The sequence below is a fragment of the Flavobacterium sp. AK-345 genome (assembly GCF_058310175.1).
The window spans coordinates 1-57,671 of the sequence record NZ_JBZEER010000014.1; the positions used below are offsets into that span (position 1 = coordinate 1).

Genomic DNA, 57,671 nt, shown 5'->3' on the forward strand with positions numbered 1-57,671 from the left:
CGAACCTGTGACCTTCGGGTTATGAGCCCGACGAGCTGCCTACTGCTCTATCCCGCGATGTTTCGGGTGCAAAGATACGCCGTTTTTTGATAAATCCAACGAAAACTTTAAAAAATGTTTTATTTTCTGTATTGAGTTGATATGACTACCTTTGCAAAATAAATAATTCACAAATGTCACATAAAGCAGGTTTTGTAAACATCATCGGGAATCCAAACGTTGGAAAATCAACGTTGATGAACGCCTTTGTTGGAGAAAGATTATCAATCATTACATCAAAAGCACAAACAACTCGTCACCGTATTCTTGGAATCGTAAATGGCGAAGATTTTCAACTTATATTATCGGATACTCCCGGAATCATCAAACCGGCTTACGAAATGCAGGAGTCGATGATGAATTTTGTGAAATCGGCTTTTGAAGATGCTGATATTTTGATTTACATGGTCGAAATAGGGGAGCAGGACTTAAAAGACGAAGCTTTCTTTAATAAAATCATTCACGCTAAAATTCCGGTTTTGTTGCTGTTGAATAAAATCGACAACTCAAATCAGGAACAATTAGAGGAACAAGTGGCTTTTTGGACAGCAAAAGTGCCAAATGCAGAAATTTTCCCAATCTCGGCTTTACAGAATTTTAATGTACCGGAAGTTTTTGGAAGAATCATCGAATTGTTGCCGGAATCTCCTGCCTATTATCCAAAAGATCAGTTAACAGACAAACCAGAGCGTTTTTTCGTAAACGAAACCATTCGTGAAAAAATCTTGTTGAATTACAGCAAAGAAATTCCGTATGCGGTCGAAATTGTTACAGAAGAATTTTTCGAGGATGAAAATATAATTAGAATCCGTTCAATCATTATGGTAGAACGTGAAACTCAAAAAGGAATCATTATTGGACATAAAGGTGCTGCTTTGAAAAAAGTTGGAACTGAAGCTCGTGCTGATCTGGAGAAATTCTTTGGGAAACAAATTCATATTGAACTTGTCGTAAAAGTAAATAAAAACTGGAGAAGCAACGCGAATATGTTGAAGCGTTTCGGGTATAACCAGTAATTTTTGTTGAATCGGTTAATCGTTGATTTGTTTAATCGAAAAACGTAAAAGTTCTTGATACCTTGAAGCCCTAGCCCTGATAGCAGTGGAAATCCTTTTGTGAAGCTTTAGCGGAACAAAAGATTGAAACGGATAGCAGGAAATAGCTCCTGAAAATACTCCTTATATAACAGGAAAAATAATAAAAAACTTAGGTACTTAGAAACTTAGCCTCTCAGCAACTTTTTTTAACTACCTTTGCAAAAAATTAAAATACAGCATTTTGGATTTACAATTTAATATGATTTTGTCAAAAGCAGAATCTAAAATCTGAAAATCTGAAATCTAAAATTAAAAAAAATGAATAACATTGTTGCGATAGTAGGAAGACCTAATGTAGGGAAATCGACCCTTTTTAATAGGCTGATACAAAGAAGAGAAGCTATTGTAGATTCTGTATCTGGGGTTACCCGTGATAGAAACTATGGTAAAAGCGAGTGGAACGGAAAAGAGTTTTCTGTAATTGATACCGGCGGATATGTTCGCGGATCTGATGACGTATTTGAAGGTGAAATTCGCAAACAAGTAGAGCTTGCTATCGACGAAGCTGATGTTATTATTTTTGTGGTTGATGTAGAAGAAGGAATTACGCCAATGGATGATGTTGTTGCGCGCTTATTGCGTAAGGTAACAAAACCGGTTTTATTGGCTGTAAATAAGGTAGATAACGCAATGCGTGAGAAAGATGCTCTTGAGTTTTATAATCTTGGTTTAGGAGATTATTTTACTTTTGCAAGTATTTCAGGAAGTGGAACCGGAGATTTATTAGATGCTTTAATCGAGTCTTTCCCGGTAAAACCAGAACCAGTTCAGGAAGAAGTGGTTTTGCCTCGTTTTGCTGTTGTAGGACGTCCTAATGCAGGTAAATCTAGTTTTATCAATGCTTTAATTGGTAAAGAACGTTTCATGGTAACCGATATTGCAGGTACGACTCGTGATGCAATTGATACAAAATTTGACCGTTTTGGTTTTGAATTTAATTTAGTAGATACTGCGGGAATCCGTCGTAAGGCTAAGGTTAAGGAAGATTTAGAATTTTATTCTGTAATGCGTTCAGTTCGTGCGATTGAGCATGCAGATATTTGTATATTGGTTATCGATGCAACCCGCGGATTTGAAGGTCAGGATCAAAGTATTTTTTGGCTGGCAGAGAAAAACCGTAAAGGTGTTGTGATCTTAGTAAACAAATGGGATTTGGTTGAAAAAGATACCATGTCGACTCGTGATTACGAAGAGAAAATTAAAAAAGAACTAATGCCTTTTACAGATGTGCCAATTTTGTTTGTTTCGGCTTTAACGAAACAACGTTTATTGAAAGCATTGGAAGCTACAGTTCAGGTTTTTGAAAACAGAAAACAAAGAATTCCTACTTCAAAATTCAACGAATTTATGTTGAAAGTTATCGAAGCTTATCCGCCGCCAGCGACAAAAGGTAAATATGTAAAAATTAAATATTGCATGCAATTGCCAACTTTAACACCTCAGTTTGTGTTTTTTGCTAATATGCCACAATATGTAAAAGAACCTTATAAACGTTATCTGGAAAATAAAATTAGAGAAAATTGGGATTTTTCGGGAGTGCCAATCGATATTTATATCAGAGAGAAATAAAATAAAAAGTCCCCAAATTTGGGGACTTTTTTATGAGTAATTATTTTTAATGGCACACTATTTGAATAAATGTGAAAACTACAATTAAACCTTTTTGTTTTTTTGTAGTCTAACTAAAACTAACCAATTTTTTATGACCAAAATTTATTCTTTTTTAGCACTTTTTTTCCTTTTTGTTTTTACTGCAAATGCTCAAAACGACATTACCGTTAGAGGGACTGTTCTTGATGTTAATACGCAATTGCCACTGGAAATGTCAACTGTTTACTTTACTACTGTAAAAGATTCTACTGTTATTGAATATGCTACAACAGACAAGAACGGAAATTTTGCGATGAACATTAAAAAATATGATAAGCCTGTGTTTTTAAAGGTGAATTATATGGGATACCAAACTTATTATGAAGAGTACAAAGGGCTCACAGAAAGTAAGGATTTTGGTAAAGTATATTTAATCGAAAATGTAAATGCCCTAAATGAGGTTATTATAAAATCAGAAGCGGCACCAATAACCATCAAAAAAGATACACTGGAATTTAATGCTTCTTCTTATAAAGTCCGCCCGGATTCTAATGTAGAGACATTATTGAAACAATTGCCCGGATTTGATGTTGACAACGACGGAAAAATTACGGTAAATGGGCGAGAGGTCAATCAGGTTTTAGTAAATGGGAAAACGTTTTTTGATAAAGACGGAGCCATAGCAATCAAAAATTTGCCTGCAGATATTATCAAGAAAATTCAGGTTTCTGATTTTAAAACAAAAAAAGAAGAGCTTTCTAAACAGGAATCAACTTCGGATTTTTCGAGTATTAATATTACGATTGACGAAAAGAAAAACAAAGGTTACTTTGGAAAAGTAATGGGAGGTTACGGATCTGATGACCGATATGAGGCAAACGTCAATTTGAATTTCTTTAATAATAAACAGAAAATTAGTTTGTTAGCTTCATCCAATAACATCAATTCTACAGGATTTTCTATGGATGATGTTTTTGATAATATGGCTGGTGGACGAAATAGTAATAGCAAAAGCGGAGGTTCCGGCTCTGGCGGAAAAGGAATTACGCAATCTAATTTAGTAGGCTTAAATTATTCTGATGACTGGACAAAGGATTTGCTCGCTATGGGAAGTTATAATTTCTCTAATACAGTTAATAAAAACGATAGTAAATCAAATCAGCTTAGTTTTTTGCCAACCGGAAATATTATTACAACCGCCGATTCTAAATCGAAAAATGAAAGTACAGGAAACAACGTTAATTTTGAGCTAGAATATAAAATTGATCCAACAATGCGAATTGTAATTGCGCCAAGACTCAATCAATCCCGCACCAATAGCAACTCAAGTTCTTCGAGTTTTTCTGAAGATGAAAACGGAAATGCTTTAAATGAAAGTAATGCAAATTCATATTCAGAAAGTACTAATTTTAATTTTGGGAATACCATCAATTTTAATAAAGCTTTTGAAAAAAAGTCAAGAAATTTAAGTTTCGTTTTGTCTAATAATAATACAAGTACTGATGGAAATGTAAGAAATCTTTCGGAGACGATTTTTTATCAGGACAATCAACCAAATGACGAAAGAAATCAAAATACAAAAAAAAGAAGCAGCAGCGATTCTTATTCAGCAGATTTAGAATATACAGAGCCTATAACTGATTCATTAAGAGTTAGATTTGGATCTGATTTTGATTGGAAAAGTTCTGCAAATGACGAAAGAACATTTAATTTTGATCCTGCTACACAAGAATATACAGATTTGAATCTGGCTTTGAGTAACTATACGAGTTCAATACAAAATTCGGTTACGCCAAAAGTTGGAGTTACGCTGCAAAAGAACAAATTTACCCTGAATCTTGACAGCCGAACTTCGATTATAAATTTTGACAATCATTCCGTATATCTAAATAATGCCACAGATTTAAATAAAAAGTATGCATTGCCTTTTGCGACTGCATTGCTGAGGTACAAGTTTAGTCGTTCTAAAAATTTATCTTTCAAATACGATTATTCAAATGCACTGCCATCTGCAACTCAGTTAATGCCGGTTATAAATCTTAATAATCCTTTGAATACAATTGTTGGAAATCCGGATTTGAAACCAATTGAAAAAAACAGTGTAAGCTTTAATTTTAAAAATTATGATTTCCGCTCGCGTTCCGGTTACAGTTTATATGTAAAGGGAGATTATTATGATAATGATATTGTATCGACTTCACTATATGACGATAGCGGAAAAAGAACGACAACTTATGTAAATATTTCGGGAGTTTACAACGCGTCGATTGGCGCAAACTGGAATCAATCTGTAAAAAGTGGTGCACATACTTTAAGATACGGATTAGGATTAAACGCTGGTTATACTTTTGATAAAGGATTTACAAATGCCGTTTTATACAACGCAAAATCGACATCAATTACACCAAAAGTATATTTGTCATACGATTACGGAGAAATATTAACCATTGCACCATCTTATAATTTATCATACAATCAGTCAAAATATGAGAATTATTCAAGAGATGCGACTTCAAATGTGGTTCACAGAATCAATTTGCAAACAACGACTTATTGGCCGGAGAATTTAATTTTTGGAAATGATTTTGGATATACCTATAATTCAAATATTTCTGATGATTTCAAGAAAGATTTTTATCTGTGGAATACGAGTTTGTCTTATGGATTTTTGGATAAAAAACTATACGCAAAAGTAAAAGTATACGACGTTTTAAATCAGAATCTAAGTGCCACAAGAACCATTTCTGCAACATCCATTCGTGATGAAGAAAACACCGTTTTAAAACGTTATGTGATGTTTTCTCTGGCTTATAAAATTGGAAATTTTAAAGGAGCAGAGAAGGGTGGAAAAAGAAGAGAAAGGGATTAGTTTTTTTAAGATTCTAAGTTGCTGAGGTTCTAAGATTCTAAGATTCTAAGATTTTAAGGTTTAGGTTCATAGGTGCAAAGTGGCAAAGGAACAAAGATTAAAAAAAGTCCGAAATCAATTTTGATTTCGGACTTTTTTTTAATCTAAAATCTAAAATCTAAAATCTAAAATCTAAAATCTAAAATCTAAAATCTAAAATCTAAAATCTAAAATCTAAAATCAATTCTGTGATAAACCGTAAAACGAATAATATCCCGATCATAAAAATCGACACCACTGGCACGTCGTTGTAGGCTTTTTAGATACCCTAATTCTAAACCAATATTGGGATTGAAATGATAACGTAAAGCCGCGTAAATTCTGTTTTGATCGAAAGTGTTTCTTTTATTGTCTTTTCCGAAATTGAATAAAACTTCATCAGAAAGAGTGCCTTTTAAACTTCGTTTTTCTTTTTTCCAAAGATCAAAAGTCGATTGTAACCGGTATCTGAACCTAAAAGCAAAAGAAAAATCATCAAGTAATTCTGTTTTAGTTGCTTTCTGTATAAAACGTTCTTCTAGTTGAAAACGATTGTGAAAAGTAATTTTTGCAATATCATTAATTAAAGTAATATCCTGCTGAACTCGATATTCGGGAACGGAATAATTAGGATCAACGTGCGGATCTTGAGTATTGACATTAAAATAAGCAAATCCACCACCTAAATCTACAAGTTTTGTGGCGCGATATCTTCCCTGAATTCTTATAACAAAAAGATTTTCATGAACAGGATTTATAAAACTACGATTATCAAATTCAGAATGTAACGCCCACTTTTCGGTTAAAGGCAAAATATTATAATACCGAATCCAGGTCAGTGTTTGCTGATCAAAATTTCTTTTGGTTTGAGCAAAGCCAATTTGAGTCAAAAAAGTAAAAACGAATAATATCCTCAGAATTTTCATTTATATAAATCCAAGCTGCGAATATATACAAATGAGAATTGATTTATGAGATAATATATTGACTTTTAAATTGGTTTTCTTTTCAATTTTGTGATTTTGTAAAAATTGAAGCATAAAAAAAGCGAGATAAATTTTAAAATCTATCTCGCTTCAACTATCTAAATTAACTCAATTTTATAGTGAATATTTTAAAGTAATACCATAAGTTCTCTGATCTCCCAGTACAGCTGCGTATTGTCCTGTATTTCCACCTGCTGGTAATAATTGTTCGTAATAATCTTTGTTTAAAAGGTTACGACCCCAGAAGTGAACAGATAATCCCTGCGATGCACGGAAACCTAAACGAGCATTAAAAATAGCATATCCCGGAACAACTAAATATTTTGAAGCAGAAGGGCTTGATGAGAATTCAGAACGAGCATAAGAATCTACCCCTAAGAATACTTTTCCTGCATTTCCAAAGAATTTTGCATTGTTAGAAAGTTCACCTCCTAAAGATCCTGCCCATCTTGAAGCACCCGGTAAAGCTGATCCGGATACATCTTTAAAGGAAATCGGAGCTCCGGTTTCTTCTAATGGAAGTGGCGCGTTTGTAAATTTAACGTATTTAGCATCTGTATAAGTTGCTGCTCCGTTTATCGTTAAATGCGGACTTACAACAAAGCTTGCATCTAATTCTGCGCCTTTAACTTCAACTTTATCTGCGTTAGCAAGATAACCGCGATTTACACCTAATTCAGCTGCCTGAACGTTGGTTTGAAAATCTTTAATTTCTGTTTGAAAAAACGTTAAATTGAAGATTGAATTTTTGAATGGTGAAGTTTTTACTCCAACTTCATAATGATTTACTTTTTCCGGTTTAATAACAGCAAGTTCCAGTAATGGCGCACCAGCAGAATTTGTTGGAAGTCCGGCTACATTTACTCCAACAGGTTTGTAACTTTTTGCATAAGTTGCATAAGCATTAATTTTATCCGATGCTTTAAAAGATACAGTTATGTTTCCTGAAAAATCTGTATTGTCTGTGCTTGAATCAAATGCCTGATCAGAATACACTTGTTTTTTTAATGCAAGTAAAGCAGGATCTGTCGTCTGTAAACCTCCGTAAGTTGTACGGGCATAATGAGCATCTTTTTTGTCAAAATTATATCTCACACCTGGTAAAATATGCAAACGGTCTGTAATAGCCCAGTCAATCTGACCAAATACTGCAGCACTTGATGCTCTGATATTGGCATCAGTTTTTATTCCGTATCCTTCAAAAAGTCCTGGAGTTTTCCATAAGGCACTTGTTGAACTTTGTGCAAATCGCCATTGTGCATCTCCAGATTCTTCAGTACCATCTGTTTGAGAGGTCTGATCGATAAAAAATACACCTGCAACACCACTTATTCTTGATGTTAACTGACCTGCATAACGAACTTCTTGTGTAATTTGAGTTTGTCTTGTAGGGTTTTGAGATTTTGCCAATACCTGTAATCCTGTAAAATCCCTGTCGTTTGACGGATCCCAATTCCAGAATCTCCATGCAGTCGTTGAAGTAAGAGTTCCGCCTCCAATTTTAGTATCAATATTAAGAGATATTCCTCCCATGTCCTGATTAGAACGCCATGGAGTATCTTGGTCAATTTTGCGGTCAAATGCATTTCTGCTTGGCAATTGGTAATTTAAATCGGCAATAATAGCATCAAACTGACGATAAGCGGCTCTTTGTGTTGGCGCAACGCCAGCAACCACCTGAGCATATCCGTCAGGACGCTGTGTTGTAATATCAGCAGCCAATATAATGTTTGTATTTACAGTTGGAGTCCAAAGCAATTGTCCTCTAATTCCCTGATTGTTTAATGTATTAGTAGCTCTTCCTGTAGCAACATTATCAATTAAACCGTCACGTTGTGTTCCTGAAAAAGATAAACGTCCTGCTACTTTTTTACCTAAAGCTCCTGTGACAGATGCTTTAGCCTGAAGAAAAGAATAGTTTCCATAACTCACTTCAAAATCAGCACCAGAAGTAAAACTTGGTTTACGGGTTGTAATATTAAATGCTCCCGAAGTAGTATTTTTTCCAAACAAAGATCCTTGTGGTCCGCGCAAAACTTCAATTTGCTCAACATCGATAAAATCAAGTGTTGTTGCCGCCGGGCGTGCGTAATAAACACCGTCTACATAAAAACCAACACCAGGATCGATTCCGTCATTTGTAAGCCCGAAAGGAGATCCAAGACTACGAATGTTGATACCCGTATTTCTTGGGTTTGAAGAATATAATTGAACAGAAGGAACCAATTCTTTAATACGATTTACGTTAAAAGCTCCGGTTTGTTCTGCTTGTTTTCCCGTTATAACAGAAACCGCAATTGGTACATCCTGAACTTTTTCGATACGGCGTCTGGAAGAAACAACAACTTCAATAAGCTCATTTTCTTCGCGAATAACTAATTGTAAAGGCGCTGTTGGTAATGCTGTAATTTCTATTTCTGTAGTTTTATAGCCTACGTACTGAACTAAAAGTGTAATAGGAAGTTTTCCTTTAGAATCTATACTAAACTTTCCGTTTTGATCTGTAGTAGTGCTTGAGGTTGTTCCTTTTATAACAACATTTGCAGCTTCTAATGGAATGTTTTCGTTTGTGTTAACGATGCCTTCAATATTTTGTGCATAAGATGTTGTGAAGGCTAAAAGTAAAAAAATGCTTGTAAGTGATATTTTATATATAGTTTTCATTTTTATATTAAGTATATGTGATTAGTAGAGTTTAAAATAAATTTTTTTTAACAACACATACACATCATACACGAAATACTTTCCACAATTGTGAATGAACTATTTTGGTTTCTTTGCAAAAGATTTTCAGTTACAGCTGATCGATTGTAATTTACTTTCATTGGTTAAAATTTTGTAATTGGTTACTATTTTTTTTGCAAATATATGTAAATTCTATAGATTTACTAGGAATTAGAAAATATTTTTTTATTTCTTTACTAATGAAGCTATTGTGATCCCTTCCATGGCTTTCAAAGTTTTGTCTCTAATGAGCACTAAACCATGGTGTAAGCTGCATTCTGACTCAGTTTTGCAGTCAGAACAAGGTTCGTAAAAGTTTAAAGAAGCGCAAGGCAAAAGTGCAATTGCACCGTCAAATAAACGGTGAATTTCTGCCAGAGTAATTTCATTTTTTGATTTTATCAGATAATATCCACCGAATTTTCCCTGCTTACTGCTCACAAAACGTCCGCGTTTTAGATCCAATAAAATTTGCTCTAAAAACTTTTTAGGAATGTTAGCTCCCTCAGCAATTTCCACAGTTCTGGAAATGTGATTTTCGTCTTGTTCTGCTAAATAAAGTAAGGCCTTAAGGGCGTATTTTGCTTTATGTGATAACATCTTTTTTAATTATGAATTGTAAAATTAATTATGAATTTTTAAACCTGAAACTTGAAACAAAAAAACTTGAAACAAAAAACAGTTTACCAGCTTCCGCTAGAACCTCCACCAGAGAATCCGCCACCGCCAAAACCTCCGCCGAAGCCACCGCCTCCGCCGCCAAAACCACCTCCGGATGATCCTCCGCCGAAACCGCCAAATCCGCCGCTGCTTCTGCCAAGACTGCTTAAAAGAATTACATCCATTAAACTTGGTCCTCCGCCGTTATTATTGCCTGAATTTCCTCCTCCGCCTTTATTTCGGAACATCAAAATTAATACAATTACGACAATAACAATAAAAGGAAGTATCGGGAAATTGTTTCCTTTAGAAGCTTGTTTTCTTTCGCCTTTAAATTTTCCTTTAAAAACATCAATTATAGCATCAGTTCCCTTGTCAAGACCGTTGTAAAAACTTCCTGCTTTAAATTCGGGAATAATAATATTTCTGATGATTGTTCCTCCAATTCCGGCTGTCAAACGATCTTCAACACCATATCCCGGATTAATAGCAATTTTTTTCTCGTTTTTGGCCAATAAAATAATGACACCATTATCATCTTGCTTTGTTCCGCCAATTCCCCAGGTTTGTCCCCATTTTGTAGCGAGCTGGCTTACATCTTCACCTTTTAAACTTTCGATTGTAATAACGACAATTTGAGTTGTGGTAGAATCTGAATAACGAACCAGTTTTTCTTCAAGCTGTGTTTTTTCTGATGCACTTAAAATATTTGCATAATCGTAAACTGAAGTCTGAAAACTTGGTTTTTCGGGAATAGTAAATTGAGCAAAAATACTATTGCAGACAAAAAATGCGATAAATAAAAAAGTAAACTGAAAAATTCCGTTGGAATTTAAAATTGTATTGTTGGAATTTTTCATCATTTAACCTTTTGAAATTTCGTTTGATAATTCGTTTGTGTCACCTTCAGACCACGGGAAGTTCTTTTTTAATTGTTCGCCGGCGTTCAAAATACCGTCGACAATTCCTTGTTTAAAATTTCCTGCTTTAAATTGTTCCACCATTTTATCTTTGGTACAATCCCAAAAGTCTGCTGCAACAACATCGTTAATGCCTTTGTCTCCACAAATAGCAAAGCTTTTATCTTCGATGGCAAAATAAAATAAAACACCGTTTTGAAGTTGGGTTTCATTCATTTTTAATTCATGAAAAACTTCTAAAGCCCTGTCAAAAGGAACTTTAGAAGTTGTTTTTTCTATATGTACTCTAATTTCGCCAGAAGTATTTTTTTCGGCCACGCGAATAGCTTCAACAATTTCTTGTTCTTCTTCTTTGGATAAAAAATCTTCTACTTTTGACATTGAAATTATTTTAGAGTTTAGATTTCAGATATTAGATTTCAGGCTAAACCTGAATCATTAACCAAAAATATTTTTTTTAGAATTTTACTTCAACTGGTTTTTCAGCACCTGCAACAGCTTCAAAGTATGGTTTTTCTTTGTAACTTAAAAACCAACTGTTTGGAATTGCAAGAACATAACCATTGTAATCTTGTACAGCTTCGTTAAAACGAGTTCTGGCTGTTAAAATTTGATTTTCTGTACTTGCCAATTCGTCTTGTAATTTCAGGAAGTTTTCGTTTGCTTTTAAAGTCGGATATTGTTCAACAGAAACTAACAATCTTGACAAAGATGAAGATACGCCACTTTGAGCCTGATTGTATTGAGCCAATTGTTCAGGAGTGACATTACTTGGGTCGATTGTCACGGAAGTAGCTTTTGCACGAGCCTCAATTACAGCTGTCAATGTTGATTTTTCGAAATCTGCAGCACCTTTAACTGTGTTAACTAAGTTTCCGATAAGGTCATTTCTTCTTTGGTAAGTAGTACTCACATTTCCCCATTCCTTATTAACTGCTTGATTTTTTTGCAAACCAGTATTTTTAATTCCGATTGACCAAAAAGCAATTATAGCAATTAAGGCTATTATAATTCCTACGGGGATTAACCATTTTTTCATGTTTGTTCTGATTTAAGTTTATTTCTAGTTTTTGATATTATTATAATTCGTTTTTAATTTCTGTTAATTGTGTTTTTATGGTCTCTAATTTACGTATTATTTCGAATTTATCTAATGTTTTCTTTTGTCCTTCCTTCAAATGCGTTTTGGCACCTTCAAGCGTAAAACCACGTTCTTTAACTAAATGATAAATCAATTGCAGGTTGGTAACATCTTCCGGCGTAAACATTCTGTTGCCTTTGGCATTTTTTTTAGGTTTCAAAATGTCAAATTCGCTGTCCCAAAAACGTATCAAAGACGCGTTGACATTAAAAGCCTTGGCAACTTCGCCAATGCTGTAATATCTTTTATCTTTAGAAAGTTCAATGTGCATGATTCTTATTTTTCTTATTTATTCCAAAATTACTACTTTTTATAGTATTAATCTAATGACTGGTTTTCCTGATTTGCCATATGTGAAATAGCAACGTATTCAACCGCCGAGATATTTCCGTAATAAAAATTAAGCGGATTCACGACTTTTCCATCTTTATGTACTTCATAATGACAATGTGGTCCTTCAGATCTTCCTGTGCTTCCAACAAATCCAACAATATCGCCTCTTTTAACATGTTGTCCGGCTCTGCAATTGTATTTGCTTAAATGTGCGTACAAACTCTCATATCCAAAACCATGCCTGATCACAACATGATTTCCAAATCCCGAAGCTGCGTCATCGGCTCTTGCGACAACACCATCACCGGTTGCATAGACAGGAGTGCCTGTAGGGGCTGTGAAGTCCATTCCGTTGTGCATTTTTCTCACTTTCGTGAAAGGGTCAATTCTATATCCAAAACCTGACGCGACACGTCTTAAGTTTTCATTTCGAACTGGCTGAATGGCAGGAATTGCCAGCAACAGATTTCCTTTTACGCTCGCCAGTTTCAAAATTTCGTCTAATGATTTTGACTGAATTGCCAATTGTTTTGAAAGTTTATCAATTCGTTTTGTTGTATTTAATACCAATTGCGAATTGTTGTAGCCTTCCAAATCCTTATATCTGTTGATATCTCTAAAACCCGCTTTTCTAATAGAATCCGGAATTTCTGCTTTATTAAAATAAACTCTGTAAATATTGTTATCTCTGTCTTCAAGTGCCTCGGTGACAGCATCAATTTCATCCATTTTTTTATTCAAAATAGCATATTGCAATTTTAAATTTTCAATTTCACGTGCCTGTAAACGGTCTTTTGGCGTTTCGAAGTAAGGAGTGTTAATTAAAAGTACAAAAATGAAAAATCCAAAGAGCGCCGCAGCCAGCAAAAACAGTAATGCATAACCGATTTTGATTCTTTTTCTGGTTTTTATTTTCGTATAAGCCAGATTTTCTGAGTCGTAATAATATTTTACTTTCGCCATATTTTAAAATACCCTATTTTTGCAGCTTGTAAAATAGTTTGTCGAACAAATTTAATAAATGTTTCAGTTGTTGACAGCTTTTTTCAAGAATAAAATCAATTAGATAATTGACACAATTAGATAATTAGATAATGTATGAATTAGCTTATTTATTGTTTAAGGCAGTAAGTTTTTTAGTTAAAATTATCAGATTATCAAATTGAAATATTCAGTAATTTTCTAATTGACACATTATCAAATTGTCACATTAATAAAATATGAAATCACAAGACGTACGTAAACAATTTCTAGACTTTTTTAAGAGCAATGGACATTTAATTGTTCCTTCTGCTCCAATCGTTCTTAAGGACGATCCAACTCTTATGTTCAATAACTCGGGAATGGCCCAGTTTAAAGAATATTTTTTAGGAAACGGAACACCAAAAAGTAAAAGAATAGCCGATACGCAAAAATGTCTTCGTGTTTCAGGAAAACATAATGACCTTGAAGATGTTGGTTTTGATACTTATCACCACACAATGTTTGAGATGTTGGGAAACTGGTCTTTTGGAGATTATTTCAAAAAAGAAGCAATCAACTGGGCATGGCAATTATTGACAGAAGTTTATAAAATCCCAAAAGAAAATCTTTATGTTTCTGTTTTTGAAGGAAGTAAGGAAGATAATGTTCCGTTTGATCAGGAAGCTTGGGATATCTGGAAAACATTAATCGACGAAGACCGAATTATTCTTGGAAACAAAAAAGATAATTTCTGGGAAATGGGAGATCAGGGACCATGCGGACCTTGTTCTGAAATTCACGTTGATTTACGTCCGGAAGCTGAAAAAGCATTGGTTACAGGAAAAAGTCTGGTAAATAACGATCACCCTCAAGTAGTTGAAATCTGGAATAATGTATTCATGGAATTCAACCGTAAAGCGGATGGATCTCTTGAAAAACTTCCTGCACAACACGTAGATACCGGAATGGGATTTGAGCGTTTGTGTATGGCTCTGCAAGGAAAAACATCAAATTATGATACAGATGTTTTTACTCCGCTTATCGAGAAAGTAGAACAAATTACAGGTTTAAAATATACATCTGATGAAGTAAAAAACATCAGTGAAGAACAAAACAAAACCAATATTGCAATTCGTGTTGTGGTAGATCACGTTCGTGCGGTTGCCTTTGCAATTGCTGACGGACAGTTGCCATCAAACACAGGAGCAGGTTATGTAATTCGTAGAATTCTGCGTCGTGCTATTCGTTACGGATTTACATTTTTGGGTACAAAAGAACCTTTTATCAATAAATTGGTTGAAGTTCTGGCAAACCAAATGGGAGAATTTTTCCCGGAAATCAAATCGCAGCAACAATTGGTTACCAATGTAATTCGTGAAGAAGAAGCTTCTTTCTTGAGAACTTTAGATCAAGGATTACAATTGTTGGATAATGTAATTGCTCAAACTAAAGGTTCTGAAGTTTCTGGCGCTAAGGTTTTTGAATTGTACGATACCTTTGGTTTTCCAAAAGATCTGACAGCTCTAATTCTAAAAGAAAAAGGTTTTTCATATAATGAAGAAGAATTTGAAGTTGAATTACAAAAACAAAAAACACGTTCACGCGCAGCATCTGAAGTTTCAACGGAAGACTGGACGGTTTTGATTCCAGGAAATGTTGAAACTTTCGTAGGTTATGATCAAGTAGAAAATGACGTAAAAATCACCAGAATTCGTAAAGTTGATTCTAAGAAAGACGGAATTCTATACCAAATCGTTTTAGACAATACACCTTTTTACCCGGAAGGTGGAGGACAGGTTGGTGATAAAGGAACTTTGATTTCTGCAAACGAAACGATTGAAATCATCGATACTAAAAAAGAAAACAATTTGATTTTGCATTTTGCAAAACAATTGCCTGAAAATATTGAAGCTGGTTTTGTGGCAAAAGTAAATAATGATTTAAGAGGTTCAACTTCTAAAAATCACTCTGCTACGCATTTAATGCATTTGGCTTTAAGAAACCTTCTTGGAACTCACGTAGAGCAAAAAGGTTCATTGGTAAATCCGAACTATTTGCGTTTTGACTTTTCGCATTTTTCTAAAGTTTCAGAGGATGAATTACGTCAGGTTGAAGAAAGTGTAAATGCACAAATTGAAGCACAATTGCAATTGGTAGAACACAGAAATATTCCGATTAAAGAAGCATTAGATAAAGGTGCAATGGCTTTATTTGGAGAAAAATACGGAGATAATGTTCGTATGATCGAGTTTGGTGAAAGTAAAGAGCTTTGTGGTGGAATTCACGTAAAAAACACGGCAGAAATCTGGCATTTCAAAATCATTTCTGAAGGTGCAGTAGCGGCTGGAATTCGTCGTATTGAAGCAATTACGGGTGATGCAGTAAAAGACTTCTACCAAAATCAGGAGAATACTTTATCTGAGATTAAAGAAACTTTAAAAAATCCACAGGATATTTTAAAGTCAGTAGCTTCTTTACAGGATGATAATGCAAAACTGAAAAAGCAAATCGAGCAATTGCTAAAAGAAAAAGTAGGTGCTTTAAAAACTGAATTAGAAAAAGATTTTCAACAAATAAACGGCGTAAATTTCCTTGCAAAACAAGTAGATTTAAGCATGGCATCGACTAAAGATTTGGCTTCTGCTTTAGGAAGTTCAAAAGCTGATTCTTTTGTGTTTTTAGCTTCAATTGAAGATGGTTTGCCAAATATTCATTCTTATATCTCTAAAGAATTAGTAGCAGCCAAAAGCTTAAACGCAAATGCTGTTATTAAAGAATTAGGAAAATACATTGAAGGAAACGGAGGAGGACAGCCTTTCTTCGCATCCGGAAAAGGTAAAAATGCAAATGGAGTTGCTGAGGCTTTGGCTAAAGCAATCGAGTTTGTGAAGTAATTTTTTAATCTCGCAAAGAGGTAGAGTCGCAAAGTTTTTTTAAGCTTTGCGGCTTTTTTTTTGCAGAGTGATTAAAGTGGTGTTTTTTATCGCGCAAAGACGCAGAGTCGCAAAGTTTTTATAAGCTTGTGGCTTTTTTTTAGTAGTTTTTTTGAATCTTGTAAAAGCGCAAAGAAAAATTAAAACTAAACCCTTGTTTATGTAATATTTTTCTTTCATTAAATGGATTTTTTCCTTAAATTTGATTAAAATTTGAAAATGACAGAAAATGAAATTTCAGCTATCGTAGTCGATATTTGTTACAAAATGCATGTGAAGCTCGGACCAGGTTTGTTAGAATCAGTTTATGAAGCAATTCTATTCTACGAATTGACTAACAAAGGATTATTCGTCGAAAGACAAAAAGCACTTCCCGTTTTTTGGGATGAAATTAAACTTGATATTGGTTTTCGAACCGATTTGATAATTGAAAATAAATTAATTTTAGAAATTAAATCAATTGAAAAAATAACAGAAGTTCATGCAAAACAAATTATGACATACTTGAAAATTACAAAAATGAAATTAGGTTTGTTGATAAATTTTAATGTGCCTTTGATTAAGTTTGGTATTACAAGAATCGTTAATAATCTTTAAATTAATAAGTAAAAATATTTAACGAATTCCAATCAAAAACTTTGCGACTCTGCGCCTTTGCGCGATTTTTATTTAAACTTAAAATATAGAAAAAGAAAAGCCGCAAAGCTTTAAAAAAAAACTTTGCGACTCTGCATCTTTGCGAGATTATTTTTTGCAGCTAATAAAACTTATTTGCGTTCCCCAATTTGCTGACGCCACATAGCATAATACAAACCTTTTTCAACAATCAAATCCTCATGCTTACCTGATTCGATAATTTTACCTTGCTCTAAAACAAATATTCTATCAGCATGCATTACAGTTGATAAACGGTGGGCGATTAAAACAGTGATTCTGTTTTTATCAGATATATTTCTAATTGTTGCGTTGATTTCTTCTTCGGTTATAGAATCTAATGCAGAAGTTGCTTCATCAAAAATCAACAAATTCGGATTTCTTAAAATAGCTCTTGCGATTGATAAACGTTGTTTTTCTCCACCCGAAACTTTGATTCCACCTTCACCAATTGTGGTGTTTAAGCCATCTTCGGCACGGTTTAGTAATTTTTCGCAACTTGCTCTTTTCAGAGCGTCGTAAACTTCTTCATCAGTTGCATTGGGTTTTACAAACAATAAATTTTCACGAATTGTTCCGGAAAATAATTGTGCATCCTGAGTTACAAATCCTAATTGTTTTCTTAGGTCTAATAAATCAATATCAGTCGAATCAATTTCATTATAAAGCACTTGTCCTTCTGCAGGTGTGTATAAACCGACTAATAATTTTACCAAAGTTGTTTTCCCGGAACCAGACGGACCAACAAAAGCCACGGTTTGTCCTTGTTTAATTTCAAAATTGATATTTTCAACAGCTTTGAATTTTGCTGTTTTATGCTGAAAACTTACATTAGAAAAAAGTAACGATTGAATTGCTCCAACATGCTTTGGATTTTTTGGGCGGAATTCTTTTGGAGCACTTAGTAAAATTTTGAAATTTTCCATTGAAACTTTTGTTTCATTCAATGCAATGATAAAATTTCCTAATTCCTGTAAAGGTCCAAAAATGAAAAAAGTAAAAAACACCATTGTCAACAAATCGCCTACAATAATTTTTCCCCCAAATAAGAAATAATATAAAGTAAAAACAACACAAGTTCTTAAAAAGTGAACTGTTGTTCCCTGAATAAAACTTAAACTTCTGATAAAACGGATTTTTTGTAATTCAAGCTGAAGGATTTTAAACGTATTTAAATTCAAACGTTTTTCTTCCTGATACGTTAAGCCAAGACTTTTTACAAGTTCGATATTTCGTAAACTTTCGGTTGTAGAACCCGCTAAAGCGTTCGTTTGATTAACGATTTTTTTAGATACAATTTTAATTTTTTTACCTAAATACGAACTTACTAAAGCAATAATTGGAGCCGTTACCAAAAAAATAAGCGAAATACGATAATCAATTCGGGCAACATAAAGAATTACAAATATAAATCCGATAACGGTTTGAAAGATTAAAGAAATAGAAAGCGTAATTAATTTTTCAGAATCAATACGTACTTTGGTTAATTTGCTTAAAGTTTCACCACTTCGCTGATCTTCGAATTCTGCATAAGGTAAATCGAGTGATTTTTTAATTCCGTCAGTATACATTTGCGCGCCTGTTCGCTGAATAACAACATTGGTAAAATAATCCTGAAAGTTTTTGGTAATTCTGGAAATCATTGCAGCACCAAGCGAAAGTCCTAACCAAAAGGACAGAGATTTAATGAATCCAATTTCGTTTCCTTTGTATTTATGCAGTCCAACACCGCAATCCTGCATTAATTTACCGGTAATAATAGAATCTGATAAGCTGAAACAGATGTTAATAGCAGCCATAATCAAAGCAAAAAATAGTAGCATTTTATGTTTGATTATATAAGAATATAATAATTTCATAGATGAATTTAGATTTATGGAAGATGCAAAAGTAGTGAATAGTTTTGCTTAATAGATCGGAATTTTTGTTATTAAAAATGTAATTATTTATTATGGTTCAAATTCCATTTATCTCCACTAAATAAAAAAAGTCCAACAGAATTTTAAACCTGTTGGACTTTTTTATTAGAAGAATTAAGTTTATAATTTTCCAGTTTTAGAGGACCACCTTACAATACCATTATGAATTAATTGAAGATTGCCATCATCTTGTAAATGCAATGTTGCTCCGGGAAACCCAGTTGTATTACTTGTCCAGGTTATTGTTGTAGGAAGGGCACTAAGTTGTGCGCCTTTAATTATAATATTTCCAGTTGTTGATTCGAAATAGCAACTCGGTTTACGACGATAAGAAGAATTTCCAACTTCCCAAATTACTTTGTTTTCATCTAAATCAATAACTTTTAGAAGGCCTGGATCAAATTCTAGCGAATATCTTCCATTAGGAGATTTTATACGTTTATCCCAAGGAAGATCGTTTATACTTTGTCCAGATTCTAAAATAGATACTATCGGAAACGGGTACCACTTATTTATTGACTTTATATCAATTTTTGATAATTCGGTTTGCTCAGGTATACCAACTCCATCAGTTGTTAGAGAAGGATCTATATAGTAATGCATTATAGATAAAGGGTCATATGTAGTATAATTTGTTTGTTCAGGACTTTTTATTACAAATCGATCTACTTCTTCTTTAGACCATTCACTATAATATTGATATACCTTTGATAAATTCCAATTAATCTGAGCTATTGGACTTGCGTTTTCATGGATAAGTCCCAATGCATGCCCAAATTCATGTAATATCGTTCTTCTTGAGGAGGCCTCATCACCTGTTAAAGTACCTAAACGCATTGTTTGTCTGTTTAAATCGCCATAAGCAGATTTCATTCCTAATTCTGACCAAGCGCCGGGAGTACCTATTTGGAAACCAATTCTAATATCTGCATATTCGTCTTTAGTTACATATTCAAATTTAAGATTTGCATACAAAGTCCATTGTGCTGCGATTCTTTTTACTTTTTCCTGAGAAGCGCTATCGCCGTCTAGAAATTTAATTTTAATAGTTTGGCCCGGTTTCCATAACGGCCATTGTAAAATTGCGGCATCAGGCTTTGAAATGAAATCATCTTTTGAATTTATTAGATCGAAAGTGCACATATCTACTTCATTTTGTTGAGCGCAGGATGAAAGTCCGAATGCTAAAAAGACGATTATAATTTTTAATCTTTCCATGGTTTGCGGTTAATCAAAGTTAACACGCAATTTAATCATCAAAAGATTATTTCAGATACGTAATTTTCAGATATGTCTTAAAGTGTTATAATTATGTCGTATTGTGTTGATTGCTATTTGATAAAAACATGTAATTTTCATGATATTAATCTTCAAACCAAACTATTATGAAAACCAAATTACTTTATTGTTTAATAGCTTCTGTAGCATTAATCTTTGCTTCCTGTACAAATGATGATGATATTGATAATAATAGTTTGATTCTACCAAAAACAATGACATATAGACATCAAGACAACACAATTTATCAAACTGCAACTTTTACTTATGATAGTAATAAAATTGTAAGTATTTCTAGTGAAAAAAGTTTGATTGAATTTATTTATGATGGTAATCAAATCGTAAAAGAAATTCAATACAGCAGATATGAAGGAAAGGAAACCAAATATTATGAAATACTATATACTTACTTAAATGATAAATTAGAAACAGGTGTGTTAACATTTGGTAGTCAATATCAATATGATGGTAAAAAATATATGTATTCTTATAACGAAGATGGCACAGTTAAAAAAGAAACATATGATACTGATATAAAAACAGGAAAACAGTCAGAAAATTATAGTACAGGTATACTAACGTTTGAAAATGGAAATTTAATAAAATCTGTTTCCAATTGGGGGGATAGACCCTATATTACTACTTGTCGTTATGAATATGATGTAAAAAATAATGCTTTTAAGAATGTTTTAGGTCTTAATTTATTGCTAGATCAGGCAGATTTTAGTTCTGAATTAAACTTTTTTTCAATAAATAATATTAATACATTTAATGTTGTTACAAATCTGGTACCAGGAACTGATCCAAAACTGGCAACGATTGCTTTTGAACCATTTCGTGATACTATGAATTATGAATATAACAAAAAAGGTTATCCAACTAAAAGAACAACGTATGATTATAAAGGGGATATAAAAGAAACAATCGAATACACTTACTAACCAAAAAAGTTTATTTTCATACAAGCCAAATACTTTCTGTATTTGGTTTTTTTATTGGCGAAAATTGGTGAAATTCGTGTTTAAATAAAAAGCCATGCAATTTAGAACCCAAATCCCGCTTTCAAAAACCAATAATCCAATCGATTATAATTCGAAAGTACTTTCTTTTGGTTCCTGCTTTGCAGAGAACATGGCCGATAAATTTGATTATTTTAAGTTTCAAAATGAAACAAATCCATTCGGAATTATTTTTAATCCAGTTTCGATTGAGAAAATAATCGACAGAACCGTTCAGGAAAAATGGTTTACAGAAAAAGATGTTTTTTTTTACAATGAACGCTGGCATAGTTTTGATGTACATTCTGACTTAAGCAATTCAGACCGACAAGAACTACTGGAAACTCTAAACAAGGCGATTTCAGAAACCAATAAAAAGTTAAAAGAAGCAACCCATATCATTATTACGTACGGAACGTCCTGGATTTATAGAAATCTGGAAAGTGAACAAATCGTTGCGAATTGTCATAAAGTCCCTCAAAAGCAGTTTTTAAAAGAATTATTATCAGTTGATGCAATCGAAAAAAGTATTCAAAATACCATCAATTTAATCCAAACATTAAATTCGGATACAAACTTCATTTTTACCATTTCACCCGTTCGCCATATAAAAGACGGTTTCGCAGAGAATCAATTGAGTAAATCGCATTTGTTTGCTGCACTTCATCAGGTTCTAAAAACTCATAACTCAAAACTCATAACTGCTAACTATTTTCCTTCGTATGAAATCATGATGGACGAACTTCGCGATTATCGCTTTTATGGAGAAGACATGCTGCATCCCAATTCCGTTGCAATTGATTATATCTGGTATAAATTCAGTGAAAATTATATTGCTGAAAACGCGATTTCGATCATGAATGAAATAGAAGAAATTCAAAAAAGTTTGCGCCACAGAAGCTTTAATCCGGAATCAGAACAGCATAAGAAATTCTTAGCCAAACTTCAGCAAAGAATAAATATTTTGGGAGAAAAACTACCACACATTAGATTTTAAGTGTAGTTAGCGAGAGAAATACTTTGTGTCTTCAAGTCTTCGTGGCAAATCTTAAAGTAAGAAATTAACTATTTGTTCGTATAATTTTAGAATAATTGTGCATAATTATGTAAATTGTTAAGAATTAAAATTTCCATTTTTGTATACTGTAGAAATACAGTTTTATAAATAATGCAACCTTAATCTTAATTGTGTTTTACTGACGTATGAATAAGAAACCCATTCATTTTCTTAAAAAAGCACTACGTGTACTACTTTGGTGCGTGGGTTCTATAGTTGCACTTTTACTTCTTCTTACTATTTTAATCCAAATCCCATCAATTCAGAATTACGCTAAAGATAAAGCCATAACGTATCTGCATAATAAAATAAAAACCAAAGTTTCGTTAGACCGAATTTTAATCAAATTTCCTAAAGATGTAGTTCTGGAAGGGTTTTATTTTGAAGATCAAAAAAAGAAAGTTCTGCTTGCCGGAAAACGTTTAGAAGTTGATGTCGATTTATTTAAGCTGATAAGCAGCGAATTAGAAATCAATTCAGTTTCATTAGAAAACACAACCGCCAATATTTCAAGAGATAAAAACGGTGTTTTCAACTTCGATTATATCATAAAAGCATTCGAATCAAAAGAGCCAAAAGTAGAAGATCCGGATAGTAAACCTTTCAAAATATCAGTTGTAAAAGTAAATCTGGATAATATCAATTTTAATTTTAAAGATGATTACGCCAAAAATGATGTAAAAGTAAAACTGACACATTTTGATACTAAATTCAACAAATTTGAATTGGATGAAATGAATTTTGATATCCCGAATATTAATTTAAACGGATTAAAATTGGTTTTAGATCAGGATGCCGTGGAGAAAATTGCCGAAGTTTCTGTTGAAACTGTAGACACAATTTCAAAAAGAAAAGATTTCAAATTAAAATTGGATAAAATCAGTTTGTCTAAAATTGATGTTTCTTATGATAATAAAGATTCAAAATTAGATTCTGGAATTAAGTTGGGAAATTTAGATTTAACGGTTAACGAAATTGATTTAAATAAGCAGCTTTTAGATTTTGATTCTTTCGAATTAAAAAACTTAAAAGGAAATCTTCGATTAGGCATAAAAGACAAACAAATAAAAGCACCAAGTTTGGATTCAACTTCTATTAAACAAACAGGATGGAAGGTGAAACTGAATGATGTTGACATACAAAATATTGTTTTCAAATTTGATGATATGCAATCAAAGCCAACTCAAAAAGGAATTGATTACAGCCATTTAGATTTGAGTAAATTTAATCTGAAAGGAGAAAAACTTTATTATGGAAACGGTGTAATTTCCGGAAATATAAAATCGCTTGCCGCAAATGAAAAAAGTGGATTGGAAATTCAGTCTCTAAAAACCAATTTCTTTTACGGACCAAAAAATGCGTCTTTAGAAAATTTATATGTAAGAACGCCTCAAACGCTTTTGCAGAATAAAATTAAAGTGAAATACACTTCGCTTGACGCATTAAAAAAAGATTTAGGAAACCTGACTTTAGATGCAAACTTAAATCAATCCAAAATTGGGTTTAAAGATATTTTGCTTTTTGCTCCAGATTTGCAAAAAACAAATCCGTTTAAAAGCAATCCAAATGCTATTTTGTATTTAAATACACGTTTGAGCGGAAAAATAAAAGACCTTGATATTCCACAATTTGAAATGAGCGGAATCGGTACTACAAAAGTTTCCCTTTCGGGGAAAATAAAAGGATTGCCAGATGCTCAAAAAGCCTATTATGATCTGAATATTAAAAAGTTATCAAGTACGTCAAAAGACGTATATTCGTTTATACCGGCAGGAACAATTCCGAAAAATATTCAATTGCCATCTCAATTTAATTTGCAGGGAAAATTTAAAGGTTCGGTTCAGAATTTCAAAACAAATCTGGCTTTAAACAGCAGTTTTGGAAATGCAAAAGTGGATGCATTATTCGATCAAAGAGTTAAAAAACAAGAGAAATACGATGCAACGGTTTATTTACTGGATTTTGATTTAGGCCGATTAATCAAAAATGATTCGATTGGAAAAATTACGCTTAAAGCGAAAGTAAAAGGCAAAGGTTTAGACCCAAAAACGGCTCAGGCAGAATTGGATGGTTTGGTTCAGAAAGCGGTATTTAATAAATATACATACAGGGATTTAGCTTTAAAAGGAAATATTAAAAACGGATCTTTTAATGTAAAATCAGGAATGAACGACCCGAATTTGAATTTTAATTTGGCGGCAAGCGGAAATACAAAAGAAAAATATCCATCGATTCAGTTAAAATTAAACCTGGATATTGCCGATCTTGAAAAACTAAATCTTCATGCCGGACCAATGAAATTGCGCGGAAATATTGACGCCGATATTGCCAATAGTAATCCGGATTTTTTAAACGGAAAAGTATTTCTGTCAAACGTTCAGATTTTGCAGGATGCAGAACCAATTGTATTGGATTCGATACGCGTAATTGCTTTTTCAGACGAAAGTCGAAATAATATCAAGATTTCATCTCAGTTTTTAAAAGCAGAAGTAGATGGAAAATACAAACTGACAACTTTAGCAGCAGCTGTAAAAAAATCACTTTCAAAATATCTTGATTTACAAAATCCGAAAGTAAACGGAGAATCTGATGAACAACGATTGGCTTTTACATTAACAGTAGATAACGATCCGCTGATTTTTAAATTAATTCCGAAATTAACGGGTTTAGAGCCAATTAAAATTACGGGAAAATACAATAACGCAACCGATTCATTAGAAATAAAAGGAACGATTCCGCGAATTGTTTACGCCAATAATACCATTGCCGACGGAAAAATAAATATCGAAGCCAAAGAAAATGCTTTAGAATATCAAATTTCTGTAGCAACAATAGAAAGCGGTTCGATGAAAATTCCGTTTACGAGTTTATCAGGTAAAGTCGAAAATAATATATTGACTTATGCGCTTGAAGTAAAAGATGCAAAAGAAAAACAACAGTATTATATCGCCGGAAATTTAAACCGTGATGATAGTAAAAATATCTTTAAAATTGATGCCGAAAATTTCGTTTTAAATTATGATAAATGGAATATCGATCCTGAAAACGCAGTTGAATTTGGAGGAAAACGCCTTTATATCAATAAATTTTATCTGGACAATGCCGGAAATGAATTAAAAATTCAATCGCAGGGAACTCAGGATAATGCGCCCTTGGAGGTAGATTTTGTAAACTTCAAAATCGAAACCGTTTTAAATATGGTAAAAAAAGACGAGTTGTTGATGCAGGGATTGATAAACGGTAATGCCGTTGTTGAAAACGTAATGACAACCCCAACTTTTACTTCGGACATTAAAATTACTGATTTTGCCTTTAAAACAGAACCTGTGGGCGATATTGAAATAAAAGTAGACAATAAAACCAATAATATACTGGCTGCAAATGTCAATTTAACCGGTCAGGATAATGACGTAAAACTTACCGGAAATTATACGATAAATGGTGGAAATTTGGATTTTAATGTGGATATCAATAAACTGAATATCAAAAGTATTCAGGGATTCACAATGGGAAATATTACCGAAGGGAAAGGCTATTTATCAGGAAATTTTAAAATTACCGGAAATTCGTCTGCACCTAAAATTGGCGGAGAATTAAACTTTAACGATACGGCTTTTAGAGTAACTCAGCTAAATTCATATTTCAAAACAGATCAGGAAAAAATTACTTTTTCAAATGATGTGATTTCGTTTGATAAGTTTACGCTTATTGATGAAAATGACAATGACTTATCAATAGACGGAACAATTCAATCGCCTGATTTTAGAAAATATAACTTTGGTTTAACCGTTGTTGCCAATGATTTTAGAGCGATTCACTCAAAAGCAGCAGACAATGATTTGTTTTACGGGGATTTATTTTTAGATACCAAATTAGATGTAAAAGGAACGCTTGAAAGCCCTGTTATTAACGGAAATATAAAGATTAACAAAGAGACAAAATTTTCTGTGGTTTTACCGCAATCAGACCCGTCAATAGCTGACAGGGAAGGAATTGTAGAATTTGTTGATGAAGATAATCTGTATCTGAAACAAACTGCCGAAATGCAGGAAAAACTCAATCAGTCTGAATTAAAAGGAATGGATGTAAGCGTTGATATTACGATCGATAAGGAAGCAGAACTTACTCTGGTGATTGATAAAGGAAATGGAGATTATTTAAATCTTAAAGGTGAAGCACAACTTACAGGCGGTATTGATCCATCTGGAAAAACAACTTTAACAGGGAAATATGAATTTACAGACGGAGCGTATGAAATGAATTTCAATATGATCCGTAGAAAATTTAATATTCAAAAAGGAAGTTCGATCATCTGGAATGGCGAACCAACGATGGCAACTTTAAATATTACGGCGATCTATAAAGTAGAAACCGCTCCAATTGATTTGCTTGGAAACCAATTAGGATCAGTTAGTTCAACAGTTAAAAACACCTACAAACAGAAAATTCCGTTTGAAACACATTTGAAAATGAAAGGGGAATTATTGAAACCAGAAATTAGTTTTGATATTATTCTGCCAGACGGGAATTATGATGTTTCATCTGATATTGTTTCAGCTTCTCAGGCAAAACTGGAACAGCTTCGACAAGAACCGGCAGAACTAAATAAACAGGTGTTTGCACTTTTATTATTGAACCGATTTATTGGTGAAAATCCATTTGCAAGCGAAAGCGGTGGAACAAGTGCCGAATCTTTGGCGAGACAAAGTGTGAGCAAAATTCTTTCGCAGCAATTAAATGATCTTGCCGGCGAATTAATTAAAGGTGTTCAATTAGAATTCGACCTTGAATCTACAGATGATTACACCACCGGAACCAGAGAAAACAGAACTGATTTGAACGTTGGAGTTTCTAAAAAGCTTTTGGATGACCGATTAAAAGTGACCGTAGGAAGCAGTTTTGGAGTTGAAGGCCAGGAACGCGCCAATGAAGAAAGTACCAATATTGCGGGAGATGTAGCATTAGATTATCAGCTTACAAAAGACGGACGATACATGGTTCGTGCGTATCGAAAAAATGAATATCAGGTTGCGGTAGAAGGGCAGGTTATAGAAACCGGAGTTGCTTTTATTATCACAATGAGTTACAATAAATTTCGCGAACTCTTTCATCGCTCTGCAGAAGAAAAGGAAATGATTAAAGAAGAGAAACTTCGTAAAGAAAAAAAGAAACAGAAGGAAAAAGAAGAAAAGGAAAAAGAACAGAATCAGGAGAATGACCAAATTGAAGGAAATGAGCAAAAAACATAGTCATATTAAATATATAAAATATTTGATGGTGCTGGCATCCTTGTTTTTTGTTTTTGGATGCAGCAACACAAAATATTTGCCGGAAGGTGATCTATTATACACAGGAGCTTCTGTTGAGGTTAAGGATTCTGTGATTAAAAAGAAACAAAGAAAAGAACTTGAAAAAGAGTTAGAAGATTTATTACGCCCTAAACCCAACAAACAATTTTTAGGATTAAGACCTAAATTGTGGATTTATAATATTGCCGGAGAACCTAAAAAAGACAAAGGAATACGATATTGGCTGCGAAATAAAGTGGGAGAAGAACCGGTACTTTTCAGCAAAGTCGATTTAGATTATAATGCATCAGTATTAAGAAATTATACCGAAAACCGCGGCTATTTTAAAACTCGTGTAAGTGCAGATTCTACAGCCAAAAATAAAAGAGCGACAGCAGAATATACTGTCATACCCAAAAAACAATATATCATTAAAAGCGTGACTTTTCCGGATGATTCCTTAAAAATGTCAAAAATAATTGGAAGATCAAGCCGAAGAAGTTTACTAAAAGTGGGAAGACCATATGATTTAGAAGTCATTAAATCTGAACGCGAACGTATCGATGCCAGACTGAAAGAAAAAGGATATTATTACTTTAATCCCGATTATATTTTGGCTCAGGTTGATAGCAGTAAAGGCGATCACGAGGTAAAAATTAAATTGGTAATAAAAGCCGATGCACCGCCAAAAGCGCTAACAGCATATAAAATTGGTAAAATTGTCGTGTATCCCAATTTTTCGATTTCAAAAGACAGTATAAAATACACTCAAAAAGACATTACCCAGTATAATGATTTTACAATAATTGATACGGCAAATACTTTCAATCCGAGGGTTTTTGACAGAACTATATATTTTAAAAAAGGGGATCTTTATAACAGAAAAGACCATAATTTAACCTTAAACCGATTTGTAAATCTGGGGACGTTTAATTTTGTAAAAAATGAATTCAGGCAATCGGATAGTTTACCAAACACATTGGATTCGTATTATTATTTAACACTTTTGCCGAAAAAATTTATTCGTGTTGAGGTTTTAGGAAAAACAAATTCAGCGAGTTATACCGGAACAGAAGTCAACGTAAACTGGAATAACAGGAACTTATTTCGAGGTGCGGAATTGCTTACGGTTTCTGTTTTTGGAGGTGCCGATTTTCAGCTTTCCGGTGCCAACAACGGAAAAAATATCTATAAACTCGGAGCAGAAACCAGTTTGACCTGGCCAAGATTTATTGTGCCTTTTAAGAAAATTGCCGGTTCAAGTGAATTTGTGCCAAGAACCAAAGCCACACTTCGATATGAATTTCAAAACAGAACACAGCTTTATGCACTGAATTCTTTTAATGCTTCTTTTGGTTATTTATGGAAAGAAAATATTAGGAAAGAACACCAATTGAATGTTTTGGATGTAACATATGTAAGTCCGAATAATGTAACAACTGAATATTTAGAAGATATCGCTGAGGATCCTGCGCTTGGAAAAGTAATCGAAAAGCAATTGATTTTTGGACCAACATATCAATATACGTACACCAATACGATGCAGAAGCGTAAAAAAAATACGTTCTATTTTAACGGAGAAATAGATCTGGCAGGAAACGTAACAGGTTTGGTAACCGGAGCCAATGTTAAAGAAGGCAATCAGAAGAATATATTTGATGTTCCGTTTAGTCAATATGTAAAAATTCGTGCTGATTTTAGACATTATTTAAAATTAAGTAAAGAAAGCGAACTGGCAAGCAGAATCATTGTTGGTCTGGGAATTCCGTATGGAAATTCGCTTGCATTACCAACCTCAAAACAATTTGTGGTTGGAGGAACAAATAGTATTCGTGCGTTTAGGGCTAGATCACTTGGACCAGGTAGCTATTTAAATGTGCCAACTGTAAATGATTATCTGCCGGATCAATCTGGAGATCTAAAATTAGAATTTAGTACCGAATATCGCGCGAAACTTTTTAGTATCGTGCGAGGCGCATTGTTCGTTGATGCCGGAAATATTTGGTTGATGAACGAAGACCCAAATAAACTCGGCGCTAAATTTTCTAAAGATTTCATGAAAGAAATTGCCGTTGGTGCCGGAGCTGGATTACGTTTTGATTTGTCGTTCCTGATTTTAAGAACCGATTTGGCATTTCCGTTAAGAAAACCGTATTTGCCTGAAAACGAAAGATGGGTAATAAAAGATATTGATTTTGGAAGCGGTCCGTGGAGAAAAGAAAACCTGATTTTGAATATTGCTATTGGTTATCCTTTTTAGTTTTGTTTGCCACGAATTACATTTTTAGCCACGAATTTCACGAATTGGCACAAATTATTTTTTAAAACAATTCTTTAAGCGTAAATTATAATTAGCGAAAATTAGTGCAATTCGTGGCAAACTTTAATTCACATTTTGTAAATTGGTCTAATAAATTAATAGAATGCAAAATTTAATAAAAAGGATTATAGTTTTAGGTTCGGTCGTGCTTTTGGTTGTTTTGGCTTTCAAATATTGTCAGTTCAAAAAAGACGACGATTCTACAATCGATTATAATACCAATCTTATTCAACAGCAAATTCTTAATGTTGGAAAGTTAGTTGTTACCGAAGGACATTTCTCAGAAGTGATCACCTATAAAAATCAACAGAAATATTTAATGGATATGGTTTCTTTTGAGAAGAAAGCATTAGTTGTTGTAAATGCAAATGTTACCGTTGCCTACGATTTGCATAAAATGAAATACGATATCGACGAAAAAAACAAAACCATTACGATTTTAAATATTCCCAAAGAAGAAATTACCATCAATCCCGATATTCAGTTTTATGATGTCGAACAAAGCAAACTAAATCCATTTACTGGCGACGATTACAATAAAATCAACAAATCGGTAAAAGCGAATCTGGCAAAGAAAATCGATAAATCTTCACTTAAAAGTAATGCCCAAAATAGGTTAATCAGCGAATTATCTAAGATATTGATTTTAACAAATTCTATGGGTTGGAAACTGCAATACAACGGAAAAACAATAGAATCTGATACGGATTTTAATGAAGATTTGAAGTTGTAGAGGAAGGTACAAAGGAGCAGAGTGGCAAAGGTTCAAAGGCTCTAGTAATGTAATTTAATCGTACTGTTTGTCATTTCGACGGAGGAGAAATCTCCGCAAGTAACTCCGTTCATGTTTTTGTCAATCTTTGTCGAGTTTCTCGCGGAGATTTCTCCTCCGTCGAAATGACAAGATTGTGAAAAAACTTTGCGCCTTACTGCCTTCGTGGCAAAAATTTTAGTGCCTTTGTGGCAAAGAACTATCAAAAATCAAATCCAATCCCCCCGCAATTAAATGCGCAACTTCAGGACGTTTTTCTTTTAGTTGATCCAAATAAACCAAGACTTCCTGCAAAAGTTGTTTTTCTTCAGAATCTTTCAAAAGTTCAGCAATTTCAACACAAAGCAGCCAATCATTAGCATGATGACTTTTTAATTTTTCAAAAACAGATTTCAGTTCAGATTTAGAATCTTTGTTTTCTCTAAGCATACGAACCGTTTGATATAAAACTTCTAAATCATCACGTTCGTCTGTATGTTTTGCTTTTATAGTTGTCGTTTTCGGAACATTATTAATAAGGTCAAAACTATTTACATCGGCTGGACCGGAAAAAGCAGAAACCACTTTTTTACCAATCGCCATATCATAATTTCCCCATTCTGGCTGAAACAAAATCGTTTCGCCATGCGTTACCGTACAATTTCTAAAACTGATTAAGATAATTTCTCCATGTAAATTTCTTGAACCGGTTATGATTTCTCCTTCAACAATAATATTGCCTTCAAATTCTAATTTTACAGTTTCGTTTTCTACTATAGAATACGCTTGTAAATCCTTCGGACTCATGTCTTCAATCGCTAAATTGAATCCTTTTAATTTTCCAATCGGACTTCCGAATCCTTCAGGATGCGTTAAAGTTCCGTGGCCAACTAATTCTTTTTCACGGTAAGATAAAGCAGTTTTTCCCGTAGTCTGAATGTAAACCGGTTTTCCTTCTTCTTCCAGAACATTGGTAAAAACACCCGAAATTTGTAAACCTGTACTTAATTCAATAGTTCCTAAAGCATTCGAGTGAATTAGTTTTTTAATTCCCGAAATTCCTCCGGTTCTTAAAGCCATTTTATTGGCAAATTCTTCGAGAATCAAACTCAAATAAGAGAAATTCGGAGTTACATAAAGTTGAGGTTGTAACTGTGTAATATTAAAATTTTGATTCGCAGCCGAAATATCATAAGGTATTTTCTTTACATTATCGGTCATGCACCAGGCACTTTCACCAATAGAAGAAAGTAATCCGGCGCCATATATTTTTGGATTTTCGACAGTTCCAATCAAACCATATTCTACTGTCCACCAATGAAGGTTTCTAATTTGAGCCATCTCAGATAATTCGCCCATATTATTTTGCAAATCGGCAACTGCTTTTTCGGCTTCATCTATTTTTTCCTGAGGCGTATCTTCGGCTTCTTTCAAAATAGAAAGCAAACGAATCGCTTCATACATTTGATAATCTTTGTGAGATGAAATGGCCTTGCATCCAATTTCACCAAAACGACGCAAATATTCTGCATATTCAGGATTTGCAATAATAGGAGCGTGGCCGGCACCTTCGTGAATAATATCCGGAGCTGGTGTATATTCTATATGTTCTAATTGACGAATATCTGAAGCGATAACCAAAACGTTGTAAGCCTGAAATTCCATAAAAGCATTTGGCGGAATAAAACCGTCTACAGCAACTGCAGCCCAGCCAATTTCGGTCAGGATTCTGTTCATGCCGTACATGCTTGGAATAGAATCAATTTCGATTCCGGTTTTTTTCAAACCATCCAAATAAGAATGATGCGCAACTTTTGATAAATAATCTACGTTTTTGCGCATTACATAGCGCCAAACAGCTTGATTTATTGGCGTATAATCGCTATAATCCTGTGGTTTGATGAATTGCTTTAAATGTTTTGGCAATCTTTCTAATAACGGATTTGTTTCTATAGATGCATTCATTTTCGAAAACGTTGTAGATTAAGAATGTAAAATTACGAATTTAGCTCGCTAATTTTTGCTGTTCATCACAATATTTTTATTCGAAAGCAACTTTTATTGCATTTTTATTGATTTTGAAGACAAATGATTTTAACAGTCATTATTTTCATAATTCACTTTCTCCAGTGTTTTTTCATATTTTTCGATTTCCTTTTTTGTCATCGAAGCTTCTTTTACATCAATTTTTAATTGTTTTTTTGTGTCGGGACTAATCCATAAACCAGTAAAAGTGTTTCCGGTTTTCTTTAAAATCATTACACCGCTAAAACCGTGTTCTACGAAAACGAATTGATTTTCGATTTTTACATTTTGTGTAATGTTTAACTGAATCCAGCTTCCTGATTTGTCATAACGATACATGGCGGTATACATGAGATCTGCCGTGCATGGGTTTTCTTCTGTTTTAATATAAAATGTTACGGGATTTTTTGCGTCGACAGTGCCTTTGTACAAATTAAAAATTGGGGCTGTTTGTGCATTTAGATGATTTAAAAAGGAAAAGCAGATTATAAAAAACAGAATTGTCTTTTTCATGATTAAAGATTGGATTTGTTTTGATTTGGTTTTTAATAGCAATTTTGCTGATCAAATTTATTTAATAAAAACGGTAATCCAAATCTAATTGGTAATTTACTTTTTTAACTCATTTTCGGCATTTCTGAAATACTCGATTTTGTGATTGAACATATAAGCCATATTTGCTGCTCTCATTTTGGCTTCTTCGGTAATTGGTCCTGAAAATTGAGAATCAATTGTAGTATTAAAAAGTTGAATCCAGCGGTCAAAATGTGTTTTGTTTACCGGTAATTGCTTGTGAGGCGGAAAAGGAGTTCCTGAATAAGCACGAACATCAAATAAAATTGTTTGCCAAAAACCATACATTTTTTGCAAATGTACAGGCCAGCGATCTTGTAATTTATCATTAAAAATGGGTCCCAAAAGTTCATCCCTTCTAATGTTATCATAAAAAGAATCGACCATTAATTTTATGTCTTCTATGTTTGAAATATCTTTAAGAGCTGCCATGTTTTTCTAAATAAGATGAAGTACAAAAATACGACATATCATCTTTTATACTTTCTGATATTTATCATTTGAGTGTTATTATTTTATCAGAATGGATCAAAATATACTTTCAGGCATTAGAAATAATAGATTTTTATGTTGATTTTATCATTTTATGATTTTTCAAACTCTTAAAGTAAGATTTTTACTCTTTTTCTTTTAGTTAAAACATTAAAAATCAATTATTTGTAAAAAATATAGATAGGTTTTTGTAAGGTTTGAATTTTAAAATGATGTGTATTTGTAATGTAGGAAAAATATCATTTTAATTAAATTTGTCTTAATATTGGGTTGAATTAATAAAATTAATCTTAAAAAACGAGAAAAATTTAATTATCTAAAACCTCAAAACTATGAACAAAATTACCCAAAAACCACAAAACCGAATGAAGTTTATTCTAATGTTTTGCATTATTATGACTTCACTAATTAGTAAGACGAATGCACAGACAGTTACCCCTTGGATAACCTCAGGCGACCAGACAAAATTATTACAGCAGCAAAGTACTGTAAATTTCGGTACAAACTCAGGATCAAATCCGTCAACGGTAACGGTTAATGCCGGAACAACCTATCAAACTATGGATGGTTTTGGTTACACACTTACTGAAGGAAGCTGCGAAGTGATTAGCGGAATGGCGGCCACACAACAAAATCAATTATTAAATGATTTATACAATCCCACTACAGGATTAAACGCAAGTGTAGTTCGTATTAGTATAGGAGCTTCAGATTTAAGCAGTTCTTCTTATAGTTATAATGAAACTTCTGGCGATGTAAATATGAATAACTTTAGTCTTAACGGACCGGATTTAACGTATTTAGTTCCCATTATAAAAAAGATAAAATTAATTAATCCGAATATTAAAATATTAGCAACTCCGTGGTCGGCTCCCCGTTGGATGAAAACTAATAATTCCTGGATTGGCGGAAGTTTGCAAACACAATATTATGCAGCGTATGCCAGATATTTTGTGAAATACTTTGATGCAATGCAGGCGCAGGGAATTTCAATTTGGGGAATCACACCTCAAAATGAACCTGAAAATCCGCATAACGAACCAAGTATGCTGATGAATTCTACAGAACAAAAGAATTTTATCAATAATCAACTTGGTCCGCAAATGGCAGCAGCTGGTTACGGAAACATAAAAATTATTGCTTTTGATCATAATTGCGATAATACAGCTTATCCTATTGATGTTTTAAATAACAGTGGTTATGTTGATGGCGCGGCATTTCACTTGTATTTAGGAAATATTTCAGCAATGTCAACAGTACGAAATGCAACCAATAAAAACGTATATTTTACAGAACAATATACAGGATCGGGAGGAAGTTTTAGCGGAGATTTTGGCTGGCACATGCAAAATGTAGTGATTGGAAGTACAAACAATTGGGCAAAAACAGTTTTGGAATGGAATGCAGCAAATAACCCAGCATTAGGGCCAAGAACTCCGAGCGGATGTTCTACTTGTTTAGGTGCAATTACGGTAAATAACAGTACAAGTTATACTAAAAATGTAGCGTATTATATTATTGGTCAAATTTCAAAATTTGTAAAACCGGGCGCTTTACGAATTAATTCTTCAAGTACAAACGGAAGTATTTTTTCTGCTGGATTTAAAAATCCTGATGGTTCGATTTCGCTTGTCGTGTATAATTCAAGCGGATCGGCAAATACAATCAAAGTGGTTTCGGGATCATCGGCATTTAATTATTCTGTACCTGCAACATCTGCTGTAACATTCAATTGGCCAGCAGGTAATCCTCCGGTTGAAAGTTTTCCGGGATATTACAATATTATTTCAAGAAACAGTAGCAAAGGTTTGGATGTTGCAGATAATGCCACAACAAGCGGAAGCCGTATTCAGCAATATGATATTACAAATGGCGGAGGAAATAATCAGCGTTGGAAATTCGTTTCTGATGGAAGTGGAAACTATTACATCATTGTAAAATCGACAGGAATGTATCTTGCGGTTGAAAATAATGGAACGGCAGATGGATTAAAAGTACAGCAAAAAACATTTTCTGCTTCTAACGAATTCAAATGGACAGTTACAAGTCTTGGAGGAGGTTATTATAAAATCATTAATTTAAATAGTGGAAAATCTCTTGATGTCGAAAATGTTTCTACTGCAAACGGGGCCAATATTCAGGTTTGGAGTTATACTGGCGGATTAAATCAACAATGGCAATTTGTTCAGGTTGAATCTACAGCTAAAAAAGCTGCTGCAGAAGAACTTAATTCTCAATCAGATCTTTCAATTTATATCAATTCAACCAATGATTATTTAAAAATAAATACACCAAATTCAGGTTCTGGTCAGGTTGAGATTTATTCGGTTACTGGTCAAAATCTTTTAAAAAGAACTGTTGATTTTGTAAATGGAAGTGAAGCTGAAATTGAAATTTCAAAATTACCAAAAGGACTTTACATTGTGAAAGTTACAGACAGTAAAGGTTCTTATTCTAAAAAAGTTGTAAAACAATAATTTTTAAATTTCTGGATTCAATTAGTAATTTTATATTGAGTTTAAAGGCTGTCTGATATTTATTTCAGGCAGCCTTTTGTTTTTTACCCAATTAATTGTGTAAACAAATCCTGATTGTCATTCAGATATTGAAACTCAAATCCGTTTTTAGTCATATTTAATTTAATATTCATAATGTCTTTTTTCTTTTTCAGTTCTAATCCAACAACTACAGAACCTACTTCGCGATTGTTTTTTTTATGAAATTGAAAATAAGTAATATCATCATCCGAACCTAAAATATTGTTTACAAATTCTTTCAATGCACCCGGACGTTGCGGAAACTGAATCATAAAATAGTGCATTAAACCTTCGTAAAGTAAAGACCGTTCTTTTATTTCGGCGGTTCTTTCAATATCGTTATTGCTTCCGCTAACAACGCAAACTACTTTTTTGCCTTTTATTTTATCCTTATAAAAATCTAAAGCAGCAATTGTCAATGCTCCTGCCGGTTCAACAACCATTGCTTCTTCATTATACAAACGCAAAATTGTCGTGCAGACTTTTCCTTCGGGAACCAAAATAATATCGTCTAAATTATTTCTGCAGATATCAAAAGTCATGTCGCCAACTTGTTTTACGGCAGCACCATCAACAAATTTATCTATTGTGGTTAAAGCGGTGTTTTTATTTTGATCGATAGAAGTTTTCATCGAAGGTGCACCTTTGGGTTCAACCCCAATAATTTTTGTATTCGGACTTAAATGTTTAAAAACTTCAGATAATCCAGACGCAAGTCCGCCACCGCCAATGGGCACAAAAACATAATCAATATGTTCTTTATAGCTATCTAAGATTTCTAACCCAACAGTTCCTTGCCCTGCAATAACTTTTAAATCATCAAAAGGATGAATGAAAGTTTTATGATTTTTAATAGCATCTGCCGTTGCCGAAGCGTAAGCATCATCAAAAGTATCTCCTGTAAGTACAATTTCAACAAACGATTTTCCGAATAATTGTACTTGTTTTACTTTTTGTTTCGGAGTGGTTTTTGGCATGTAAATTTTGCCTTTTATCTCCAGTAAATTACAGGAATAAGCAACGCCTTGTGCATGATTTCCGGCACTGGCACAAACAATTCCTGTTGCTTTTTCTGAATCTTTCAACGAAGAAATTTTGTTATAAGCACCCCGAATTTTATACGAACGAACAATTTGTAAATCTTCTCTTTTTAATAAAATAGTTGATTTAAATTCATCTGAAAGATTTAAATTTTGTGTGAGTGGAGTAGCGGCAACTACATTTTCGAGCTGTTTTTTTGCGTTGATTACTTCGTTAAATAATGTCATGTTGTTTATGTTTTTGCCACGAATTACACAAATTTTCACGAATTAATATTTTAGCTTCTGGTTAATAAAAATTCGTGCTAATTCGTGAAATTCGTGGCTATTTTAAAATCATTAAATAAAAAAAACCTCCCGATTGGGAGGTTTCATAAATTGTATTTGTTTACTTTTTTATATAACACCTCGCCATCATTGCTGAATTGCAATAATGCTGATAATAGCGATAATAATGTTACTAAAGTTTGTCATTTTTGTTGTTGTCTGAATAACAAATGTATTAATTATTTTTTAAAATACTCAATCTCTGTTTTTAGTTTTTGCGAAAACTGATCAACTGTGACTGAAAACCGTATTTGAAAAATTACTTTTTAACAGGTGGATATTGAGCCAAAACCTTGCTTACAATTTCTTGTATTCTGGCATCTTTTTTATCAATGTTTTTAGTTAAGGTTCCAATACCTTCACCTTGCCAGATCATTTCTTTCTTTTTGGCATCGATTAAATCAATAAATAAAGTTCCTTCTGTAGAGGTTGAAACTGTAGTTTGGTTTCCTCCATACATCATATATGGATTCCAACCCCAGCCCCAGCCGTAACCCCAGCCCGCGCTAAACTGGTTTACATTTACTTGCTCTCTTGATTTAGTAAAAATATTTACTAATAAATCAGGATTTTCGCTTTTGGTAAAACCTTTTGCCTGCATTTCAGTCTCTATTGCGTGAAGAATTCGTCTTTTATCCAAATCAGAAATTTCAACCTTGTCAATTCCCGGCTTAAAAAAAGCATACGTTTTATAAGGCGCAAAATCTACGTTTTTGTCGTAATCAGAATAAACACTAACAGTGCTGCAGGAGGCTAATATTAAAAGCAAAAAAACGGGTACTAATTTGAATGTTTTCATATTTATAAAAATTTATTTGTTCTCAATTTAAGCAAATAACTTCAATCTAAAATAAACTTTCGTCGACTATATTAGGCAAAGTTACTTTTAATAAAGGCTGAACTTCCATAGCTCTTTTTATGGCAAAAATAGCTTCGTCATTTCTTGCCCAGCTTCGTCTTGAAATTCCGTTGTTAACATCCCAGAAAAGCATTGATGCTAAACGTTTTGAAGCCTCTTTAGAACCATCAAGAACCATACCAAATCCGCCGTTTATAACCTCTCCCCAGCCAACACCTCCACCATTGTGAATCGATACCCAGGTTGCGCCTCTAAAGCTGTCGCCAATTACATTTTGAATCGCCATATCGGCCGTAAAACGAGAACCGTCATAAATGTTAGAAGTCTCTCTGTAAGGAGAATCCGTTCCGGAAACGTCATGATGATCACGGCCTAAAACAACAGTTCCAATTTCGCCTTTTGCAATTGCCTGATTAAAAGCTTCGGCAATTTTAATTCGGCCTTCGGCATCAGCATACAGAATTCTGGCTTGAGAACCCACAACCAATTTATTTTCCTGAGCGCCTTTGATCCATTTAATATTATCCTGCATTTGCTGCTGAATTTCATTTGGAGAAGTTTTCGCCAGTTCTTCTAAAACCTGACTTGCAATAGTATCTGTTTTTTGTAAATCTTCCGGTTTTCCAGAGGTACAAACCCATCTGAAAGGTCCAAAACCATAATCAAAACACATTGGTCCCATAATATCCTGCACATAACTCGGATATTTAAAATCGATATTATTTTCAGCCATTACATCTGCACCGGCGCGCGAAGCTTCTAGTAAAAAAGCATTTCCATAATCGAAAAAGTACGTTCCTTTTGCAGTATGTTTATTTATTGCTTTCGCTTGACGACGTAACGATTCCTGAACTTTTTCTTTGAATAAATCAGGATTATTAGCCATCATGTCATTGGCTTCTTCAAAAGAAATCCCAACAGGATAATAACCGCCAGCCCAAGGATTATGTAATGAAGTTTGATCTGAACCCAAATCAATTTTGATATTTTCTTTATCGAAACATTCCCAAACATCAACCACATTTCCTAAATAAGCAATCGAAACCACTTCTTTATTGGCTTTTGCCGAATTTACACGCTGAACCAATTCTTCTGTCGAAGTTACAATTTCGTTAATCCAGCCTTGTTCGTGACGAATTTTGGTAATCTTCGGATTTACTTCGGCGCAGACCGTAATACAACCTGCAATATTTCCGGCTTTTGGCTGCGCGCCAGACATTCCGCCAAGACCTGAAGTCACAAAAAGATTTCCTTCAGGATTTAATTTTATTTTTCTGAAACCATTCAAAACTGTAATCGTCGTTCCGTGTACAATTCCCTGTGGGCCAATATACATATAACTTCCTGCGGTCATTTGTCCGTATTGAGAAACGCCAAGCGCATTCATTTTTTCCCAATCGTCCGGTTTTGAGTAATTCGGGATAACCATTCCGTTGGTAACCACAACTCTTGGCGCTTCAGCATGTGAAGGAAATAATCCCATCGGATGACCTGAATACATCGTTAAAGTCTGCTCATCTGTCATTTCAGACAAATACTGCATGGTTAATAAATATTGCGCCCAGTTCTGAAAAACAGCTCCGTTTCCGCCATACGTAATCAATTCATGCGGATGCTGCGCCACAGCATAATCCAGATTGTTCTGAATCATGTGCATGATCGCTTTTGCCTGCAATGATTTTCCAGGATATTCGTCAATTGGTCTCGCATACATTCTGTAATCCGGGCGCAAACGATACATATAAATACGTCCGTATTTTTCTAGTTCTTCTGAAAACTCCTGAATTAATTCAGCGTGATGTTTGGCTTCAAAATAACGTAATGCATTTTTTAGAGCCAGTTTTTTTTCTTCTGCCGAAAGAATTTCTTTTCGTTTTGGCGCATGATTAATTGCTAAATCGTATTGTTTTTTTGGAGGTAATATCGTTGGAATTCCCTGTTGTATTTCTTCTTTGAAAGTCATTTTTTTAAAGGTGCTAAGTTGCTAAGATTCTAAGTTACTAAGATATTTTAGTTAGATTAACAACAGATTAATTTGTTTTTTTATTATGTCGCTCCGCTGGACTAAAGTTTTAGATTGTTGATTTTAGATTTTTGCAAAACGTAAGATTCAACATCGAAAATTATTGTATGTTTAATTATGACGCCCCGCTGGGGCTAAAATTCTGAATGCTAATTGTATTTCTATAAATATTTCACTCCTCTGGAGTTAGCCTTGGAAAGGCGTTATATTTATAGAAAACAATATGCGTCAATTAATAAAGCTCCATTGGAGCGAAATATCTATCAATATTCAACCTGAAAATAATTATCTAATCATCAAATTGACACATTTTCTAATTAAAAACTAGGGATAACGAATATCCGACCTATGATAGGATTTGTAGATCCTAATCCTAAATTTTCTTGAGCGAATATCCATATGTAATTTTAGGTTTTAGATTGATGATTTTAGATTTTCGAATTAAAAATAAACTTCTTCATTAACACAAAATGGCATTTTTTTATTTTCAAAAAGCGCTATTATATTTTGTGCGGCGCAAACTGCCATTGCATTTCTGGCTTCGTATGTTGCGGAGCCAATATGTGGCAAAATACAACAATTTGGCAATGATAATAACGGATTGTCTTTTTTCATGGGTTCCGGATTAGTAACGTCAAGTCCCGCGCCCCAGATTATATTATTGGTCAGGGCATGAAATAAATCGTCTTCATTATGGAATTTTCCCCTTGCTGTATTGATGAAAATAGAACTAGGTTTCATTTTTGCAAAAGTACTTTTATTAAAAAGTTCGTTATTTTCTTCTGTATAATTAGAATGAACGCTCAAAACATCACTTTTTGCGAGTAAAGTTTCAAAATCTACCAACTCCGCATTAAGTTCATTTTCGGCATTTTCATTATGAGAACGATTGTGGTAAATGATATTCATTCCGAAAGCGGCTTTACATTTTTGGACCATTTCAAAACCAATTCTGCCCAAACCGAATATCCCGAGTGTTTTGCCGTAGAGTTCTTGTCCTAAATTTTCTAATGCATTAAAACTTCCCCATTCTCCGTTTATAATTTTTTTGTGATTATAAAATGACTTTCTGGCAACGCTTTGCATCAATAAAAAAGCAATATCCGAAGTTGCTCTGCTTAAAACATCAGGCGTGTTTCCCACAGGTATTTTTCGACTATTTGCCGATGGAATATCAACAGCATCAAAGCCAACAGAAAATAAAGCGATACCTTTTAAATTAGGGCATTGCTGAAAAAAATCTTCATCAAAATTATTGGTTCCAACATTAAGAAGCGCATCATTTTCCTGACAGATTTTGATGAATTCATCTCTTGATAATACATTCTCAGTTGGATTTATGGTAAGATTGATGCCTTTTTCCCGAAGTAATACAATGCCGGCCTCTGGTATATTTTTATTTATAAAAACGTTCATTTTTGTTTAGATTTTTAGATGTTAGATAGTTAGACTTCTTAGATTTTTTTGAAGTTGAAAATCATATCTATTTTTAATGAGGTTAGTTTAATTTAAAATTCTCTTTCAATAATTATCTAATTATCAAATTGGCACATTATTTAATTCGTTTTCCTGATTTGTCCTGTTTTTTTGTCAAATCCGTACGGACAATGACGACAGCCACTTTTACAGCAATAACCGCGTTTTAAATGGTGTTTTTCGGTAAAGCATTTATAACCTTCGGGCGTATAGTAAAAATCTTCGCCTTCGATTAATTTATTTTCATTACTTTGCTCTTTCATAAATCTGCTTTCGGTCGTATTTTTATTTCTTTAAAAATCAAAAATAAATAATTGATTATGATTTTAATGAAATCTCATAATTTTATATCCACAAATTTATAAACTTTACAGCTAATGTTTCTGATTGTTGCTAAATATTTAATTCCGAAAGGATATCGCGGAATGGCTGTGTTTCCGTTTGTATTGATGAAATATGATTTGGATAAAGCGAATATGATTTTTGTGAACCATGAAAAGATTCATTTGAAACAACAAAAAGAAATGCTGATTTTGCCTTTTTTTATCTGGTATTTCCTGGAATATTTATTCCGTTTAATTCAGTATAAAAACAAGGATTTGGCTTATCGAAATATTAGTTTTGAAAGAGAAGCTTACGCAAAAGAAACCGATTTAGACTATTTGAAAAACCGATCTTTTTTTCAGTTTCTAAAATACATCAAATTAAAATAAAACAATTTTGAACCAGAATATCAATATCAATTTTCCTAATGATATTTCTTTGACAATAAAGCGCGAAGACTTAAATCATCCGTTTATTTCAGGGAATAAATTAAGAAAATTAAAATACAATTTACTTCAGGCGAAAGCCGAAAACAAAACCACTTTACTAACTTTTGGCGGTGCTTTTTCGAATCATATCGCTGCGGTTGCTTATGCGGGAAAAGAGCAGGGTATTAAAACTATTGGAGTTATTCGCGGTGATGAACTTTTTGATAAAATTGAAGAAAACCCGACCCTAAAATTTGCTCAGGAAAACGGAATGGAATTTGAGTTTGTTTCGAGAGAAGATTATCGTTTTAAAAGTGAAATTCCTTTTATAGAAAAATTAAAAGAGAAGTTTGGTGATTTTTATTTAGTACCAGAAGGCGGTACAAATGAACTTGCTGTAAAAGGCTGTGAAGAGATTTTAACAGATGAAGATGCGGTTTTTAATTACGTTTGCTGCGCTGTTGGAACAGGCGGAACTATTTCGGGACTAATAAATAGTGCATTGCCAAATCAGAAAATTTTAGGGTTTCCGGCGTTAAAAGGTGACTTTTTAATCGATGAAATTCGTATTTTTGCACAAAAAGATAACTGGGAATTAATTTCTGACTATCATTTTGGAGGTTATGGCAAGATAAATTTAGAATTAATTGAATTTATTAATGCTTTTTTTGACGAAAATAAAGTGCCCTTAGATCCAATTTATACAGGAAAGATGTTTTTTGGCGTTATAGATTTAATCTCTAAAAAATATTTTCCTCCGCATTCAAAAATTTTACTCATTCACACAGGCGGATTGCAGGGAATTGAAGGAATGAATTTAAAATTGAAGCAGAAGAAATTACCAATACTCAAAACGAATGTTTAAAAAAATTATAATACTCTTTATAATAGCAGCTTTGGCAAGTTGTTCTTCGAGTAAACAGGCGATTGCAACAACTAAAAAAGCAGCGTCAGTGCAGAAACCGAGGGTGGCGACTACTAAAAAAACGACCGATTCAAGACCAACTGTAAAAAAATATCCAACTACAAATAATACAACTGAGGTTATTCAGTCTACTTCAAAAACAGTTGTAACCAGCAATGTAATTACCGATTATGTTTTGCAATACAAAGATATTGCAATGGGAAATATGCAGAAATATGGCATTCCGGCAAGTATTATCCTGGCGCAGGGGATTTTAGAATCGGGAGCCGGGAAAGGCGATTTAGCAATGGAAGCCAATAATCATTTCGGAATAAAATGCCATAAAGACTGGCTGGGAGAAAGTGTTCGGCATGATGATGATTCCTCTCAGGAATGTTTCAGGAAATATACAGAAGCTTCAGAATCTTATAAAGACCACGCCTTATTTTTGGTTGGAAAAAACAGATATGCAACTTTATTTACTTACGAAAAAGACGATTATAAAGCCTGGGCAAAAGGCTTAAGAGCTGCAGGTTATGCCACAGATCCTAATTATCCGGATAAATTAATAAGTTATATCGAGCGTTATAATCTGCATCAATACGATTGTCAGGTAACGGGAAAAAATTACAAACCTTTTGATAAATCAGTTGCGAGTTCAACTTCAACTAAAACGAGTTCAGGATCAACCAAAAATTCTAATTCAAATTCAGACGATCCCAATTTATACGAAGTGCAACAAGGAGATACATTATATTCGATTTCAAAAAAATTCAATTTATTGGTTGATGATTTGAAGAGAAAAAATAATCTTTCAGACAACGCACTTTCAATTGGACAGAAGTTGAAAGTGAAATAAATTATATAAAATCAAAAAATACAAATAGATATTGGATTAGTCTGCTTCAAAAATCTAAGAAGTCTAACGATCTAAAATCTAAAAATCTAAAATAAAAATGATCTATAAAAGAAGTAGTCAGCTTTTTGCTGAAGCAGAAAAAGTAATTCCGGGAGGAGTAAATTCACCAGTAAGAGCCTTTAAAGCAGTTGGAGGAACTCCTATTTTTGTAAAAAGTGCCAAAGGTGCTTATTTGTATGATGAAGACGGAAATAAATTAATAGATTATATCAACTCTTGGGGACCAATGGTTTTGGGTCATGCGTATCAGCCGGTTGTTGATGCTGTAATCGAAAAAGCAAAACTGGGAACTTCATTTGGAATGCCGACAGAATTAGAAACTCAAATCGCTGCTTTGGCTGTTTCTATGGTTCCGAATATTGATAAAATAAGATTTGTAAATTCAGGTACAGAAGCTTGTATGAGCGCGATTCGTTTGGCTCGCGGATTTACAAAAAGAGATAAAATCATCAAATTTGCAGGCTGTTATCACGGACATTCTGATTCATTTTTGATTCAGGCCGGAAGTGGAGCTGTAACTTTTGGATCACCAAATAGTCCGGGCGTTACAGAAGGAACTGCAAAAGATACTTTGTTGGCAAAATACAATGATTTAGAGAATGTAAAAACTTTAATCGAAGCCAATAAAAACGAAATTGCAGCTATTATAATTGAGCCGGTTGCCGGAAATATGGGCTGTATTCCACCTCAAAAAGGTTTCTTGCAGGGTTTAAGAGATTTGTGTACAGCAAACGGAATTTTATTAATTTTTGATGAGGTAATGACAGGTTTCCGTTTGGCTCGTGGCGGAGTTCAGGAATTGTATAATATCAATGCTGATATCGTTACTTTCGGAAAAGTGATTGGTGGAGGTTTGCCGGTTGGCGCTTTTGCTGCGCGCGAAGAAATCATGAATCATCTTGCACCACTTGGTCCGGTTTATCAGGCAGGAACATTGTCTGGAAATCCGTTGGCAATGGCTGCAGGATTGGCAATGCTGCAATCGTTAGATAATGACCGCACTATTTTTACCCGTTTAGAAGAAAAAACAGCTTATCTGGAAGCAGGAATCGATAAAGTATTAAAAGCAAATAATGTTATTTTTACGATTAATAGAGTAGGTTCTATGATTTCGGTACATTTTGATGCAAATCCGGTTGTTGATTTTCAAACGGCTGCAAAAGGAGACAATGAAACATTTAGGAAATTCTTCCACGGATTGTTAAACGAAGGTGTTTATATTGCACCATCAGCTTACGAAACCTGGTTTATAACAGATGCATTAACGTATGAAGATTTAGATTTTACGATAAATGCAATTGACAAAGTTTCAAAGACATTTTAATAAATCAAAAAAGAGGCTTTAAAAGCCTCTTTTTTTTTGATCTCACTTACATTTTATCTTTTCGGTGATCTTTCATTTTGTCTTTATGTTCTTTTTTAATTGCTTCCCATTTTTTGTATTGGTCGGCTGTTAAAATAGATTTCATTTTTGCATCAGTTGCTTTGTGATCTTCTTCCATTTGTTTTTTCATGGCTTTTCTTTCAGCATCAGTTGGTTTTGCATCAGAATCTTTTCGGCTCTTTTTCAGCATTTCCATTTTAGAGCTTCTTTCAGATAAAAGTTGACCAACTTGTTTTTGCTGATCTGCATTTAGGTTTAAATCTGTTGTCAATTTTTGCAAATGTGCCTGATCGCGTTCTTGTGGAGATTTCATATCTCTATGACCTTTATGATCTTTATGCTCTTTTTTCAAAGCCGTCCACTTTGTGTATTGATCAGCATTTAAAATAGATTTCATTTTAGCATCGTTAGCTGCTTTTTCAGTTTCCATTTGTTTTTTAAAAGCTTCTCTTTCTGCATCAGTAGGTTTTGTTTTACTGTCTTTTCTGGCAGCTTTAAACTTTTCTGCTTTGGCACTTCTTTCAGCCAACAATTGTTTTACCTGATCTTGTTGCTTTTTATCCAGACTCAATTCAGAAGTTAGTTTTTGTAAATGTTTCTCGTTACGTTGTTCCGGAGTTAAATTTTCTCTTTGATCACGTGTTGATTTCTGATTGATGTCTTGTGCAAAACTTACTACTCCAACGAATAATAAAGCCGCAATAAATAATTTTTTCATAATTCGTTTTTTTTAGATTATAGCATTTAGACTTCAAAGAGTTTGCTAAGTTTAATGCGATTGTCAGATTTATCTTTTATTTAACAAAAACTATTAATGAAAATATAAAGTTGATAAAGAAATAAAAAAGAGGCTTAATTGCCTCTTTTTATAAACTATAATTAGTTGTTTTCTTTTTTATATTCTCTCATTTTTTCTCTGGCTTTTTCTTTGTTTTTTTCTTGCAAAGCATGCCATTTTGTATACTGATCTGCAGTTAAAATAGATTTCATTTTAGTGTCGTTTGCTTCTTTTTCAGCTAGCATTTCTTTTTTAAAAGCTTCTTTTTCTTCAGCAGTTGGTTTTACATTACTGTCTTTTTTTGCCTGACGGGCCTCTTTAAATTTTTCGGCTTTAGCACTTCTTTCTGCCAGTAATTGTTTTACCTGAGTTTGTTGATTTGCATCTAAACTCAATTCAGAAGTTAATTTTTGTAATTGTTTTTCATTACGCTGTTCGGGTGTCATTTTTTCTCTTTTTTGGTCAGCGTCTTGTGCAAAACTTGCTACTCCAACGAATAACAAAGCTGCAATAAATAATTTTTTCATGATTTGTTTTTTTGAGGTTATAGTAATTAGACTTTATTCAATTGAATAGGTTTAATCTAATAATCAGAATTGTAGTTTTTAACAAAACGAAAAATGGATTAGCAATATTGTATTTTTATTTTTAATGGTTTTTTAAATCCGTTGAATCATGATGTTTTACAAGAATAGGTTTTTAAATTTGTTAATGCATTGACAATTTCAAAATAGAATTACCAGAATAAAATATGGAAGAATTATTTAATAAGAAAAATAAAAACCGTGTTCTTAAAGCCGTAAATGGCGAGATGTCTTATCAAAAATTAACTGCTGCCGAATTGCATCAATTTGTACAGCATTGGAATTATGATGACGGAATTGAACCTTTTGAGTGGATTATCAAACAAAAACATCTTGATAAAGGAACAGCACTTTGTTTGTATTGGATGCTGCAGCCGGATTATTTCTGTAAATTCAAAAACGAAGAGGAAATAAAAGAAGATACCAATTATGAGACTTATCAAATAGTAAAAGAAATTGAAGAAAGATATACTTCGGGATTTTATGAAGATAAAAATTTTTCTTTTGATCCTAAGAAAGAGTTTTTTGATGAAAATTCTAATGCTAAATGCATTCCTGAAGAAATGAAGGTAAAATCACCAGGAGCTGTTTTTGAACGACAAGATATTGAGTTTGCTTTTTTAAGAAAGCCTAGTGAAAAGGAATTAAAAACAATTAATACCAAGATCGCCGATGCTATAAAGATAATTCAGGTCTCAAATCCTGATTTTATTTATGATCACTCAGATGATGCTATTAACGCTATAATTGAAAGTGTTGAATATTGGAAAACGAAAGAATTGGGAAAGATAAAAATTAAAAACCTGTCTTATTTATGGATGCATTGTGTGCATAAAAAACATAATTGGGATTGGATTATTTGGGATTGGGAAACGGGAAATAATATTGGTGTTACAAATGCTACAAAAGAATTAACCTGTTTGGAAAATACTATCATAAATCATACGATAGATGGATTTCAGCAATCTTCGATAATTTCAGATTTATATAAAGATTTGGCAGTAGTAAATAATTTTTATGATTTAAAAAAAGATCCTTACAGCGGAATTGGTTTGCTTTTTAGTACAGACCATTTGAAATTTAGAGAATAAAAACTCATAGTATTAAGAAAAATTACAGTCGAAGGTAATGTCTATTTATACAAATTAATAAATGGATTTGAGATCAGAAAATTACTTCAAAATTAATTGCTTACCTTAGTAAGACCAGAAGTTAAAAACCAAAAACAAATCTTATGAATAACAAAATAGCATTCTTTTCAACCCAGCCTTACGATAAAGCGTTCTTTAATAAGTATAATACTGATTTTGGGTTTGAATTGGATTTTTATGAAACCCAGCTTAATCCCCAAACTGTTGTTTTAATTGAAAAAGCTGAAATTGTCTGCGTGTTTGTAAATGACATTGTAAATGAGGCAGTCATTAAGCAGCTGGCAGAAAAAAATGTGAAAATTATCGCCTTGCGTTGTGCCGGTTTTAACAATGTCGATTTAGAAGCGGCCAAAAAATACAATTTAAAAGTGTGTCGCGTTCCTGCATATTCACCTCAGGCAGTTGCAGAACATGCTATGGCTATGATTTTAACCTTAAACCGAAAAACGCACAAAGCCTATAACAGAGTTCGTGAACAAAACTTTTCCCTAAACGGCTTATTAGGTTTTGATCTATTCGGAAAAACAATTGGAATTATCGGAACGGGAAATATAGGAAAAGCTTTTGCTAAAATTTCTTCAGGTTTTGGATGCAAAGTTTTGGCTTATGATATTGTAACGAACGCCGAAATGGAAAAAGACGGAGTAAAATTTGTTTCTCTCGAAGAAATCTTCAAAACGAGTGATATTATTTCTTTGCATTGTCCATTAAATGAGCAGACTAAACATATAATCAATAAAAAATCTATTGATGAAATGAAAGACAGCGTTATGATTATCAATACCAGCCGCGGCGGATTAATTGAAACGGCCTGTGTTATTGAAGGTTTAAAAGAAGGTAAAATTGGTTATCTGGGAATCGATGTTTACGAACAGGAAGAAAAACTATTCTTTAGAGATCTTTCTGCAGATATTATTCAGGATGATGCGATTCAGCGTTTGATGAGTTTTCCCAATGTTTTGGTAACAGCTCACCAGGCGTTTTTTACCAACGAAGCTTTAACGCAGATTGCTTTGGTTACTTTTAATAATATAAAATCGTTATTGGCTGAAAATGATATTGAAAATAAGGCTGCATTGCTGGTTTGAAAAAACTAAATTGAATCAGACAACGTAAAGTTGAAAACTTTTTAAAATCTAAAATGATGAAAAAACAAATTCTAATAATAATCACAATTCTAACCCTATATTCCTGCCAGAATAAGGATAAAAAGGATTCAAACATCATTAAAACAATTGTTCAGGATACTTTATCCAAAACAGTTGCCGGAACTGCCGATTTAAGCGAAGCTCCGCCCAGAGATGATAAAGCAGTTGAAACGATTAGAAAACAGCTGTTGGTTTTACTGAAAAGTGATTTACCTGCAATCACAAAAGAAGACCGTTTTTTTTATTACGAGGCATTTGATTTAAACAATGATAAGAAAAATGAATATTTTGTTGGTTTCTCTAATCCTTATTTTTGCGGAAGTGGAGGTTGTTCAGGCTATATTTTGAATAATGACGGAAGTGTGATTAATTCGTTTACCGTAACCGATTTTCCAATTTTAGTAACGGCTTCTACATCGGATAGTTTTTATGATCTTATATTCGAAAGCAGAGGAACATTTCATCAAATGAAAATGAAAAATGGAAAATATCCTTCAAATCCTTCTGTTCAGAAAGTTTGGAAAGAAGATGTTTCTAAAGAAACTACAAAGGTTTTGGATATTCAGGGGAAGAAATTAGAGAAGTATTCGTTTTAGAAATTGAAGTTTTATTCTAAAATGATTTCTTATTTTTAGCTCCAGCGGAGCACCATATTTATAGTTGAAATAATGTTTTACAAATAAAGCTCCAGCGGAGCGATATCGGTTTTTATATTCATTACTGAGATTTCACCCCGATGGGGTTCTGTTGGATTATATATTTACATTTCTATAAATATATTGTCCCGCTGGGACTTGCGGTGTTGAAAATTAGTAATTAGAATTGTGCACATTAAATATAAAACCCGACAGGTTTTTAAAACCTGTCGGGTTATTCATGAAATTTTTTATTTTAAAATTAATTCTAACTTTTTAGGATTTTGACGATTATCCCAAAATGCCATTACAATTAATTCATTTGGAGTTGTTTTATAGAAAATATTATAATGCCCTAATGTTGATGTTCTAATATCAGAAAAACTTGTTTTAATATAAACTTCAGGATTATTAGCTAAAAATTTAACTCTTTGTGCAATCTCAATCACTAATTTTTTTGAATAAGTGGTAGATTTATTTCTTTTATTCCAGTAAATCAATATTTTTCTTCTTTGTAAAACTGCAGTTTTGGCCCAGATTATTTTGATAGCCATTCTAGATCTTCTTTGTCTAAATCTTCTTGAGAAATCGTTCTGCCATATTTTATATCTTCTTCACTTTCTTTTAGCATATCTATTTCATATTGTTCTAATTGATAAACTTTAGAAGTATCTGCATTTTTTAAGAGATTTCTAATCTTTTCAAGTAAACTTAAATCTTCAATATTTTTAAGTTTATCGAATATCTCTAATTTTATCTCTAAAGCTCCCATAATAGTATGTTTTAATGAATCAAAGTTATATAAATTAAATGAAAAACCCGGTAAGTTTTAAATCTACCGGGCTATTTTTATAATAAAATGGGACAAAAAATCTATTCCACCAACTCAACAAATTTAAACTCACCTTCAACAGCAACTTTAGTCAAACCGTGTTTAGATAAATTTTTCATAGACGCATCCCATTTTTTACCGCTTAAATTTGCAGTAATTTTTAATTGCTGAAGATCCATTTTATTTTCATTTCCTTTTAATAAATCTACGATAAATTTCTCTTCATCAGAAAGTTCAATCTGAGCTTGTTTTTTCTCTGGACGCATTTGTGGGAACAATAAAACTTCCTGAATCGATGCATTGTTTGTTAAGTACATAATCAAACGATCCATACCAATTCCCATTCCAGAAGTTGGAGGCATACCATATTCTAATGCTCTTAAGAAATCTTCATCGATAATTCCGTTTGCTTCATCATCACCTTTTTCAGAAAGACGCATTTGATCTTCAAAACGCTCACGCTGATCAATTGGGTCGTTCAATTCAGAATAAGCATTTGCAATTTCTTTACCGCAAACCATTAATTCAAAACGCTCCGTAAGCTCAGGATTATCGCGGTGTTCTTTACATAAAGGTGACATTTCTTTAGGGTAATCAGTAATAAAAGTTGGCTGAATATAATTTCCTTCGCATTTAGCTCCAAAAATTTCATCAATCAATTTTCCTTTCCCCATTGTTTTATCCACGTCGATTCCCATTCCTCTTGCAGCTTCAAACAATTCCTCTTCGTTTTTTCCTGAGATATCAAAACCGGTAAAATGTTTAATAGAATCTGTCATTGTAACACGAGCGTAAGGCGCTTTAAAGTTAATTTGGTGTTCACCAAAAGTAACTTCACTAGTTCCATTTACGGCAATCGCACAATGCTCAAGTAGACCTTCTGCAAATTCCATCATCCAGTTGTAGTCTTTGTAGGCTACATATATTTCCATAGCGGTAAATTCAGGATTATGCGTTCTGTCCATTCCTTCATTTCTAAAGTTTTTAGAGAACTCATAAACACCTTCAAAACCACCAACAATTAATCTTTTTAAATACAATTCGTTTGCAATACGCATGTAAAGCGGAATATCAAGCGAATTATGATGTGTGATAAACGGACGCGCAGCAGCTCCACCAGCAATTGGCTGTAAAACCGGAGTTTCAACCTCAAGATAACCGGCATCGTTAAAATAACCACGCATTGCACTAAACAACTTGGTACGTTTGATAAAGTTTTCTTTAACTTGTGGATTCACTGTTAAATCTACATAACGCATTCTGTAACGCAATTCAGGATCATTAAAAGCATCATGAACGTTTCCTTCTTCATCTACTTTTGGTAAAGGAAGCGGACGTAAAGTTTTACTTAAAAAAGTAAATCCGTCAACACGAACACATTGTGCACCTACTTTTGTAGTAAACAATTCACCTTCGATACCGATAAAGTCACCTAAATCAGTCAGTTTTTTAAATACAGTGTTATATAAAGTTTTATCATCACCTTCACACAAAACATCGCGGTTCACGTACAATTGTATACGTCCTTCGCTATCCTGCAATTCAGCAAAACAAGCTTTTCCCTGATCTCTCACGCTCATCAAACGACCCGCAACGATAACCTTCTTACCTTCTTCAAACGATTCCTTTATCTGCTTCGAAGTGTGATTTACAGGAAAAAGATTAGCCGGATAAGGATTGATTCCTAAGTTGCGCAAGTTTTGAAGTTTTTCTCTTCTGATGATTTCTTGTTCTGATAATGCCATTTTGTGCTCTTTTTTTAAGTGTGCAAAGATAAAGAAAAGAAAGTAGATTTCAGAATGCAGTTTTTAGATTTTTTGCAGCAGAAATTTATCGTATTTCAATCATCTTCAGTCCCGCTCCCGAAGCTTCGGGACACTTGTGTCTTTTTTGCAGAAAAAGCAAAAAAGGATACCGCTTCTATCGGGGCTAGATTAGAGGTTTTAGTTTTTAGGAGAGGTTTTTGCTGGAGTGTCTACGCAATCTTGTCATTCCGAGGAACGAGGAATCTTCACAAGTAGCTCCACAAACAAAATCGCCAATCTTTGCAGAGTTTCTTGCGAAGATTCCTCGTTCCTCGGAATGACAAAACAGTCAATTGAATATTATTTGATAAAAAGAAAAATCGAAAAGAAACCTCAGTATCTTAGCATCTCAGAACCTCAGAACCTTTCAAAAAAAATGAAATTCATAAAAGCCTTTGTAATTCTATTTCTGGTAACAAGTTGCCAGGTCACAGAAACCATCACAATTAATCCGGACGGGAGTGGAAATATTGAAGTAGTACAGCTTCGTGATGAAAATAGTTATATGCAATTAGCAGGCGAAAGTTATTCTCATGAAGAAGCTTTTAAAGATACAGCCTATGTTTTTAAAGAATATATTGAAAAATACAAAGAGAATTTTTTAAAGTATACACCCGAAGAGCAAAAGCTATTTCAAAAATATTCTAATGTAAAAGTGCATATTAAAGAAAGCTCTTTCGAAAAAGAATTTAAAAATGTTTTTTCGTTTGATTTTGGTAAAGTTTCGGAAATTCCGGATTTGTATAAAACAGAAAATTATGCAGGTGATATAAAGTATAATTATGCCTTAACTGCCGAAAGTCATTATTATAAGGTTGAGTATGCTTTTGATGGAAAAGTTTTTAAGCGCCTGGTTTCTATTACAGATCCGGTCGAACTTCAAAAAACAAAAGATGAATTTAAGAAAACGGGCTCTAAATATACTTCTTTAAAACTGACGCAAACTTATACGCTTCGCTATCATTTTCCGAAAAAAATAAAATCCGTTTCAAATGAAAAAGCCATTATTAGTCCGGATAAAAAAACTTTTACTGTCGAATTTCCACTTTTAGATTGTTTGCAAAATCCGGAAATGACAAGTTTGGAAGTGATTTTAGAATAAATTCAAATAATTATTAAAAGAAAGTATCTTCGCTGCTCACTAATCTAAATCTGAAATATGAAAAAACATTTACTTTATTTCCTTGTTGCATTATGTATCTCAAGTTGTACGATTAAAGAAAAAATGATAATAAATGAAGATGGTTCAGGATCTTTTTCATACGGTTTTGACATGGCAGCAATGTATAAAATGGGAATGAAAAGTACTGATACCTTAAATAATAAAAAGGTTATTGATACTTCTTTTAATTTTAAAGAACTTTTTGACAAAGCAAAAGATAGTATTGCAAAACTTCCGGCTGCTGATAAAGAAATGCTTAAAGTACTTGAGAATTTTAAAATTAATTTAAAAGTAAACGAAGAACAAAAGCAAATGGAATATAATATGACATTTGATTTTAAAAATTTAGACAGCATTCAAAAAATGGCATCTGCGACACAAGCTATGGAAAAGCTTGCACTTTCTGATAAAAAACGACTTGGAGCACTAAGTGCAGCACCAAAACCGGAGAGTAATAATGCAGCATCGTTTATTTATGATGGAAAATCTTTTGTCAAAACGATTGTTTCTTCAGAGGATAATAAAAAGACAGCTAAGCCTAAAAAGAAAAACAAAAAGAAAGAAGATGATCCCTTTTTGAAAAAAATGGATGATATGCTTAAAGAATGTAAATATTCTATGGAATATCATTTTCCGAAAAAAATAAAAACAGTTTCTTTAAAAAATGCAGTAATTGCAACAGACAGAAAAAGTTTTATTTATGATGTTCCTTTAGAAAACATGCAGGAAAATAGTGATATGGAAATAGGTTTTAAGGTAATATTTGAAGATTAAAAAGCAAAATTGCAAAACAATATTCTTTAAAATAGTCTTCGTATATTTGATAAAAAAATTAACCACGATGAAATTATATAAATTACTTAGTTTTTCTTTTTTAATAGCAACCTTGACAAGTTGTACTTTCACCGAAAATATTTATGTAAGCGATAACGGAACCGGAAAATTTGCTCTCGATATGGATGGTTCTGCGTTAATGGAAATGGCAGGAGATCAGCTTGGAAGCCAAATGGGTGCCGATGCCAAAAAAAATATCGATTCTACTTTTACCTTCAAACAATTATTGGCAGATAAAAAAGACAGTATAGCAAAATTATCTCCGGAGGTTCAAAACGAAATTAAAAAACTGGAAGATCTTACGGTTAACCTGAAAATGAATGGTGAGAAAAAAGAATTTCTGATGGCATTTTCAAAAGATTTTAAAAACGTAAACGAATTGCAGGATGTTTTACAAGCCATGAGTACACTTCAAAAATTAGAAGGAGGCTCAAACGCTTCAAATCCTTTTGCAGGTGGTTTGGGGAAAAATAATAGTATATTAAGTTATACTTACGACGGAAAGAAATTTACGCGTAAAGCAATAATCGACAAACAAAAATTAGCCGAAAAAGCTAAAGATAGTGCTGCAGATATGTCAAATATGATTTTTGCATCTTCTAATTATATTTTAAAATATCATTTTCCTAAGCGAATTAAAAAGGTATCAAACCCAAGCGCTTTGTTTAGCGACGATCGAAAATCAATTACATTACAATACTCTTTTACGGATTATATGGAGAATCCTGACAAACTTAACTTTGATGTTGAGTTTGAAAAATAATTAAAATGAATAAAAAAATTCAACTTCAAGATTTAGGAAGTAAAGATTATAAATCGACCTGGGAATATCAGGAAGAACTTTTTAAAGACATAGTCGACTTAAAAATTAAAAATAGAAGAGAGGAACTAGAATTAGAAACTCCAAATTATTTATTGTTTGTCGAACATCCGCATGTTTATACTTTGGGTAAAAGCGGAGATCTTGAAAACTTGTTGTTAAACGAAAAACAACTTGAAGCAAAAGGAGCAACTTTTTATAAAATCAATCGTGGCGGCGATATTACCTATCACGGACCGGGACAAATTGTAGGTTATCCTATTTTAGACCTAGAAAATTTCTTTACAGATATTCATAAATATTTACGTTTTCTGGAAGAAGCAATCATTCTGACTTTAGAAGAATATGGTTTAAAATGTGGCAGAAGCGAAGGTGAAACGGGCGTTTGGTTAGACGTTGGAACTCCGTTTGCACGTAAAATATGTGCGCTTGGAGTACGCGCTTCACGCTGGGTTACAATGCACGGATTTGCTTTAAACGTAAATGTTGATTTAGGTTATTTTGACAATATCATTCCGTGTGGAATTCGCGGAAAAGGTGTTACTTCCTTACAAGTTGAACTTGGTGTAGAAAAAGTTGACGAAGACGAAGTAAAATCTAAAATTGTAAAACATCTGACTGAATTGTTTGAAGCTGAATTTGTTAAATAGTTTCAAAAAAATAAAATATGAAAAATGCTGAAGAAAATAACAATTATAGAATTGATGTTCCTTCAGCATTTTCAACTGTTTTTTCTCATTTTTACTTCGCAGAAAATAAAACAGCTTTTCCAATAACAAAAACATTATTGCCAAGTTTTCAGACTATTCTGGTTTTTAACTTCGGAACAAAATCTTTTTTAAAATCAAAACAAAATACCGTTTTAGAAGTAGAGAAATGCATTGTTTTAGGACCAATAAAACAGGCGTTTGATTATACTTTAGAACCTGATTCTGAGATTTTAGTGGCAAATTTTAAAGAAGATGCTTTTTACAGATTCTTTGGAAATGCACTTTTAACGCATTCTTTACCCATTCATCCCGATGTTTTAATTGCTCAAAATTGTTTTGATGTTTTATGGGAAGAATTAAAAATAATTCAGAACACAAAAGACCGCGTCGATTATATTTTAGAATTCTGTAAACCTTATTTAGGAGAGCAAAATGCGATAACAGCACTTTTGGCTGATTTTAAAGAAGAATCTTTAAATCCGATAAAAGCAATTGCTTCACAGATAAATCAAACGGAAAGAAATATTCAGCTTCATCAAAAGAAATTTTTTGGGTATACGATTAAAGAAATCAGTCGTTACGAACGTTTTTTGAAAGCGGTTGATCTTATTCAGAAAACTTCAGGTAATGACGAAAAAACAGATTGGCTTTCGATTGTAGAACAATGTGGTTATTACGATCAAAGTCAGTTGATTCATGATTTTAAATATTATATGAACATCTCGCCAACAAAATTCTTAAAGTTTCAAAGCGATATCTGCAGCGCAAAAGGCACTTAAGCCACTTTTCGTTTTCTTACAATTGTACGCAAACATTGCGTTTTACATTTGTCATGTAATCTTTAAAAAATAGAAAACATGAAAAATTTAATTGTTTATGCACATCCAAATACGGGTAGTTTAAATCATTTCTTAAAACAAACTATTGTCGAAAACCTTGAAGAATCGGAACAAGAAGTTATTGTTCGCGATTTAAATGAATTCAATTTTAATCCGGTACTTTCTTTAGACGATATGAATGGCCAAAGAATGGGACAAGTTGCTGATGATGTAAAAATCGAACAGGATTTTATAACCTGGGCAGACCGCGTTATTTTTGTTTATCCAATCTGGTGGACAGGAATGCCGGCAGTTATGAAAGGTTATATTGATCGTGTTTTTAGTTACGGATTTGCGTATCGATACGATCAGGGAATTCAAAAAGGATTGTTGGCAGGGAAGAAAACAATAATCATCAATTCGCACGGAAAATCAAACGCAGAATATGCCGAAAGTGGCTTGGATAAGGCTTTGGCTTTAACATCTGATACTGGAATTTTTAATTATTGCGGATTCGAAATTCAGGAGCATTTTTATTTTGATAA

Annotated in this window: 48 protein-coding genes (1 of these 48 running past the window's edge); 24 read left to right on the plus strand and 24 right to left on the minus strand. The window is 33.2% G+C overall.

Annotation, left to right across the window (positions count from 1 at the left end; genetic code table 11):
* The first annotated feature begins 173 nt into the window (after positions 1–173).
* The 3 genes from era to AC4FQ3_RS19705 all read left to right on the plus strand — a co-directional run bounded on the left by era (position 174) and on the right by AC4FQ3_RS19705 (position 5,595).
* Complete coding sequence (era, locus tag AC4FQ3_RS19695; protein WP_491182996.1) at positions 174–1,055, plus strand: GTPase Era; 882 nt, start codon at positions 174–176, stop codon at positions 1,053–1,055.
* A gap of 339 nt (positions 1,056–1,394) precedes the next feature.
* Complete coding sequence (der, locus tag AC4FQ3_RS19700; RefSeq protein ID WP_042563958.1) at positions 1,395–2,705, plus strand: ribosome biogenesis GTPase Der; 1,311 nt, start codon at positions 1,395–1,397, stop codon at positions 2,703–2,705.
* Positions 2,706–2,838: 133 nt separating this feature from the next.
* The gene (locus AC4FQ3_RS19705) at positions 2,839–5,595 is read left to right on the plus strand and encodes an outer membrane beta-barrel protein (RefSeq protein ID WP_491182997.1); all 2,757 of its coding nucleotides are present in this window, start codon (positions 2,839–2,841) and stop codon (positions 5,593–5,595) included.
* A gap of 206 nt (positions 5,596–5,801) precedes the next feature.
* On the opposite strand, the gene AC4FQ3_RS19710 is transcribed toward AC4FQ3_RS19705, so the two are convergent.
* The 8 genes from AC4FQ3_RS19710 to AC4FQ3_RS19745 form a co-directional block, all read right to left on the minus strand.
* Complete coding sequence (locus tag AC4FQ3_RS19710) at positions 5,802–6,539, minus strand: DUF2490 domain-containing protein (RefSeq protein WP_491182998.1); 738 nt, start codon at positions 6,537–6,539, stop codon at positions 5,802–5,804.
* Positions 6,540–6,713: 174 nt separating this feature from the next.
* Positions 6,714–9,263: a TonB-dependent receptor gene (locus AC4FQ3_RS19715; RefSeq protein ID WP_491182999.1), complete on the minus strand. Its 2,550-nt coding sequence runs from the start codon at positions 9,261–9,263 to the stop codon at positions 6,714–6,716.
* 246 nt (positions 9,264–9,509) lie between these two features.
* A complete protein-coding gene (locus tag AC4FQ3_RS19720; RefSeq protein WP_042563962.1) occupies positions 9,510–9,923 on the minus strand; it encodes an RrF2 family transcriptional regulator in 414 nt (137 codons plus the stop codon).
* A gap of 83 nt (positions 9,924–10,006) precedes the next feature.
* The gene (locus AC4FQ3_RS19725; RefSeq protein WP_042564072.1) at positions 10,007–10,843 is read right to left on the minus strand and encodes a TPM domain-containing protein; all 837 of its coding nucleotides are present in this window, start codon (positions 10,841–10,843) and stop codon (positions 10,007–10,009) included.
* A gap of 3 nt (positions 10,844–10,846) precedes the next feature.
* The gene (locus tag AC4FQ3_RS19730) at positions 10,847–11,284 is read right to left on the minus strand and encodes a TPM domain-containing protein (protein ID WP_042563963.1); all 438 of its coding nucleotides are present in this window, start codon (positions 11,282–11,284) and stop codon (positions 10,847–10,849) included.
* A gap of 76 nt (positions 11,285–11,360) precedes the next feature.
* Positions 11,361–11,942, minus strand: coding sequence for a LemA family protein (locus tag AC4FQ3_RS19735; RefSeq protein WP_042563964.1), 582 nt, complete (start codon positions 11,940–11,942; stop codon positions 11,361–11,363).
* 40 nt (positions 11,943–11,982) lie between these two features.
* Positions 11,983–12,315, minus strand: coding sequence for a MerR family transcriptional regulator (locus tag AC4FQ3_RS19740; protein WP_042563965.1), 333 nt, complete (start codon positions 12,313–12,315; stop codon positions 11,983–11,985).
* 47 nt (positions 12,316–12,362) lie between these two features.
* The gene (locus AC4FQ3_RS19745) at positions 12,363–13,340 is read right to left on the minus strand and encodes a M23 family metallopeptidase (RefSeq protein ID WP_073397228.1); all 978 of its coding nucleotides are present in this window, start codon (positions 13,338–13,340) and stop codon (positions 12,363–12,365) included.
* A gap of 257 nt (positions 13,341–13,597) precedes the next feature.
* Here AC4FQ3_RS19745 and alaS point away from each other — a divergent pair, with 257 nt between their 5' ends.
* On the plus strand, positions 13,598–16,234 hold the full coding sequence (alaS, locus tag AC4FQ3_RS19750; RefSeq protein ID WP_491183000.1) for an alanine--tRNA ligase: 2,637 nt from the start codon (positions 13,598–13,600) through the stop codon (positions 16,232–16,234).
* A 39-nt stretch (positions 16,235–16,273) separates the two neighbouring features.
* Here alaS and AC4FQ3_RS19755 read toward each other — a convergent pair whose 3' ends face one another.
* On the minus strand, positions 16,274–16,453 hold the full coding sequence (locus AC4FQ3_RS19755) for a hypothetical protein (RefSeq protein ID WP_491183001.1): 180 nt from the start codon (positions 16,451–16,453) through the stop codon (positions 16,274–16,276).
* Between the two features lie 39 nt (positions 16,454–16,492).
* Here AC4FQ3_RS19755 and AC4FQ3_RS19760 point away from each other — a divergent pair, with 39 nt between their 5' ends.
* Positions 16,493–16,870: a GxxExxY protein gene (locus tag AC4FQ3_RS19760; protein WP_491183002.1), complete on the plus strand. Its 378-nt coding sequence runs from the start codon at positions 16,493–16,495 to the stop codon at positions 16,868–16,870.
* Positions 16,871–17,040: 170 nt separating this feature from the next.
* On the opposite strand, the gene AC4FQ3_RS19765 is transcribed toward AC4FQ3_RS19760, so the two are convergent.
* Positions 17,041–18,786 (minus strand): ABC transporter ATP-binding protein, encoded by a 1,746-nt coding sequence (locus tag AC4FQ3_RS19765; protein WP_042563968.1) that lies wholly within the window; start codon positions 18,784–18,786, stop codon positions 17,041–17,043.
* Positions 18,787–18,966: 180 nt separating this feature from the next.
* Complete coding sequence (locus AC4FQ3_RS19770) at positions 18,967–20,064, minus strand: M12 family metallopeptidase (protein WP_491183003.1); 1,098 nt, start codon at positions 20,062–20,064, stop codon at positions 18,967–18,969.
* Between the two features lie 167 nt (positions 20,065–20,231).
* Between AC4FQ3_RS19770 and AC4FQ3_RS19775 the strand changes: the two genes are divergently transcribed.
* The 5 genes from AC4FQ3_RS19775 to AC4FQ3_RS19795 all read left to right on the plus strand — a co-directional run bounded on the left by AC4FQ3_RS19775 (position 20,232) and on the right by AC4FQ3_RS19795 (position 30,520).
* Positions 20,232–21,065 (plus strand): hypothetical protein, encoded by an 834-nt coding sequence (locus tag AC4FQ3_RS19775; RefSeq protein ID WP_491183004.1) that lies wholly within the window; start codon positions 20,232–20,234, stop codon positions 21,063–21,065.
* 94 nt (positions 21,066–21,159) lie between these two features.
* Complete coding sequence (locus tag AC4FQ3_RS19780; protein ID WP_491183005.1) at positions 21,160–22,119, plus strand: GSCFA domain-containing protein; 960 nt, start codon at positions 21,160–21,162, stop codon at positions 22,117–22,119.
* Between the two features lie 206 nt (positions 22,120–22,325).
* Entirely contained in the window at positions 22,326–27,428 is a 5,103-nt protein-coding gene (locus AC4FQ3_RS19785) for a translocation/assembly module TamB domain-containing protein (RefSeq protein ID WP_491183006.1), read from the plus strand.
* Positions 27,412–29,727: a translocation and assembly module lipoprotein TamL gene (tamL, locus tag AC4FQ3_RS19790; protein WP_491183007.1), complete on the plus strand. Its 2,316-nt coding sequence runs from the start codon at positions 27,412–27,414 to the stop codon at positions 29,725–29,727. The genes AC4FQ3_RS19785 and tamL overlap by 17 nt, the downstream gene beginning before the upstream one ends.
* A 163-nt stretch (positions 29,728–29,890) precedes the next feature.
* Positions 29,891–30,520, plus strand: a complete 630-nt coding sequence (locus AC4FQ3_RS19795; RefSeq protein WP_491183008.1) for a DUF4230 domain-containing protein — start codon at positions 29,891–29,893, stop codon at positions 30,518–30,520.
* A gap of 216 nt (positions 30,521–30,736) precedes the next feature.
* Here AC4FQ3_RS19795 and AC4FQ3_RS19800 read toward each other — a convergent pair whose 3' ends face one another.
* The 3 genes from AC4FQ3_RS19800 to AC4FQ3_RS19810 form a co-directional block, all read right to left on the minus strand.
* Positions 30,737–32,503, minus strand: coding sequence for an aromatic amino acid hydroxylase (locus tag AC4FQ3_RS19800; RefSeq protein ID WP_491183009.1), 1,767 nt, complete (start codon positions 32,501–32,503; stop codon positions 30,737–30,739).
* 129 nt (positions 32,504–32,632) lie between these two features.
* Positions 32,633–33,076, minus strand: a complete 444-nt coding sequence (locus tag AC4FQ3_RS19805) for a hypothetical protein (RefSeq protein WP_073397363.1) — start codon at positions 33,074–33,076, stop codon at positions 32,633–32,635.
* 96 nt (positions 33,077–33,172) lie between these two features.
* Positions 33,173–33,568 (minus strand): group III truncated hemoglobin, encoded by a 396-nt coding sequence (locus AC4FQ3_RS19810; protein WP_491183010.1) that lies wholly within the window; start codon positions 33,566–33,568, stop codon positions 33,173–33,175.
* Between the two features lie 392 nt (positions 33,569–33,960).
* Between AC4FQ3_RS19810 and AC4FQ3_RS19815 the strand changes: the two genes are divergently transcribed.
* The gene (locus AC4FQ3_RS19815; protein WP_491183011.1) at positions 33,961–36,105 is read left to right on the plus strand and encodes an RICIN domain-containing protein; all 2,145 of its coding nucleotides are present in this window, start codon (positions 33,961–33,963) and stop codon (positions 36,103–36,105) included.
* 83 nt (positions 36,106–36,188) lie between these two features.
* Here the strand turns inward: AC4FQ3_RS19815 and ilvA are convergent, their stop codons facing one another.
* The 5 genes from ilvA to AC4FQ3_RS19840 form a co-directional block, all read right to left on the minus strand.
* Positions 36,189–37,433, minus strand: a complete 1,245-nt coding sequence (gene ilvA / locus AC4FQ3_RS19820) for a threonine ammonia-lyase IlvA (RefSeq protein WP_491183012.1) — start codon at positions 37,431–37,433, stop codon at positions 36,189–36,191.
* 358 nt (positions 37,434–37,791) lie between these two features.
* A complete protein-coding gene (locus tag AC4FQ3_RS19825; protein ID WP_491183013.1) occupies positions 37,792–38,331 on the minus strand; it encodes a DUF4136 domain-containing protein in 540 nt (179 codons plus the stop codon).
* A 46-nt stretch (positions 38,332–38,377) separates the two neighbouring features.
* The gene (gene hutU / locus AC4FQ3_RS19830; protein ID WP_491183014.1) at positions 38,378–40,354 is read right to left on the minus strand and encodes a urocanate hydratase; all 1,977 of its coding nucleotides are present in this window, start codon (positions 40,352–40,354) and stop codon (positions 38,378–38,380) included.
* Positions 40,355–40,855: 501 nt separating this feature from the next.
* The gene (locus AC4FQ3_RS19835; protein WP_491183015.1) at positions 40,856–41,830 is read right to left on the minus strand and encodes a 2-hydroxyacid dehydrogenase; all 975 of its coding nucleotides are present in this window, start codon (positions 41,828–41,830) and stop codon (positions 40,856–40,858) included.
* 140 nt (positions 41,831–41,970) lie between these two features.
* Positions 41,971–42,153: a C1orf53 family protein gene (locus AC4FQ3_RS19840; RefSeq protein WP_491183016.1), complete on the minus strand. Its 183-nt coding sequence runs from the start codon at positions 42,151–42,153 to the stop codon at positions 41,971–41,973.
* Positions 42,154–42,267: 114 nt separating this feature from the next.
* Between AC4FQ3_RS19840 and AC4FQ3_RS19845 the strand changes: the two genes are divergently transcribed.
* The 4 genes from AC4FQ3_RS19845 to hemL all read left to right on the plus strand — a co-directional run bounded on the left by AC4FQ3_RS19845 (position 42,268) and on the right by hemL (position 45,789).
* Entirely contained in the window at positions 42,268–42,603 is a 336-nt protein-coding gene (locus AC4FQ3_RS19845; protein ID WP_491183017.1) for a hypothetical protein, read from the plus strand.
* Between the two features lie 7 nt (positions 42,604–42,610).
* A complete protein-coding gene (locus AC4FQ3_RS19850; protein WP_491183018.1) occupies positions 42,611–43,507 on the plus strand; it encodes a 1-aminocyclopropane-1-carboxylate deaminase/D-cysteine desulfhydrase in 897 nt (298 codons plus the stop codon).
* Positions 43,500–44,405 (plus strand): glucosaminidase domain-containing protein, encoded by a 906-nt coding sequence (locus tag AC4FQ3_RS19855; RefSeq protein WP_491183019.1) that lies wholly within the window; start codon positions 43,500–43,502, stop codon positions 44,403–44,405. The genes AC4FQ3_RS19850 and AC4FQ3_RS19855 overlap by 8 nt, the downstream gene beginning before the upstream one ends.
* Before the next feature lie 97 nt (positions 44,406–44,502).
* Positions 44,503–45,789, plus strand: coding sequence for a glutamate-1-semialdehyde 2,1-aminomutase (gene hemL / locus AC4FQ3_RS19860; RefSeq protein WP_491183020.1), 1,287 nt, complete (start codon positions 44,503–44,505; stop codon positions 45,787–45,789).
* A 46-nt stretch (positions 45,790–45,835) separates the two neighbouring features.
* Here the strand turns inward: hemL and AC4FQ3_RS19865 are convergent, their stop codons facing one another.
* Positions 45,836–46,567, minus strand: a complete 732-nt coding sequence (locus AC4FQ3_RS19865; RefSeq protein ID WP_491183021.1) for a DUF4890 domain-containing protein — start codon at positions 46,565–46,567, stop codon at positions 45,836–45,838.
* Positions 46,568–46,728: 161 nt separating this feature from the next.
* On the minus strand, positions 46,729–47,154 hold the full coding sequence (locus AC4FQ3_RS19870; RefSeq protein ID WP_491183022.1) for a DUF4890 domain-containing protein: 426 nt from the start codon (positions 47,152–47,154) through the stop codon (positions 46,729–46,731).
* Positions 47,155–47,378: 224 nt separating this feature from the next.
* On the opposite strand from AC4FQ3_RS19870, the gene AC4FQ3_RS19875 reads away from it, so the two are divergent.
* The 3 genes from AC4FQ3_RS19875 to AC4FQ3_RS19885 all read left to right on the plus strand — a co-directional run bounded on the left by AC4FQ3_RS19875 (position 47,379) and on the right by AC4FQ3_RS19885 (position 50,106).
* Entirely contained in the window at positions 47,379–48,302 is a 924-nt protein-coding gene (locus AC4FQ3_RS19875; RefSeq protein ID WP_491183023.1) for a DUF4274 domain-containing protein, read from the plus strand.
* 143 nt (positions 48,303–48,445) lie between these two features.
* Entirely contained in the window at positions 48,446–49,450 is a 1,005-nt protein-coding gene (locus tag AC4FQ3_RS19880) for a 2-hydroxyacid dehydrogenase (protein ID WP_463462051.1), read from the plus strand.
* Positions 49,451–49,506: 56 nt separating this feature from the next.
* Positions 49,507–50,106, plus strand: a complete 600-nt coding sequence (locus AC4FQ3_RS19885) for a hypothetical protein (RefSeq protein ID WP_491183024.1) — start codon at positions 49,507–49,509, stop codon at positions 50,104–50,106.
* A 290-nt stretch (positions 50,107–50,396) separates the two neighbouring features.
* On the opposite strand, the gene AC4FQ3_RS19890 is transcribed toward AC4FQ3_RS19885, so the two are convergent.
* The 3 genes from AC4FQ3_RS19890 to lysS form a co-directional block, all read right to left on the minus strand.
* Positions 50,397–50,699 carry a type II toxin-antitoxin system RelE/ParE family toxin gene (locus AC4FQ3_RS19890; protein ID WP_491183025.1) on the minus strand — a complete coding sequence of 101 codons (303 nt, stop codon included), beginning with the start codon at positions 50,697–50,699 and terminating at the stop codon, positions 50,397–50,399.
* On the minus strand, positions 50,684–50,917 hold the full coding sequence (locus AC4FQ3_RS19895) for a hypothetical protein (protein WP_302094902.1): 234 nt from the start codon (positions 50,915–50,917) through the stop codon (positions 50,684–50,686). The genes AC4FQ3_RS19890 and AC4FQ3_RS19895 overlap by 16 nt, the downstream gene beginning before the upstream one ends.
* A 101-nt stretch (positions 50,918–51,018) precedes the next feature.
* Entirely contained in the window at positions 51,019–52,722 is a 1,704-nt protein-coding gene (lysS, locus tag AC4FQ3_RS19900) for a lysine--tRNA ligase (RefSeq protein ID WP_073397260.1), read from the minus strand.
* A 436-nt stretch (positions 52,723–53,158) separates the two neighbouring features.
* Here lysS and AC4FQ3_RS19905 point away from each other — a divergent pair, with 436 nt between their 5' ends.
* The 6 genes from AC4FQ3_RS19905 to AC4FQ3_RS19930 form a co-directional block, all read left to right on the plus strand.
* Positions 53,159–53,884, plus strand: a complete 726-nt coding sequence (locus AC4FQ3_RS19905) for a hypothetical protein (protein ID WP_491183026.1) — start codon at positions 53,159–53,161, stop codon at positions 53,882–53,884.
* A gap of 57 nt (positions 53,885–53,941) precedes the next feature.
* Entirely contained in the window at positions 53,942–54,718 is a 777-nt protein-coding gene (locus tag AC4FQ3_RS19910) for a hypothetical protein (RefSeq protein ID WP_491183027.1), read from the plus strand.
* 67 nt (positions 54,719–54,785) lie between these two features.
* On the plus strand, positions 54,786–55,541 hold the full coding sequence (locus AC4FQ3_RS19915; RefSeq protein WP_491183028.1) for a hypothetical protein: 756 nt from the start codon (positions 54,786–54,788) through the stop codon (positions 55,539–55,541).
* A gap of 5 nt (positions 55,542–55,546) precedes the next feature.
* Positions 55,547–56,248: a lipoyl(octanoyl) transferase LipB gene (lipB, locus tag AC4FQ3_RS19920; protein WP_073397267.1), complete on the plus strand. Its 702-nt coding sequence runs from the start codon at positions 55,547–55,549 to the stop codon at positions 56,246–56,248.
* Positions 56,249–56,265: 17 nt separating this feature from the next.
* A complete protein-coding gene (locus AC4FQ3_RS19925) occupies positions 56,266–57,087 on the plus strand; it encodes an AraC family transcriptional regulator (protein WP_491183029.1) in 822 nt (273 codons plus the stop codon).
* Positions 57,088–57,165: 78 nt separating this feature from the next.
* Positions 57,166–57,671 carry the 5' portion of an NAD(P)H-dependent oxidoreductase gene (locus tag AC4FQ3_RS19930; RefSeq protein WP_491183030.1) on the plus strand. Its footprint extends 76 nt past the window's final position, so only the first 506 of its 582 coding nucleotides appear in the window; it begins with the start codon at positions 57,166–57,168; the stop codon falls past the right edge of the window.

What these genes read in the sequence shown, in the direction of transcription:
- AC4FQ3_RS19725 (WP_042564072.1), bottom strand. Translation starts at nt 10,843, where the DNA reads ATGAAAAATTCCAACAATACAATTTTAAATTCCAACGGAATTTTTCAG.
- AC4FQ3_RS19855 (WP_491183019.1), top strand. Translation starts at nt 43,500, where the DNA reads ATGTTTAAAAAAATTATAATACTCTTTATAATAGCAGCTTTGGCAAGT.
- AC4FQ3_RS19745 (WP_073397228.1), bottom strand. Translation starts at nt 13,340, where the DNA reads ATGGCGAAAGTAAAATATTATTACGACTCAGAAAATCTGGCTTATACG.
- AC4FQ3_RS19715 (WP_491182999.1), bottom strand. Translation starts at nt 9,263, where the DNA reads ATGAAAACTATATATAAAATATCACTTACAAGCATTTTTTTACTTTTA.
- AC4FQ3_RS19875 (WP_491183023.1), top strand. Translation starts at nt 47,379, where the DNA reads ATGGAAGAATTATTTAATAAGAAAAATAAAAACCGTGTTCTTAAAGCC.
- hutU (WP_491183014.1), bottom strand. Translation starts at nt 40,354, where the DNA reads ATGACTTTCAAAGAAGAAATACAACAGGGAATTCCAACGATATTACCT.
- AC4FQ3_RS19720 (WP_042563962.1), bottom strand. Translation starts at nt 9,923, where the DNA reads ATGTTATCACATAAAGCAAAATACGCCCTTAAGGCCTTACTTTATTTA.
- AC4FQ3_RS19835 (WP_491183015.1), bottom strand. Translation starts at nt 41,830, where the DNA reads ATGAACGTTTTTATAAATAAAAATATACCAGAGGCCGGCATTGTATTA.
- AC4FQ3_RS19925 (WP_491183029.1), top strand. Translation starts at nt 56,266, where the DNA reads ATGAAAAATGCTGAAGAAAATAACAATTATAGAATTGATGTTCCTTCA.
- tamL (WP_491183007.1), top strand. Translation starts at nt 27,412, where the DNA reads ATGAGCAAAAAACATAGTCATATTAAATATATAAAATATTTGATGGTG.
- AC4FQ3_RS19885 (WP_491183024.1), top strand. Translation starts at nt 49,507, where the DNA reads ATGAAAAAACAAATTCTAATAATAATCACAATTCTAACCCTATATTCC.
- AC4FQ3_RS19865 (WP_491183021.1), bottom strand. Translation starts at nt 46,567, where the DNA reads ATGAAAAAATTATTTATTGCGGCTTTATTATTCGTTGGAGTAGTAAGT.
- AC4FQ3_RS19775 (WP_491183004.1), top strand. Translation starts at nt 20,232, where the DNA reads ATGAAAACCAAATTACTTTATTGTTTAATAGCTTCTGTAGCATTAATC.
- AC4FQ3_RS19705 (WP_491182997.1), top strand. Translation starts at nt 2,839, where the DNA reads ATGACCAAAATTTATTCTTTTTTAGCACTTTTTTTCCTTTTTGTTTTT.
- AC4FQ3_RS19895 (WP_302094902.1), bottom strand. Translation starts at nt 50,917, where the DNA reads ATGGGAGCTTTAGAGATAAAATTAGAGATATTCGATAAACTTAAAAAT.
- AC4FQ3_RS19765 (WP_042563968.1), bottom strand. Translation starts at nt 18,786, where the DNA reads ATGAAATTATTATATTCTTATATAATCAAACATAAAATGCTACTATTT.
- AC4FQ3_RS19890 (WP_491183025.1), bottom strand. Translation starts at nt 50,699, where the DNA reads ATGGCTATCAAAATAATCTGGGCCAAAACTGCAGTTTTACAAAGAAGA.
- AC4FQ3_RS19880 (WP_463462051.1), top strand. Translation starts at nt 48,446, where the DNA reads ATGAATAACAAAATAGCATTCTTTTCAACCCAGCCTTACGATAAAGCG.
- AC4FQ3_RS19810 (WP_491183010.1), bottom strand. Translation starts at nt 33,568, where the DNA reads ATGGCAGCTCTTAAAGATATTTCAAACATAGAAGACATAAAATTAATG.
- AC4FQ3_RS19785 (WP_491183006.1), top strand. Translation starts at nt 22,326, where the DNA reads ATGAATAAGAAACCCATTCATTTTCTTAAAAAAGCACTACGTGTACTA.
- AC4FQ3_RS19845 (WP_491183017.1), top strand. Translation starts at nt 42,268, where the DNA reads ATGTTTCTGATTGTTGCTAAATATTTAATTCCGAAAGGATATCGCGGA.
- AC4FQ3_RS19905 (WP_491183026.1), top strand. Translation starts at nt 53,159, where the DNA reads ATGAAATTCATAAAAGCCTTTGTAATTCTATTTCTGGTAACAAGTTGC.
- era (WP_491182996.1), top strand. Translation starts at nt 174, where the DNA reads ATGTCACATAAAGCAGGTTTTGTAAACATCATCGGGAATCCAAACGTT.
- AC4FQ3_RS19710 (WP_491182998.1), bottom strand. Translation starts at nt 6,539, where the DNA reads ATGAAAATTCTGAGGATATTATTCGTTTTTACTTTTTTGACTCAAATT.
- AC4FQ3_RS19915 (WP_491183028.1), top strand. Translation starts at nt 54,786, where the DNA reads ATGAAATTATATAAATTACTTAGTTTTTCTTTTTTAATAGCAACCTTG.
- AC4FQ3_RS19840 (WP_491183016.1), bottom strand. Translation starts at nt 42,153, where the DNA reads ATGAAAGAGCAAAGTAATGAAAATAAATTAATCGAAGGCGAAGATTTT.
- AC4FQ3_RS19795 (WP_491183008.1), top strand. Translation starts at nt 29,891, where the DNA reads ATGCAAAATTTAATAAAAAGGATTATAGTTTTAGGTTCGGTCGTGCTT.
- AC4FQ3_RS19910 (WP_491183027.1), top strand. Translation starts at nt 53,942, where the DNA reads ATGAAAAAACATTTACTTTATTTCCTTGTTGCATTATGTATCTCAAGT.
- AC4FQ3_RS19730 (WP_042563963.1), bottom strand. Translation starts at nt 11,284, where the DNA reads ATGTCAAAAGTAGAAGATTTTTTATCCAAAGAAGAAGAACAAGAAATT.
- ilvA (WP_491183012.1), bottom strand. Translation starts at nt 37,433, where the DNA reads ATGACATTATTTAACGAAGTAATCAACGCAAAAAAACAGCTCGAAAAT.
- AC4FQ3_RS19870 (WP_491183022.1), bottom strand. Translation starts at nt 47,154, where the DNA reads ATGAAAAAATTATTTATTGCAGCTTTGTTATTCGTTGGAGTAGCAAGT.
- AC4FQ3_RS19735 (WP_042563964.1), bottom strand. Translation starts at nt 11,942, where the DNA reads ATGAAAAAATGGTTAATCCCCGTAGGAATTATAATAGCCTTAATTGCT.
- der (WP_042563958.1), top strand. Translation starts at nt 1,395, where the DNA reads ATGAATAACATTGTTGCGATAGTAGGAAGACCTAATGTAGGGAAATCG.
- AC4FQ3_RS19815 (WP_491183011.1), top strand. Translation starts at nt 33,961, where the DNA reads ATGAACAAAATTACCCAAAAACCACAAAACCGAATGAAGTTTATTCTA.
- AC4FQ3_RS19780 (WP_491183005.1), top strand. Translation starts at nt 21,160, where the DNA reads ATGCAATTTAGAACCCAAATCCCGCTTTCAAAAACCAATAATCCAATC.
- AC4FQ3_RS19825 (WP_491183013.1), bottom strand. Translation starts at nt 38,331, where the DNA reads ATGAAAACATTCAAATTAGTACCCGTTTTTTTGCTTTTAATATTAGCC.
- lysS (WP_073397260.1), bottom strand. Translation starts at nt 52,722, where the DNA reads ATGGCATTATCAGAACAAGAAATCATCAGAAGAGAAAAACTTCAAAAC.
- AC4FQ3_RS19755 (WP_491183001.1), bottom strand. Translation starts at nt 16,453, where the DNA reads ATGAAAGAAAAATATTACATAAACAAGGGTTTAGTTTTAATTTTTCTT.
- alaS (WP_491183000.1), top strand. Translation starts at nt 13,598, where the DNA reads ATGAAATCACAAGACGTACGTAAACAATTTCTAGACTTTTTTAAGAGC.
- AC4FQ3_RS19800 (WP_491183009.1), bottom strand. Translation starts at nt 32,503, where the DNA reads ATGAATGCATCTATAGAAACAAATCCGTTATTAGAAAGATTGCCAAAA.
- hemL (WP_491183020.1), top strand. Translation starts at nt 44,503, where the DNA reads ATGATCTATAAAAGAAGTAGTCAGCTTTTTGCTGAAGCAGAAAAAGTA.
- AC4FQ3_RS19770 (WP_491183003.1), bottom strand. Translation starts at nt 20,064, where the DNA reads ATGGAAAGATTAAAAATTATAATCGTCTTTTTAGCATTCGGACTTTCA.
- AC4FQ3_RS19740 (WP_042563965.1), bottom strand. Translation starts at nt 12,315, where the DNA reads ATGCACATTGAACTTTCTAAAGATAAAAGATATTACAGCATTGGCGAA.
- AC4FQ3_RS19760 (WP_491183002.1), top strand. Translation starts at nt 16,493, where the DNA reads ATGACAGAAAATGAAATTTCAGCTATCGTAGTCGATATTTGTTACAAA.
- AC4FQ3_RS19805 (WP_073397363.1), bottom strand. Translation starts at nt 33,076, where the DNA reads ATGAAAAAGACAATTCTGTTTTTTATAATCTGCTTTTCCTTTTTAAAT.
- lipB (WP_073397267.1), top strand. Translation starts at nt 55,547, where the DNA reads ATGAATAAAAAAATTCAACTTCAAGATTTAGGAAGTAAAGATTATAAA.